Genomic DNA, 57,671 nt, shown 5'->3' on the forward strand with positions numbered 1-57,671 from the left:
GTGATTGGTCTCAAAGACATGTAGCTTTTATTTCAGGTTTAGGAACCTTTGGTTTAAATAATATGCTTATTACAGAAAGGGGATGCTGTGGAAGATTTGCAAGTGTAGTTACAAACTTAATTTTGGAGCCCTCTGACAAAAGAATAAAGGAACATTGCTTATATAAAGCTAATAATACATGTAAGAAGTGTGTAAAAAGATGTGTAAATGATGCATTAAAAGAGGATCGTTTTGATAGAAAAAAATGCTATGAAATGTGCTTACATAATGATAATCTTTACTCAAATATTGGGGTTTCAGATGTTTGTGGCAAATGTTTAGTAGATGTTCCTTGTTCCTTTATAAGCCCTGTAAAGGATAAGTAGTACCATAGAGTTCAAAGTTCAAAAGTTAAGTTACTCCTCGGAATATGCTTATAGTTATAGGTTGTTGGTGAAAAGTTATTTAAGCTTTTCACCAATTTAAGTTGTAAGATTTTATAATGCTTTTCTAAGATTCATAGAAAAGCATTTAAATGAATTTTATACAGCTAATACGCTGCCACTCCATTTACCACATCTGTCACCAAAGTAGCCTACAACTGTTTCGCTTCCTAATATCTTTACTACCTCACATCCATTGGTGCAACCTTTACATTCAAAGCTTCTTGAGACAAATTCCATATCAGCTAAATCAAATCCTTTAAACTTAGTTTTTTCTCCAGTCTTTTCTAAATACTCTCTTGCCAAAATTGAAGCTCCTATTGAACCCATGACTTTATAGTTTTTTGGAACTGTAACTTCACATCCCAATGCTTCTTCAAAAGCGGCTTTCATACCTATATTTGCAGCTACTCCTCCTTGGAAGAAAATTTCAGACTTAATTTCTTTTCCTTTAGCTACGTTATTAAGATAATTTCTAACTAAAGCATCGCAAAGACCTTTAATGATATCTTTTTCGCTATATCCAAGCTGTTGTTTATGTATCATATCAGACTCTGCAAAAACAGCACATCTTCCTGCTATTCTTACGGAATTATTAGATTGAAGGGCGTAGTCTCCGAATTCCTCAATAGGAATATCTAGTCTTTCTGCCTGCCTATCAAGAAATGAACCAGTTCCAGCGGCACACACAGTGTTCATTGCAAAATCTGTTACAATTCCATTGTTCAAAATTATTATTTTTGAATCTTGGCCTCCAATTTCAATAATAGTTCTTAAGTTTTTATTAGTTTGAAGTGAAGCCACTGCATGAGCTGTTATTTCATTTTTAACCACATCGCCGCCAATTAAAAATGATGCAATCTGCCTTCCACTGCCAGTTGTTCCAACAGCTTTTATTTGCTTTGCATCGTATTTGTTTTTTAAGAATTTAAATCCTTCTTGAATCGCGTTAATTGGTCTACCTTTAGTTCTCAAATACAGCGATTCTACAACATTCATGTTATTGTCTACAAGCACAATGTCGGTACTGACAGAACCAACATCAACTCCCATATAATACATTTTTTTTTCTCCTTTCAAGCAAATCTAAGAATGCCTCTATTCTGGTTATATAGCCTGCCTCGCCAGTCATCTCATCTACAACTAGAGTTAGTATTGGAAAATCTTTATCTCTAGATATTGTTGGAAGTATAGCTTTTGAGACAATTTCAGGCATACATCCCATAGGGAATATCTGAATTGCTCCATCAAAATTTTGCTCTTTTGCCAGCACAGCTTCTCCAATGCACTCTCTTGCGTGGCCACCAATATATAATGGAAGATATTCCTTTGAGGCTTTTCGTATATCTAAAGAATTTAAATTTAGTTTAGTTAGAGTCATATTTTTAACCCACCAACTAGGGGTAAGATGTCTTTTTGTTGAAATTCCGTAGTCCATTAATTTATCTTCAATGTATAGACTAGAGAAAGGTTCGATGACAGTATATATTTCACCTATAATAGCAATCTTAATAGGATTTTTTTTCTTGTCAATATGTACAGTTTCTAGTAAGTTTTTATACTTTTTCAGGTGTTCGAACATTTGTTCTGGCGTGTTTTGTTTTATTGCTTCAGTTTTACACTGATTTAAAAGCATCTTACACTGCCCTTTATTTACTTCGTATCCAGCAAGATAGTGAGCTGTGCTTTCTATTTCGTCTATTAAATTTATAATTTTTATTGCATAATACACAGCTTTAAGTTGATCTTTTTTTGATTTACTACTGTTTTTCGAAATTGAACTTATCCGATTAAAAAGCTCTTTCAAACCTATGTCTCTAGGGTTATCAAGTACAATAAATTCCAGATTATGGCCTAACTTTTTTAACAAATTCATCTGAAGCTCACAATATTCTCCAAATCTGCAGGGACCACAACTTCCTACAAGTAATATAGTATCTGCACCTTGTTTAATACTTTCAATATAATTACCTATCATTATTTTAAAAGGTAAGCATATTTCCTCCGGGGAATATAGTGATCCTACTTCCAGGGCAGCTTTATTGCTTAAGGGAGGTATAACATATTCTACTCCTAAGCCATCAAATAAAGCTTTTGCAGCAAAGTAGGTGTTACCAAGATGAGGAAAGGTTATTTTCATATGTAACACATCTCCTTTCAAGCATATCAGAAAAGGCTTCTAATCTTGTATCAAAGCCTGCTTCGCCAGTATGTTCATCGATTTTTAAGATTAGCAGTGGAAAATCATCTAATTTATCTTTTATAAGCTCTATAACTACAGAGTCTATTCCACAAGCAAAGGAAGATATATACACTATTCCATCTATTTTATTATTCTCAGCCAAATAAGTAGAAAAACCATAAGAGTTTTTAGCAAAAGTCCAAAAAGGTCTTTTGAAAAGCGAATTAATTTGATCTTGTATATAATTGCTTTCTATATTCTCTTCAGTTATCACGCCAATGCCTAAATTATTAAGTTTTTTAATCACATCCATATTTATGAATTTATCATAAACATTATAGGGATGACCTACTAAAGCCACATTTAATTTAAAGTTATCATTTTTTATACCGCTCTTATAACACTTTTGAGCTTCTAGAGCAGCCTCATATGCTTTACCTATTTTTAAATAGTTCTTAGTAAATATAGTACCTGTATTTCTAACCCAGCTTCTTAAACTTTTCTTAGAGAATGCATAAATGGGGGAGGTAATAGTCTGAGGCATATCAGGTATATTATTTATCACCATTTCTGGAAGACCACAAAACTTAGGGCAAATATATTCATTTGCACTTATTTGCATAATACGTGGAATAAAGATTATGTCGCATTTATCTTTAATATATGCAACATGACCATGAAAAACCTTTACAGGTAAGCAAGCTTCATCTATACAATATTTTACTCCCATATCCAATATCTCTTTATTTGTTTCTGGAGAGGTAATAATCTCTGCTCCGAGCTCTGTAAAAAAGGTTTCCATGAAGGGATAGTACTTATAATACAATAATCCTTTAGGTATTCCAACTTTCATTTAAAAATCTCCTTTAATACAAATAAAAAATTTAAATAACATGATCACATTTGTATATTTTACCTTATTACATAAATATTATTCATTTTTTAAAAATTTGCTTATATTATAAGTAACATATTAATTATTATGTAAACTATTAAAATAAATTATTTAAAAATAATTAAGAATGTATGATAAAATATATCCAATAGGTGTATTTATAAATGAATTATCAAATATATAGGAGGTAATAAAATGAGTTATACGATAAAGGATGTTTTGGACAAATTGATAGATATAGAGAAGGAGATGTCAAAGTTATACTCCAATATCTCAAATATAGATAACAAAAATTATGATAGTTTTAAGATATTGTGTAAGGTAATGGCCAGAGAGGAGGGGAGGCACGTAGCGTATTTCGATCAGATGAACAACGGTATAACTGATGAGGATAACGTGGAAATAGATATTTTTACTTATGATAAAATATCTCAAGCTATTGCTCAATTCAAAAGTAAGATAGACATGCCTAATCTGAAAAACATTAAAGAATTAATAGGATTTATAGTAAACTTTGAAAAAGAAAATGCAGCACTACTTATAAACTTAAGAGGAAAATTGGTTAAAAAGGCTAATGACACCGAAAAGGACAGTTATAAAATACTAACTATTTTAATAGAGGAAGAAAATAAACATGTTAAATCTCTTTTACCATATTGTAATAAGTAATTTCAGTATAGAATCTTAATAACTGTAAGAGACTATTTATTCTATTAAAAGCAATGAGATTATATTATATGAAATAAGAATAAATACAGCATATTTAGTTAAACTTATACTAGATACTTATTTAGAAAAGAGTGATACTATGTTTTTGAATAGATATGATGCCGGAGAGAAGCTTGCTGAAAAATTAGAAAAGTTTAAAGGTGAAGATGTAGTTGTTCTAGCAATACCAAGAGGTGGAGTTGAAACAGCATATAACACAATAAAAAAGTTTAATTTTAAATGGGATTTGATTACTCCACGAAAAATCGGTGCTCCACATAATGAGGAAGTGGCAATAGGTGCAGTATCTATAGATGGAACTTATGTTCTAGATGAGAAAATAGTACAATATTTTAACATACCGGAGGAATATGTAAAAAATAAAGTAACATCAGAATTAAAAGAAATTAAACGAAGGCTAAGAGAGTATAGAGATGATGAGGATCCACCAGATGTAAAGAACAAGGTTGTAATTGTAATTGATGATGGTATAGCTACTGGCTTTACTTTACTTGCAGCTATAGAGTCTATAAAAAAGCTGCAAGCAAGAAAAATTATAATAGCAGTCCCTGTTGCTCCTGATGAAACTGTTGAGAGTTTTAGCAAAATTGTTGATGAGGTAATATGTTTGGTGGTACCTAGTGAATTTTATGCTGTGGGAATGTATTATGAAAATTTTCCTCAGCTTACAGATAAAGAACTTTTTAGTGTAATGGATGAGCTTAAAAACCAATAATAGGAAAACGAATTATATTAAAAAAATAATTTTTAAAAATCTTCAATTGTACAAAAATACGATTGAAGATTTTTTATTTTGTATTTTTATAAATAAATGTATATTATTTTACGACATTGATAAGTATAAAAGTCACCATGAATTTACATTTTATCCCTCATAACCTCCCGCATGGGGAAGAGTAGGGGAAATGGATGAAAATTGAATCCACAAAGTTATCACCAGGTGTGTTGAATTGATAAATTAATAAATATCCACTAAATTACCACAAAATGTAATTTTAAAAAATGAAGGTTGAGAAATAATAAAATGAATTAAAATTATCACGGATATAAATTTCATGCTAATTGAGAATATTATCAATTGAAATTCAGATGTAGAAATATAAGGAATAGATTTTACAATTATATACAAAGAATTTAGTGTATAATTATATTAAATATAAATTCTAATATATTATAATAATTGTTGGGTTTAAATTATACTTTATACAAATGCTGATATATCTAAAGTTAAGAGATTATTTAATTATAAAGATTTTTATTGATATATCTAATAAATTATTATAAATTAGCAGGATTTTTACGCTATTTTGTAGAATACTATATTCGCTAAATACACATTTAGCGAAGTTGAGTCAAAAAATAGAGGGGGAATGGACCAAAATGCATTACGACTTAAATCATATTTACGACCCAGATATTCCTGAGTGTTTAAATGACTTTTTAAATTACTTAGGCACTATTCGTGGTAAATCTAAAAATACTATAGATGGATATAAAGTTGATCTCATTATGTTTTTTAGATTTCTAAAACTGTATAGAGGAAGAGTTGCGAACAATCAAGACTTTGAAACTATACAAATAAATGATATAGACGATAACTTCATCAAAAGGATAAAGCTTAGCGATTTATTCGCGTTTATATCCTTCGCAGAGAATTACAGAAGCAACGGCAGCTATGCCAGAGCTAGAAAGGTGGCTACATTAAAATCTTTCTTTAAGTACCTCCATGGCAAAGCAAAAATTATAGATGAAAACCCGGCTTTGGAGTTAGAATCACCTAAGATAAGTAAGAGAAATCCTATTTACCTTACATTAGAGGAAAGTAAAGCTCTTTTAAACTCTATAGACGGAAAATATAGAGAAAGAGATTACTGCATAATAACATTGTTTTTAAACTGCGGTTTAAGACTTTCGGAATTATGCGGTATAGATATTTCTAGAATCAAAGGAGATACTTTGACGGTTATAGGAAAAGGCAATAAAGAAAGAACTGTATATTTAAATAGCGCCTGCATGAAGGCTATACGTAACTATTTAATGGTTAGAGATCAAGATTACGATAAGATTAAGGATAAGGATGCTCTTTTTATAAGTAAAAATAACATTAGAATAAATAAAAGATCTGTAGAATTAATGCTTAAAAAATATCTCGGAAAAGCGGATTTAGATACAGATAAATATACTCCTCATAAATTAAGGCATACCGCTGCTACACTTATGTATAAGTATGGAAATGTAGATATAAGAAGTCTTCAAAAGATACTAGGCCATGAGAATGTATCTACTACACAGATTTATACTCACGTTGATGATGAAAAGTTAAGAGAAGCAGTTCGTTCTAATCCGCTTAGCGAAGAAGATATTTAGCATTAAAAACAAATCGGAAAGTTGTATGATTCTAACAGCTTTCCGATTTTAAATAAGAGTTATATTTTAAATAAGAATCATAATTAATCAGTCTATACTTGAAACTGCTTTTTACTAATTCCTGGTCCTTTTTGTGTATTCACTCCCCTACATGAATACTAAAAACACCCTGACTTATTTTTGTTTATTCTAAGGGATTTATTGTCAATTGCTCTCTGTACCGCTAATATGCCATCTAAATGATCGTATTCATGCTGTATTAATTCCGCTAAGTCCCCTTCAAATTCTATGCTGCAATCAGTCCAGTCTAAATCTTTATAATAAACTCTACATTTTTTATATCTGTATAATTTTACCTCTAATCCAGGATAACTCATGCAGTCATCCCACATTTCGAATTTTTCGTTATCAAAAAACTCAAGTCTTGGATTTATAAAAGCAATAGAATTGTTGTCAAAATTCATATAAATTATTCTATACAGTTCATTTATCTGTGGTGCTGCTATTGCCCTTCCAAAACCATATTTTTCTCTAAAATTCATCATTGTATCATGTAAATCTTCAACTATTTGTTTTGCTTTGCCAATCTCATCCTTTGAAACTTCTTTACATACCTCATAGAGCTTTTCATTACCTAATAATAATAATTCCTTTACAGCCATTGTTCTCTCCCCCATTTTTAAACTTTTTATTAACTTAATATCTATTATAATAGATATTTAAGTATTTGAGGAGTTTTATCCAATTTATTTTTATATTTAATAACACTGGCTTTTCCGATGTCTACCGCGGCTAAGCTTCAGATGGAGTTTAAAACTCTACCCGAAGTCAAGAATCCTGTTTATAAGCTGTAATCTTATTACTTTTTACTTTCATTAACATTCGGCCTTGTATCACATATCAATTCAACTCTACTTCTTTTTATTTTAACTACCCCTTCTTTGGTAAAGGTAAATATCTCATTTAAAAAATCCCTTTTATTAAAAGTTCCTTTTTCAACATCATATAATTTCTTCTCTAATCTGCCCGTATAATCCGTATCCATTAATTCCTTTAAAGGGAAGTTTTCAATAAGCTTTATCCCCTTCTCTGTAATTAATAATGATTTTCCTTTTGTAGTTATATAATCAGCATACTTTAACTTGTTTATAGTTTCCGCTCTTGTGGCTGCAGTCCCTATAGAGTATCCATAAAGTATGGAGGAATCTTCTTCGTTATCATCCTCATCACTGCTATTAGAATTCTTTCCGCAGGTTTCCATGGCTTTTAAAAGAGTTTTTTCTGTATGATGTGCAGGCGGCTTACTTTTTTTTGACACTACCTTAATTTCTATCATCTTAACTACATCGTTTTTATTAACTGGAGGTAGCAACTCATCTTTTTTATCTTCATCATACAGTTTAAGCCATCCCTTAACCCTCAGTATTTTTCCTTTAGTTGAGAATAGCCTTTCATAATTGTCTCCTTGCACACTAGTTATTATCTCTGTATTCTCGTATTCTGCTGAAGGCATAAATTGAGATATGAATCTGTTTTTTATTGAATTATATACGATTCTTTCGTCTTCTGTTAAATTTTTAGGAATAATATAAGTTGGTATAATAGCACTATGGCTTTCTACTTTTTCATTGTTAAATACCTTCTTAGAAGTATTGAATACTATTTCGTCTTTAAAAGGCAAATCTTTTTTTAATGTTTCTAATACATTTTTAGCTTTATCTTTTATGCTTTCTTCTAGCGCTGTACTTTCTGTTCTTGGATACGTGATATGTTTCTTTTCATATAAGCTCTGTGCTACTTTTAATACTTTATCTGCAGTGAAACCTTTGTACTTGCTTGTTACATATCCCTGCAAATTACTTAGGTTAAATAAACTAGGTGCATTCTCCTTTTTTACTTCTACTGTTTTTTCTTTTATAATACCGTCTTTCCCCTGTATTTCATCTTTAAGTCTTTCTACACTTTGCTTGTTAGGAAACTTATCCTTTTTACCATGAAAGAACTTGCCTTTATATGTTCCCGCTTCACCTTTGAAGGTTGCATTTAACTCAAAAAATTCTTCCACCTTGAAATTTTTTATTTGCATCTCTCTATCATATATCATCTTAAGAGTGGGCATTAATACTCTTCCAATGTTTAAAAGATTGCCTTTTCCTCTTGTATATTTCATTGTAGCAATAGAAGTAAAGTTAATTCCTATAACCCAATCTGCCAGCTGTCTACTTACTCCGGCATCCTGTAATGGTTTCATTTCCGAATTTTCTTTAAGATTATTTAGCCCCTTATTGATTTCAGCTGGTGTCCACTCGTTAATTAATATTCTATGTATAGGTTTATTAACTTTTAGATAGTCGAATATAAGAAGTGCTATAAGTTCCCCTTCCCTATCAAAGTCTGTAGCTGATACTATATCTGTAACATCCTGTCTATTAACAAGGCTTCTTATTATTTCAAGTTGTTTTTTTGCACCAGGGTCTATTACATTTTTGTTTTTGCCATCATTTTTTATTTTATATTTGAATTCTTCTGGTATATAAGGAAAATTTTCAAAGCTCCATAATGCTAACTTAGGATCATAATCCTTACAATCGTAAAGTGTTAGCAAGTGACCAAAAGCCCATGTTATTATATAATTCTCCCCTTCTATATATCCATCTTTTTTCATCTTACACTTAAGCGCTTCTGCAATATTTCTAGCTACCGAAGGCTTTTCTGCTAATATTATTTTTTTCATTTAACTCACCTGTAATTATTTTTTATGTTATTCTTATAAACCATATATTTAAGTAATTATAACTGATAATTATACTATGTATAATACTGTTAAAAATTAAAAAACTAAGTAATAGGTCTTCTAAACTTGTAACAAAATAATATTATACTACTTTTTTCATGCTAAATAAATACAATCTTTAGTACATACTGATAAGGAAGGTGTAATTATGATAAAACTAGTTTTACTAAGGCACGGTCAAAGTATATGGAATAAGGAAAATAGGTTTACTGGGTGGACAGATGTAGATTTAACAGAAGATGGACTAAAAGAAGCAAGAAGAGCTGGAAAGATATTAGTTGAAAATGGATTTACCTTTGATATAGCATATACTTCTGTATTAAAAAGAGCGATTAGGACCTTATGGATTTTACTTGATGAAATGGATCTAATGTGGATACCGGTATATAAGTGCTGGCAGTTAAATGAGAGGCATTATGGTGCACTTCAAGGCCTTGATAAAAAAGAAACTGCTGAAAAATACGGAGAAGAACAAGTACATAGGTGGAGAAGATTTGTGTATGTGAGCCCTCCTCCTTTAGATAAGGGGGATAAAAGGTATGCTGGATTTGAAAGTAAGTATAGAGCATTAAAGGACTCTGAAATTCCACTTACAGAGAATCTTAACGACACGGAAGAAAGAGTAATGCAGTATTGGCATAGTACTATTGCACCACAAATTAAATCCGGTAAAAATATCATTATATCTGCTCATGGGAATACTCTAAGGGCATTAGTTAGATATTTAGATGACATTCCTGGTGACGGAATTTCAAATTTGAACATTCCTACAGGAATTCCTCTAGTTTATGAATTAGACAATGACTTAAAACCTATAAGACACTACTATTTAGAAGTAGATGGAAAGCTCCCTAAAGGTTCTATTCCAAAGAATATCCAAGGAATGCTTCATCCTTAGTAAAGAAATAATAAAGAACTCAGATCTTAAAGGTTCCGAGTTCTTTATCTATATAAGGCGAGTATATTATTGACACACTTTACCTGGGTTTAATATATTTTTAGGATCGAAGGCCAGTTTAATGTTTCTCATGAGCTCCATATAATCATCACCGTATTGCTCAAATAAATATGGTCTCTTAGCATATCCTATTCCATGCTCTCCTGATACTAATCCGTTAAGTTCAACAGACTTTTTATACATACATTCAAAGACTTCGCTAAGTTTCTTTTCCCATTCTTCTTGTGATAATTCATCTCTTAGAACATATACATGTAGATTACCATCTCCAGCGTGACCAAAGCTTCTTATTCTTATATTAAACTGTTCTTGAAGTTCATCTGTGTATTTAACAAATTCCGCTACTCTGTTTCTTGGAACAACAACGTCACATTCGTCCATTTCTGTTGTTGTAGCTTTAACAGCTTCAAGGAATGCTCCTCTTGCTGACCATACCGCTTCTTTTCTTTCATCTGTATCTGTTATATAAACGTCTAAAGCTCCTTCTTCTAAACAGATTTGAGCAACTCTGTCATAATCTCTTTCTATGTCTTCTTTGCTATTTCCGTCAAAAGTTAATAGTAGGTATGCGTCAGAGGAATTATCCGGAAATTTCTTTCCGAGGAATTCTTCAGCAGCTAATATAACTTCTCTTTGCATAAATTCTATAGCTGTTGGTATTGATTTTGATTTAATAATCTTTGGTACTGTATTTATTGCTTTTTCAAGGTTAGGGAATGGTATCAATAAACTTATTGCTTTCTTAGGAAGTGGTAATAGCTTTAGTATAGCTTTTGTTACTATTCCTAATGTACCTTCTGAACCGCATATTAAATCTTTTATGCTGTAGCCGGAACTGTTTTTAACTACTTTGCCGCCAACTTCGATTACCTTTCCATTTGGAAGAACTACTTCAAGCCCTCTTACGTAATCCCTTGTAACTCCATATTTAACCGCTCTCATACCACCTGCATTAGTGTTAATATTTCCACCTATTGTAGCAGATTTTTCACCTGGATCTGGTGGATAGAATAAATCATGCTCTTCTACATATTTACCTATTTCCATTAGTAAAACGCCCGGTTCAACTGTTAAAGTTAGATTTTCTTCATCGATTTCAAGTATATTGTTCATTTTAGTTAAGTTTATCATTATTCCGCCATGAAGTGGAACAGAAGCTCCAACTAATCCGGTACCTGAGCCTCTTGCAACCACTGGAAGATTATTTTCATAAGCATAAGTCATTATTTTTGAAACTTCTTCTGTATTCTGTACTTCTACTACAGTATCCGGCATCTTGCTAATTCCACCTAATTCATCGTGGCTAAAATCTTCATTTATATTTTCACCTATGAATACCCTATCTTCACCTAATAGTTCAATTAGAAATTTTATATCCTTTTCATCAAGCTTTTTATATTGGTTCGCACAATTACATGCCATTTTGCTTACCTCCAAATCTTTTCTATCATTATGAATTTATTTTTATTCTAATACTTGCTAACTCGTATATTATGATTTATCATAGATCAACTAGATTAGACCTCTTCCTTCTTTAATGTTATTTATGAGCCTTGGCACTACTTCATATAAATCCCCTACTATCCCATAGTGAGCTACATTGAATATAGAAGCTTTAGGATCTTTGTTTATAGCGACTATACAATCTGAATTATTCATACCGGCAGCAAATTGAACTGCTCCAGATATCCCGCAGGTTATTATTAGTTTTGGCTTTACTGTTCTACCGCTCAACCCTATTTGTTTTTTGGCATCTGCATATCCTGCTTCAATTAGAGGCCTTGTTACTGCTATTTGAGCTCCAAGTAAATCAGCAAGTTCTTTTATCATTTCTAAATCTTTTTCTGATTTTACTCCTCTTCCTGCTGCAACTATTACATCAGCTTCAGATATGCTTGATTCTAATTCTTTATTTGTTATTTTTAATACACTTATATTTGAAGCAAGCTTTGATTTGTCCATCTCTGCAACAGTTATTTTTCCGGATGCTTCTGCTGATCTTTCTGGGGCATCCATAACCTTATATCTCACTGTAGCAAGTTGTGGTCTGTTATTTGGGTTTATAATTTGTGCCATAATATTACCGCCAAAGGCTGGTCTTATTTGTACTAAATCAGTATTTTCTTTCATATCAAGTATTGTACAGTCAGCGGTAAGTCCTGTCTTAAATCTTGCAGCTACTCTTGGTGCAAGGGATCTCCCTACTGTTGTTGCTCCCACTAGTAATGTAGATGGTTTTACTTTGTTTATAAAATTCTCCATTGCTGCAGTATATGGTTCTATTCTGAAATCTTTTAACTCTTCATAATCATATACAAATACTTCATCTACTCCATAATGTAGAAGTTCCTGCGCCTTATCTTTAATATCATGTCCAACAAATACTGCATATACTGGATAGTTTACTTTTGATGCTAATTCTCTTCCCTTTCCAATTAATTCATAAGTTACAGGGTGAATGTCACCTTCCACGTGGTCAACATATACTGCTACACCCTTCCAAAGGCTTTTGTCTATTTGAGGGATCTCCTCTTCTACAAATTCCATCACTCCTGCTGGACCCTTTTTAACACATAGCTTACACATCTTACATCCGGCATTTACTTCTATCTTTCCGTCCTTTTCTTCAATTGCACCAAAGGGACATACTTTTACTAAATCTTCTATAATTGAAGGAGTTAACTTCTCCGCATTTACTATTAATTTACCCACTTTTATTCCTCCCAACTTGTACTATGGTTAATTATTAATATTTTAATTTGATTTATGTGGCTAGACGTCAGTCCAGTTTGAAAATATTATTACTGATTATACTATATAAACTTTAGTTCTTTAAGCTTTGCAGTTAACTTATCTGCAAGTTCCTCTCCGCCTCCATTCCACATTTCTTTATCTGTGTTTACTGCTGGTGGAAATATTCTTTCGACTTGTGTTGGAGATCCATTTAATCCATACATCTTTTCATTTTGATCTTCAAAATCCTTTAAACTAAGCATTTTTACTTCTCTATCTTTTGTAGCTAGTTTCTTTCTGTATGATGGTAATCTTGGCTGAAATATATCTTTTTCTACTGTTAGTAAGCAAGGAAACTTTACTTCTGCTACTTCTATTGTATTTGGCATATCCATTTCTACTATTAATGAATCAGTATTTAATTTCTCTATTTTTAATACATTTGCTATGTGTGGTATTCCAAGGTATTCTGCCATTTCTGGGCCTACTTGAGCTGTGTCACCATCTGTAGTTTGTTTTCCGCAAAGTATTAAATCTATATTGCCCATCTGTTTTACACCTTGAGAGATAGTATATGATGTAGCTAGAACATCTGCTCCTGCAAATTTTCTGTCTGAAAGAAGAACACCTTCATCCGCACCCATCATATATGCTTCTTTTATAACTTCTGCAGCTTGAGGTGGTCCCATACTTATTACTTTTACAGTTCCACCAACTTGTTCTCTTATTCTTAGTGCTGTTTCCAGAGCATATAAGTCATATGGATTCATCTTTGAATCTACTCCATCTCTTTTCAATACTCCTGTCGCTGGGTCCACTTCTACTTTTGTAGTTCCTGGCACTTGTTTAATACATACTAATATATCCATTTTTATACCTCCATAAACTTATATTAAAGTTTTCATAGTTATCTAACTATAACTGATACACCATCAGGTATTACAGCTACTTTTGCATCATTACCTTTTAAATTATAGGCCTTATTTAGTGCTTCTTCAAAGGAGAAAGCATGTTCCATATGCATGTTCCTTATCATTACCGGATCACACATATCCGTAACCATTATAACTGTATACTTATTAAGCATTCTAGCTAGAATCTGAAACTCCCATTGATCTGGTACCGTTTCGTTTCTTGGCACTTTAGCTATTCTATCTAATAATTCTGCTGGTGATTTTGCATCCGCTAAATTATCGTAGAAAGATTGCCCTCCATGTCCATCATTACAGGCAGCAACCATAATAATTACTCCGCCTTCTTTACAAGTAGCCTCAGCAGCTGTCATTCCTTTAACTGCTTGGTAAATATTTTGATCCAGCGGATATCCGCCGTTAGTTGAAACTACTATGTCTGCATCAACCTTATCTATTTTTGAAAGTTCTAATACAAAATTGCATCCTTGTTCATGTGCACGTTCTCTATGTCCAGCAAAAGCATTTATTACTTTCTTTTCGCTATCTATTACTACATTTAATATAAATGCAAGCTTTGCTTTTTCTGCTGCATATAGCATATCTCTGTGAATAGGATTATTCTCAAGTATTCCTGTTCTAGCATATGGACTTGCTATAAATTCTGAGCAGTGGTTTGCCATTACGGTTTTTGCTGATGCAATGCCAGGCAATACACTTTTTCTACCACCAGAGAATCCTGCAAAGAAGTGAGCTTCGATAAACCCTTCTGCAATGAGCAATTCTGTTTCTACTGCTAGTTTATTTATTATAAGATCTCCACCTGAAGGTAAAATTCCTATCTTTACTAAGCTGTTATTGTCCGTTGAATCGTGTATTATAATTTGTTCTTTTTCTACTATTTCCTCGCCAAATTTATTTATAAGCTCTTCTTTTGTAGTTCCTCTATGAAATCCCGTTGCTATGAGTATTTTTATATCAATATTAGGGTTAACTTCTCTTATTCTTCTGAGCATTATAGGCATTGTTACTTTGCTTGGTACTGGTCTTGTATGGTCACTAGTTATAATAACAATGTTATTTTTGTCTCTAACTAGATCCTCAAGCTTAGAACTGCCTATAGGATTGTCTAAAGCATTTTCTACAATTTGCTGCTGGGTTAGTTCTGTTTTATATTTCTCTGCCTTTGACTCTAAAATTCCAACCAAATTTTTATCATTAACTTCTATTTTCCACATTTGTTTATGATAAGGTATTTTGATTTTTGCCATATGATTTACCTCCTTATTACGATGAACGAATTTACATAATATTAATTAAGTTAAATTTATTATCTCTTAAATGTTAAAATCCCAATATAGGCCCTGCAAAATATGCTATAATTCCTAAAACGATTACATATATTATGCAGAATTTAAGTGTTGCATTCAATATTTTACCCTCCGCACCTGTAAGACCTGTAGCTGCTGTAGCAACTGCAATACTTTGAGGTGATATCATTTTACCTGCTGTAGCTCCACCTGTATTTGCTGCTGCTAGCCAATAAGGGTTCAAGCCTAAAGACTTAGCTGCTTCCACCTGAAGCGGTCCAAACAATATATTAGCGGAAGTATCACTACCAGTTATAAAAGTTCCGAGAGCTCCTATTATAGGCGATATTACTGGATACGCATGTCCTGTAACTGCAACTAAAACTACTGCTATAGATTTAATCATTCCACTGTAACTCATAACTTTTGCCAGTGACACTATTGCTACTATCGTAATAGCTGATTTAGTCATCTGCTTGGCTGTTTTTCCAAGGATTTTTAATATTTCACTAAATTTAGCACCTTGAATTAATCCTCCAACAATTCCCGCTATAATAATTAATGATCCAGGATTGTTAATCCAAAGGAAGGTATATGAGTGATAGATTTTAACTGAAGTACTTATTTTAGATAAATTTTTACTTATTCCTGGGAACAGTGAACTTGTAAATATTATAACTACAAACACTAGTATAAATGGAATCCACGCCATAAATCCTTCTTTAAAGGATATTTGGTCAATATCTTTGGCTGCTTTATCCTTATGAAAGATCTTAGCCCAACCTATAGTTACAGCTAAACATACTACAGAGCCAAGTATCGCTGGAAGTTCAGCTCCCATGTATTTAGCAGCTAATACTTCTGGTATAGCGAAGGATAATCCAGATACTAAGGATATTCCCCAAACTCCTTTAATTGCTTTAACACTTTTGCCGGTAAGCATTACTAACACTACTGGTACAATAATAATTAGCAATGATAGCTGTAAGCCTACTGCATAACTTAGCATGCTTGGATCCAAATTTGTAAGTTTAGCAAGGGTTGATACTGGAAGTCCTATAGCACCGAAGGCTGTTGGTGTTGTATTTGCTATTAAACATATGATTGCAGCAAATATAGGATCGAATCCAAGTGCAGCCATAATACTAGCAGGAATTGCAACGGCTGTTCCGAAACCTGCAATGGCTTCAAGGAATCCACCAAATCCCCATGCAAGTATAAGAACTAAGATTCGCTGGTCAGTTGTAATACCAGTCATCATTCTTTTTATCAAATCCATACTTTTTGTATATAGAGATAAGTTGTAGATAAATACTGCTGCAATTATAACTATAATTATAGGCCAAAGGGCATTAGCAGCGCCTTCTACTCCTGCTCTTATAGCATCTACTGCAGGCATTTTCCATACTGTAATTGCTAGTAGCAGGGTTATTCCTAAAGTTACTGGTGTTGCTTTATGACCTGGTGTCTTTAATACTCCTAGTGAAATCATGAGCCAAACTATCGGTATTAATGCAATGAAAAATAGTAAGTAAATATTCATTTTTATCCCCCCAATAGAAATAGGTAATATGGTATGACCATTAATTGATTCGATTTTAGCATAATATTCACACTATTTCTATAATAGTTATTTCATTAACACCCTCTCGAAAATTGGGGAGATTTCTGTAAACGTTATACTAACAATATTGATATTTAATCATTTATAGTAAAAAATTTTAGAAAAACTTTTAAAAATTCTCTGAAGCCATTAAGTGAGGTTATTAAATTAACAGGTATGTTAAAATTACTATTAACTAAATAATTAAAGCTTCAGATTATTAAAGGGATAAAACTTATTTTTGATACTGTATCTCTAATTGAATTCGCCTTGGAAAAAATCGTGGTATTATGGTATGACCACTAATGCTATAATATCATATTATTTATTATATTTCTATAATTGTTATCAAAATAACAAGTATTTTGAATTATTAAAAAATATTTGTGTAGAAAAATGTCCTATATAAATTACAATTAGGCATATGAAAGAGAATAGACTAGCATACTGACTAGGTATTTTCTTTCATATGCCTTAAACAAAAGGATATCAGCTTATTATTAAAAAACTGATATCCTTTTAAAAGATTTAGAAATCTTTATAATATTCATTTGCAAAATCCAAATGCTTTTTCATGGCTTCTGCCGCTTTTTTTGAATTATGAGCTCTAAGAGCTTCATATATATCCTCATGCTGCTTAGACAATACCTCTCTATTATTTTCATCAACAAGTATTCTTTTTCTTGCTTCTTTTATAAATGAATCCATTAGAGAAGATATGGCATTTAAAATGTTAACAATCAAAAAATTTCTAGAAGCTTGTGCTATTTCGTAGTGAAACTTTTTATCTATTTTAACATTGTCGATTTCATTATTAGAACCTTTAAATGCTTTTATTAATATTTCTATATCATCTAGTTCCTCATTTGAGATTCTTTGAGCAGCAAGTGCCGCAGTTTCAACTTCAAGGATTTTTCTAATTTCTATAATTTCAGCAGGAGTACTTTCCTGAAGCATAAACATTATTGATAAAGGTTCAAACAAGCTATTTTCTACATTATTTCGTATATAATTACCTTCGCCCTGTCTACATTCTATTAATCCTATAATTTGAAGTGCTCTCAAGGCTTCTCTTATAGAAGTTCTACTCACTTGAAGGTGTTCAACTAACTCCCTTTCAGAAGGTAATTTATCCCCTTTTTTAAGATTGCCATCTACAATCATACTTTTAATTTGCTCTATTACTTGCTCATAAACCTTTGTACTTTTTATTGGTTTAAACAATTCAATCAAACCCCTTATCTCCATACAAAATTAATCGTATATAGTTTATGACTATTCTTTAATTGCCACTAGTTCAGTGTTGAAAGTATTATTCCAATTAGTATATATATGAAATAAGCTTACAACGTCCTGCTCGTTATACAAGAGAATTTTTTCTTTTTTCTCTTCAGGCATTCTAATTATATAGTCATTATCTTTTATAATTTTACTAAAAGTCTTAGCTAGATTAGATCCACTTATTACTTCTGTATCTCTAAAGATATTAAATTGTCTTTCTAAAGACTTTAATCCTATAGAGGTATTATTTTCTTTTTCATATTGTTTTTGCAGATCAATTTGGGTAAATTCTTCTTCAATAGCCAAGTCAACGTTGTATTTTTGGAATAGATAATTAATTACTGTAAAATCGTTATTACCTGAAAAAGTGACAATGTATTTTTTATTATATTTAGTTCTCATTAGATTAAAATAGTCCTTTGCAAGAAATAATATGCTTTTTACATCCACTTTATTTTCTATCATATATTGAGTTACTTCTAACTTTTGCTTTTGCTCATCATAATAACAACAACCAAAAACACCTACACAAATTGGTTTTTTATAAATATAATGCTCTAGGTCAAAAAAAATGGCATCCTTGTATAAATGACTATCTCCATTTATTACTAAAGAATTTTCTTCAGTTAGTTTTTCAACCTCTATGCTATTATGTCTTTCTATCACTATACCACTCTTTTCTAAATTAATTGTGCAAATTGCTATGTTGTTATATTATATCACTTTTTCATATAAAATTACATATAATATACTTTAAATTAGAATATGTCAATGCAATCTGCATTAAGATTATATACTACATCTTTTCTTTCAACTATAATTTGTACTCTTTTCTTAATTTCTTCATCATTTAAAACCTTCTTTAAAATTTCTCGCGTAGGATTTACGCATACAGGATATTTAACCATCTGCATCATTGAAAAATCTCCTGCTGTGTCTCCGTATGCATAACTTTGAGATATATCGATATTATATTTTTTTATTAACTCATTAATAGCTTTTTGCTTACTTTCACTATCCCACATTGGAAGAACCTCACCAGTATATACTTCATCTTTATCCATCAAGTATATTGCTCCCTTGTAATCATCAAAACCGTGTTTTATGGCCATTTCCCTAACAAGTTCTACAGGGCTTCCAGAAACGGTTATAACTTTATGACCTCTTTCTTTATGCCATTTTATTCTATCTCTAGTGAATGTATAAACCCTATCTCCTTTCTGAGATACCACATTTCGTGCTATGAATTCTATTTGTGATTTGTGAAGACCTTTTATTGCTTCTATATATATATCTGCCATCTTTAATAAATAATTATCATAGTTTCCTTGTCGTTTATCCCATTTTTCATACTCAGGCTTTACTTCTTTATACCATCTGTCTGAAGGTATTACCTCATACTTTACAAGTTTTTTAAAAACTTCAGCAATTAATCCTTCTCTATACAAAGTACCATCAATATCAAAAAAAGCTGCTATATTCATGTTTTCCTCCTTTTAGTCGGAACACTGGGTAATTTGCTTGTTTCCCTTCGGGTACTGGGTAACTTAACATTTTCGCTTCCGCTCACAAGTTACCCGTAAAAGTTCATTTAGAACTTTTACCTAGCAAATCACCCATTAAAGTCCATTTAGGACTTTAACCTCCTCGAAAATAACCATATATAATATTATTAAAATCAATATATGCTAACATAGTATAATGTTACACCTAAAAATAGATTATTCCAACTATAAATTTTTTCAATTAAAACTTTGCCTAAAATGAGCCTCAGATAAAATTATTATTCTATCTGAGGCTTATTTTATACAGTAACTACCGATATATTACTTAATGTAAGTTTTCTTCTATTTTATAAGTTTTTTATAGAGCATATTTCCTAAGCTTTGAAAAGCTTGAACCAAAAATATAAGCATTATTACAGTATAAATCATAACATCTGTCTTAAATCTATAATAACCATATTTTACGGCAACGTCACCTAATCCGCCGCCACCGATAGATCCAGCCATAGCTGAATAACCTACTACACTTATTACAGTTAATGTTATTCCAAGTATTATAGATGGCATTGCTTCCTTAAGCATAACCTTAAATATTATCTGAAAATTACTGGTTCCAAAAGATTTTGCCGCTTCTATTACGCCAGGATCAACTTCTTTCAATGCAGATTCTATGACTCTAGCTGCAAAAGGAGCTGCAGCAATTGTTAATGGAACTATGGCTGCTGTGGTACCAATTGTTTTACCTACAATAAATTTTGTAAAAGGAAATATTGCAATCATTAATATTATAAATGGAAATGATCTTAATAAATTTATAACTACATCAAGCACTTTATGAATTACTTTATTTGGTTTTAAACCTCCATCTTGTGTTAAAATTAACAATACTGCAGGTATAAATCCTAAAACCACTGCAAATACAGTAGAAACACAGACCATATATAAAGTTTCTGCCAAAGCAGGAAATAATATTTCATTAAATAACATTTATTCTACCTCCCAATTTATAGATTTTGAATTTAAGTAGTCGCAGATCTTCGTCTTATCATTTTCATCAATATTTATTACTAAGCTTCCAAGTATATCATCTCTAAACCTTTCTAATTTCCCCCATATTATTGAAAAATCTATATTTAGAGTTCTTGCCATAGATGTTATTATACTTTGCTCACTGATCTCTTTTGGAAAGAATATTCTTATGTTTAGTCCTGAAAGAGTAAGAGTTTTATCTTCGCCTAGTAATTTTTTTAAGTTGGTATCTGGTCTTAAAAATAAATCTTCTACATCTCCTACAGTTTTTACTTCACCAGCATCCATAATTGCAATTTTACTACATACTTCCTTTATTACTTCCATTTGGTGAGTTACGATGACTATTGTAATATTTAACTTTTCATTTATAGTCTTTAAAAGTTGTAGAATAGATTTTGTCGTGCTTGGGTCAAGAGCTGAAGTTGCTTCATCGCAAAGTAAAATTTTAGGATTTAGAGCTAGGGCTCTTGCTATTGCTACTCTTTGTTTCTGTCCACCACTCAACTCCCTGGGCATATTGTTCATTTTGTCTTCAAGCCCAACTAAGTTTAATAATCTCTCTACTCTATTTCTTATCTCAACTTTGTCCACACCCCAAACTTCTAATGGAAGTGCCACATTGTCAAAGACACTTTTTCTATTTAATAAGTTGAAACTTTGAAAAATCATGCCTAAATTTTTTCTAAAAACTCTAAGCTCTTTTTCTGCAAGTTCCTTAACTTCCTTATCCATTACTTGTATACTTCCAGTATCATAGGACTCTAATCCATTTAGACATCTTAGCAGCGTTGATTTACCTGCACCACTATGACCTATAATTCCAAATATCTCCCCCTCTTCTATATTTAAAGTTACATCTTTTAATACCATTTTTTCAGAAAAACTTTTGCTAACTACATTAATTTTTATCACTACTTTTCCTCCTTTAAACAATGATTATTTCATAAAAGTATTAATGTATAAAAAAATAAAAGCCCGAGGAAAACCTCGAGCTTAAAATTCGTAGATTCCTCTCATCTCCCAGCCTTCGCTGCAGGAATTAGCACCGTTGTATTACAAAAAAGTAACACCGGTTGCTGGGCTTCATAGGGCCAGTCCCTCCACCACTCTTGATAAGTTAGATTATGTATTTTATTTTGTTTTAATCATTATAACAGCATAAAAATTCAATGTCAACATTATTTGCTAGTTAACTTAAGAGTTACTACTATCATAAATATGAGTACACTTTAATGACTATCTACATATCTTTCTATGATGTTAATCTGATTCATATCTAATGAAATAAACTCACAGCCTATATAATAAAAGGATTCTTTAATGATAATTCTTTTCACTTCTGTAAGGCACCAGAAAGATGGATTATCTTCTATCTTTAGAGTAAAATTAATAAAATCACCTATTTGTAAAGCTATCTTACTTTCAATTAATATGCCAGTTTTTGATAGATTTATAGTTCTCATAATTGGTCCTTCAAATTTATATTGTTCATAAATACTTCTATTGTTTACCGCAGGATAATATATGTCTGCATAAAATTCTGCTCTATTAGCAAATCTTTTTTCTGAACTTTTATATATATAATCTCCATTTTTATATACTGTATTTTTAAAAATCATTGTATCCCTCTTCTATATAAGTTTATATACTGCAGCATATATTATACCATTATCTGTACCTTATATCTTCAATTTCTAACTATTTATTTAAAATATTTTTTAATAAAAATTAAATTTTGTCTTAAAAAATATAATTTTATAAAAACTTAAACATATATTTTAGTTATTATTGACATAGGATTCTAAAGATGATATTATTAACCTATAATAAATGATAATGATTTTCATTACGAGGTGGTAGAAATGAGTATTTGTGATTTAAGACCTGGACAAAAAGCTTTAATTGAAAATATAAGTGGAGATGAAAAACTGGCTAAGAGACTTCTTGCTTTAGGATGTATAGAAGGAACAGAGGTTGCATTAAAGACTGTTGCACCTTTTGGAGATCCTTTGATTATAAACTTAAGAGGATTTGATTTAGCAATACGTAAACAAGATGCTAAAAATATATTTATAACAAATTCCCGTTAAATTACACTTTTTAAGGAGGTTTTTAAATGATAACAGCAGCTTTGCTTGGCAACCCTAATGTGGGTAAAACTTCTCTTTTTAATCTTCTCACTGGTTCAAACCAATATGTAGGAAACTGGGCTGGAGTAACAGTAGAAAAGAAAGAAGGTTTCATTAATAATAATATAAAGGTAATAGATTTACCTGGTATTTATGCCATGGATACATATTCTAATGAAGAAAAAATTGCGAAAAACTATTTACTTGATGGAAATGCAGACGTAATTATAAATATAGTCGATGCGTCTAACCTAGAAAGAAATTTATATTTAACTACTCAGCTTAAAGAATTTAATAAACCTATAATTCTAGTTCTTAATATGGTAGATGTAGCGGAGTCTAAAGGTATTAAAATTGATTATTCTTGTTTATCTAAAGAGCTAAACGTTAAGATTTTACCTATAGTAGCTTCCAAAGGCAAAGGTATTGATGAGTTAAAAAATTTGTTGATTGGTGGCGATTTTTTACAAGCCTCAACTGATAATGGTTATCAATTTCAGCATGAAAAAGAAGCATATACCTACATAAGTAGTATCTTAGGCAATTGTTTATCTTATAGTAAAACGGAGTCTGTTTCAATAACTGAAAAAATAGATAAAATTATGCTTAATAAATTTTTAGCCTACCCTATCTTCTTTGGCATATTAGCATTAATTTTTCAATTTACCTTCAGCTGGGTGGGACAACCTATAGCAGACACACTTAGCGATTTCCTAGATAATTCTATGATTCCTTTTTTACATCAAGCGTTATCTAGTACTAGTCCTTGGTTCAGTTCATTGTTAATAGATGGTATTGTTGGAGGAGTAGGTTCTGTAGTAGTATTTCTACCTGTTATCCTTGCTCTTTTTCTCGGAATATCATTTCTTGAAGATAGCGGATATATGGCAAGAGCAGCTTTTATAATGGATAAATTAATGAGAAAAGCTGGACTATCTGGAAAGGCATTTATTCCACTAATAGTTAGTTTTGGATGTTCAGTGCCTGGAATAATGTCTGCTAGGACTCTTGAAAGTGAAAAAGATAGGAAACTTGCTGCACTTTTAGCACCACTTATGTCTTGTAATGCGAGGCTTCCAGTGTATGCCATGTTTACTTCCGTATTCTTTGGAGGAAAAGAAACTCTAGTAGTGCTATCACTTTATATCATGGGAATATTTTTATCTTTTATAATAGGTATAATATTTAAAAATACTTTATTTAAAAAGGAAGAAGAGCCTTTTATAATAGAACTTCCTGAGTACAAAATGCCTGAGTTTAAACATGTTATGATTCATACATGGGATAAAGGAAAAGGATTTTTGAAAAAAGCTGGCGGTATAATATTTGCAGTGTCCGTAATAATTTGGTTTTTATCTAATTTTAATTTACAGGGAATGACTGAAATGAATAATAGTATCTTAGCATCCATTGGTAAGGCTATAGCACCATTATTTGCACCTTTAGGCTTTGGTACTTGGCAAAATTCAGTTTCCTTACTTACAGGCCTTATGGCTAAGGAAGTTGTTCTAAGCAGTATGGGTGTTATTTATGGAGGAAATTTAGAAACTTCTTTAGCACATGGATTTACCCCTCTATCTGCTTATGCATTTTTAGTTTTTGTATTGCTATATACTCCATGTATTTCAGCTATTGCAACCATGAAAAAAGAATACGGTAAAAAGATGGCTGCATTTTCGTTAACTTATCAATTTGTACTTGCATGGATTGTATCCTTTATAGTATTTAGAATAGGTTCTTTATTATAAGATTAAATATTAATTGTGGAGGTGTTGGAATTGGCAGTAGAAATTATAGTTACCTCTATTATAGTTATAGCTGCAGTTTGCATATTCTATAGAAGCTTAAAGAAAAAAGGTTCGGGTAATTGTGATTGTGGTTCTTGCAGTAGCAGTAGCCACTGTCCTAGTTGTAAAGACTCAAATGAATAATGTAAATAAAAAAATCTGTCTTAATCATATTAAGACAGATTTTTTTACATATTATATTTAACAACCTTTTATAATTAATATATTAGATAAGCCATAATTATTTACGGTAGGTTTCAATAAAGTAATCAACTATATTTTCCATAGTAGCTAAGCCTAATATGGTATTGTTATCCATTATTGGTATAGCAATTATGTCATTTTTCCTTAATCTTTCTGCAATCTCAATAACATCTTCATCTTTTGATGCAGTTATAACCTTTTTAGTCATTACCCATTCTACTGGACAAGTATCATAATGTCCCTGATCCATTAAAAATCTATATATATCTGCTTTTACTATCATTCCTACCAATGATCCGCTATCATCTACTACCGGTGCACCATTGATATTGTTATCATTCATTATCTCTAACGCCTTAATTAAAGTATCATTTGGACTTAATCTAATAATGTCGTAAGTTATTATTTTACTTAACATAAATATCCCCCTTTTATATAATTTAAATTATAAGTCATAAAATATATAGGATATAATAAACAAAGTTAAACTTTAATAGCTGTTATTTATTATATTGCTTAACTCGTTACAATCTCTACAACCTTTTAATATTTGATCTATGATTCTAGATGCGGCTTTTTTTGACATTCTCTCTAAATCTATATCCAATGAAATATTGTTTTTGCTCAATAGACTTTTTAAATATCTTAGCTGTTTCTCAGTAATTACATTTTCTCTAATTAGGTTTTTGTTATTTTCAATATTAAAAATAAACTCATGAATTTTAGGTAAGCTTAAAACATCTTCATAATTATGAAGCATAATTATATTTTTTAATCTATCTTCCCCTGTTAATAAAAACTCCTTGTATAGATCTACACTTATTCCGCCGTCTATTTGGTCCTCTCTCTTTATTCCTATATATTTTTCTACACCTTTTAAATTACATCTCTCTATTCCAAGCTGTTTATAGTAAGGCCTAATGATTCTATATAAATCAACGTGATTTTTAGGGGTATTAAGAGCTACATTATGTTTTTCCATTCTGTTTATTATAAATGGTTCGTCAAAGGCAATTCCATTATAAGAACACCAAGTATTGTACTCTTTTAGATCTATTAAAAAATTATACAGTATTTCTTCTTCCTCTTCCAGACATTCAGCATAATACTGCTTTATACAAAAATTTCTCTCATCATTAAATTTACCAAATGATATTAATATTATATTGTCGTCATCTTTATCAAAACCTGTAGTTTCTATATCAAAATACGCTACACTATCCATACCATAGTCACTGAATATATTTTTATTTATCTTCAGTAACTCATTACACTCTCTAATTAACATTATAATCCTCCAAACTATTGCTACTACATATCACAAATTTAAAATAGGATCATTAATTTTATCATATAATTAAATTAACTTATAATATCTATTATATAATAATGTAGTATATTTGAAAACTCTATAAAAGGCAATGAATAAAAATCCATCGCCTTTTATAGATAAATATTACATTTTTTCTACTACTTGTATTCCAATCAAACCTAACCCATTTTTTAGCACTTGGCAGGTTGCTTCCACTAACTTTAATCTAGCATTCTTTGTAGCTTCATCTTCTGCATTCATAATGCTGTGAGCATTATAGAACTTATTAAATCCTTTAGCAACCTCTATTAAATATCTTGTTACTATAAAAGGCTCTAATCTCTCTATAGAATTTAGTATAGCTTTATTAAAACCTTCAAGAGACTTTGCAAGTTCAAATTCTTCGCTAGAATTTAATTTGCTATAGTCTACTTCTACATTAACTTCTCCTGCTCTTCTAAGTATACTCTTTCCTCTTGCATAACTGTATTGTACGTATGGACCAGTCTCACCATCGAAGCTTAATATTTCACTCCAGTCAAATACTATATCTTTTTCCCTGCTGTTTTTTAAATATGCAAATATTACTGCACCTATACCTACTTTTTTTGCTACATCTTCCTTATTATCAAGATCAGGATTTTTTTCATTTATTATTTGTAATGTTTTTTCAATAGATTCATTTAATAAATCCTCTAGCAATACAACATCACCTTTTCTTGTAGATAGTTTCTTATCTGCGAATCTTACAAGACCATAAGAAACATGCTTACATAAATCTGCCCAATCGTTACCCATAAGCTTTAATGTAGTAAATACTTGATTAAAGTGAAGAGACTGACCTGCTCCAACCACATATATACTCTTATCAAAATTATAGGTTTTCTTTCTATAAATTGCTGCAGCTAAGTCACGGGTAGCATATATAGTAGCTCCATCTGCTTTTTTTATAATACATGGAGGCATATTATACTCATCTAGCATTACAACTTTTGCTCCATTACTCTCTACTAATATTCCTTTTTTATCAATCTCATCTATTACAGCATCCATTTTATCAGAATAGAAGCTTTCTCCAGCATAAGAGTCAAATTCTATTCCAAGCATATCATAAACTCTTTCAAATTCCTTTAAACTTAGATCTTTAAACTTTTGCCATAGTTTTACTTCTTCTTCACATCCATCTTCTAATTTCTTAAAGTACATTCTACCTTCATCATTTAAAGATGGATCTTTTTCTGCTTCGTCATGGAATTTAACATAAATTCTTAGCAATTCACTTATAGGTTCCTTTTCCAAAGCTTCTTCATCACACCATCTTTTGTATGCTGATATAAGCTTTCCAAACTGAGTTCCCCAATCACCAAGATGGTTTATTCTAACACAATTATATCCTTGTGAATTTAACATTTCATATAAAGCTCTACCTATAGCGGTTCCGAATAAATGGCCTACATGAAAAGGCTTTGCAATATTAACTGATGAATATTCAACACATATATTTTTCCCATGACCTAAGTCTGATGAACCATATCTATCTCTTTCTGTTAATATCTTTTCTATTGCATTTTTTGTAAAGTCAACTTTATCAACAAAAAAGTTCAAATAAGGACCTAAGTTATCTATTTTTTCAAATCCTTCATTATTTATCTTTTCTTTTAGTTCCTGAGCAATCATATTAGGTGCTTTTCTCAAAGTTTTAGATAACTGAAAGCAAGGAAAAGCATAATCACCCATCTCGGATTTTGGTGGTATTTCTATAAGTCTTTCAATGGCATCTAACTCTAAATCAACATTTTCTTGTATTCTTTCTGCAACTAATTTTTTATAATCCATATTGCAACCTCCCTATTATTTCTTTATATTAAATTATATATTTTTCGCCTATATTATGATACTTTAATTATATATTAAAGGTTAAAAATAAAAAAACCGTCTCTATTAAAATAGAGACGGTTATTATATATCCGCGGTACCACTCTTATTGAACTGGCATTTGCCAAATCCACTCAAAACTTTAACGCAGTTAACGACTTACTTGTGATTTAAAATCAAATCTTTTTCATAAGTATCTCCAAGATTCTCTTCCTATTTAGCTTTCCTACAGGCTTTCACCATCCCTGCTCGCTTTTTAGGATTTACTAAAAGTACTCTTCTCTTCAACGAAATTACTATATAAATTACAACTCATTATATTACCATATTTTAATATTTGTCAAGACTTTTTTGTTATATGATATATTCTTTATATTTTAAATATTTTTATACTATCTTCTAACTCTAATGCCATTTGAGTTAGCTGTTGAACACTTTCTGTAACTTGTTGAAGCACAGCTGTTTGCTCTTCCGTTGAAGCTGCAACCTCTTCTGTATTAGCCGCTGTATTTGTTGTAACTGCTTGAATTTCGTTAATGTTATCATCCATTCTATCAATATTATCTTTAGAATTAATAATCATTTCGTTAACTCTTTGCAAATTAGTTCTTGTTTCATCAAAGGATTTTAGAATTTCATTTAATGAGTCTCCTACAGCTTTTACAATTGACTGTCCCTTCTCAGATTCTCTGTTACCTTCTTCTATTGCAATCAGTGCTTTATCGGTTTTCTGTTGCGTAGAAATAATTAAATCCTTAATATTATTTGATGATCTCATAGATTCTTCTGCTAACTTTCTAACTTCCTCTGCAACAACGGCAAACCCCTTTCCAGCTTCTCCTGCTCGAGCAGCTTCAATTGAAGCATTAAGAGCTAAAAGGTTAGTTTGATCTGCAATTCCATCAATTATTTGTACAATATTACCTATTTGTTTTGATGTTTCTTGAAGTTCTGATATCACCTTTGAAGAATAGTTTACACTATTTTTTATTATGTCAATTTGATTGACCATATTGTCCATTTTTTCTCTTCCATCTGATGCAAGTTTACTTGTATCATCTGAGAACTTCATTACATCTGTAACTTGATCTTTTATGGTTGATATATTGCTAACTACATTTTTCATGCTATGAGATACATCTTCAGCAGCTCTTACTTGTTTTTCGGCTCCATCTGCAACTTCTTGTGTCGAGTTTGAGATTTCTTCTGAAACTTGAGCTACCTGTTCAGTAGATGACAATAATGATTTTGATGATATTGCAAGATTTTGTGACACTTCATTAATTTTAGCCGTTATACCTCTAAGATTTTCAATCATATTATTAAAGCTTATACCAAGTACTCCGATTTCATCATTAGTTCTTATTTGAATATTTTTACTTAGGTCACCTTGGGATACATTTTCTGCTGCTTTTGTTAAATCATTTAGAGGATTTAAATTTCTTCTTATTATTCCTCTAAGTATTAATCCGCTTACTAAAAATGTAAAGATAGATACTAATGCAAAACTTATTAATATATTATTTAGAGCAGCATATTGATTCTTAAGAGAAAGACCAATGTTTGCGGCCTTTATTATTTTTCCGTTAGCATCTTTTATAGGAATTAAAACATCATAGACAGTCTCTCCTTTATAGTTATATATAGAAGAATATGTTTTACCTTCCTTTACCGCGGCTTTGCTTCCAGCATCAGTTAACGTTATTCCAATTCTACTTTTGTCACTATGTGCTGCAGCTTTTAAATTTGGATCAATTGTCAAGGCATAAACTATATTTGATTTTTTACTTAGCCTGTCCACTAATGTTTGATCATCTACTGCATTACCTAATTTTGCAACTTCATTTGCAATTACCCCTACTTGAACAAGCCCACCGTTCTTTAATGCAACTGCTCCATACTTATAATAGTTTTGATCAGAACTACTACTACTTTTTCTTATTTTTTCAATAAGCTCACCTTGTGACCCTTTTAGAACAGCCTGTATAGGATGATCAGTAGGATATTTATAATTAATGTTTGCTGGTAGATTGGAATATAATATTACTCCATCTGCATTAGAAATATTTATCTCTTGTACATTTATGGACTTTGCAACCTCAGTAAGATATTCGTTAGAAAAATTAGCATTATGTCCTACCAAGTAGGCCGTTGTTGAAATTTTTTCACCTAACAATTTGTCTACTTGATTAAGTATAGCATTGTTAGTTTGCATTTCAGCACTTATTTCCTCTGTCAAAAGCATCCCATCTTCTTTGACTTGATTTAGGAATTTTTTACTTATGACGTTATATGAGACGACAGCAAGTATAATTGTAGATAACAGTACTACTAATAAAGAGCTTACTGTTATTCTAAATTTTAGAGAGTTTTTATTTTTTATAATATTACTCAATAACTCCACTCCATTCTATATTTGATATTAATTTCATTACGATTAAATTCTACATTAATATTTTGTAAACTTCAATAACTTCTTGTTAAATTCTGCATAAAATTTAGCAAAAAAATACTTTTTTGTCGTTAAACTACGCAAAATAGGAGATATTTGCAGTAATCATCTGCAAGTACCTCCTATAAATTACATATAGTACTAATGATTTTAGTTGAATGAATATTATATTTCTTCAAACTGATTGAAACTGTTCATGTATGCTGTTATAAAATGAGTATATGCAATTGGGTTTCTTTTTACTGTTGTGCTAAATGTTTTAAATTGTCTCTCAGCAAATTGTTTAAACTTAGTATCATTAGTGATATCATAAAGTCTTAACATATTGAATGCAGCTACGGAGTTTCCAGAAGGAGTAGCACCATCATAAAGTTCTTTAGGTCTTACTATAAGTTCTGCGCTATCTAATCCATATAAATATAAACCACCTTGTTTTTCATCCCAGAAAAGTTTCATCATTTGATCATGCAAATAAAGAGATTTTTCTTGATATTTAGACTGAGAATTAGCTTTGTATAGTTCTATAAGCCCCCATATTATAAATGCATAATCTTCTAGTACTGCTGCATATGCGGATTCTTCTTCGCGGTATCTGCTAAGCAGTCTTCCGTCATCTCGAATAAGTTTTTTTAATACAAAATCAGCTGCTCGCTCAGATATTTCAATATATTTTTGATTGTTAAAAATTCTTCCACTATAAGCAAAGGATGCAATAGCTAAGCCATTCCATGATGTTAATGTTTTATCATCTTTAAAAGGATGTATTCTTTTTTCCCTGTAATCATATAGTTTGACTCTCATTTTTTCCAGTTGTTCTTTTAGATTCTCGTTTAATTCTAATTTTTCTATATCCGTATTTATTAAGTTAGGTATATTTTTTTCTTCGAAATTTCCTCTTTCGGTTATTCCGTACAGTTCACAATAAGTTTTTCCATCCTGCTTTCCAAGTACTTTTTCTATTTCTTCTATATCCCATACATAAAACTTGCCTTCTACCCCTTCTGAGTCTGCATCCTCTGCTGAATAAAATCCCCCCTCAGGCGATATCATATTGTTTATCATATAAGTATATATTTTCTCTGCGATTTTCTTGTATAATTCTTTTCCTGTGATTTCATAAGTTTTTGTATAAATCAAGGATAAGAGTGCATTATCATAAAGCATCTTTTCAAAATGAGGAACTAACCACTTTTCATCAGTAGAATATCTGGAAAATCCAAATCCTACATGGTCAAAGATTCCTCCCTTATACATATGCTTTAAGGTCTCCTCAACCATGTTTAAAGCATTTTTATCTTCAGTTTTAATATAATACTCTAATAAAAAATACATATTATGCGGTGTTGGGAATTTAGGTGCTCTACTAAAACCAGCATATCTTTTATCAAAGGATTGTTTTAAAGAATGTATGGTTTCATTTATAATACTTTCATCAATTTTATCATTTTCATTAATTTCTATTGCAGTTTGTCTCTTTATCTGATCAATCATTTCAAGACTATAGTCTACCAGTCTCTTTTTATCTTTACTCCATATATCATATATGGAATCTAACAGTTCTATCAGTCCTGGTCGGCCATATTTGCTTTCCTTTGGAAAATAAGTTCCAGCAAAGAAAGGTTTTTTCTCTGGAGTCATTATTATGGTAAGGGGCCACCCACCGCTTCCTGTATAAGCCTGACAAAAGGTCATATATATGCTATCGATGTCTGATCTTTCTTCTCTGTCTACCTTTATTGAAATAAATTTTTCATTTAATACTTTTGCTACTTCTTTATCTTCAAAGCATTCACGCTCCATTACGTGACACCAATGACATGTGCGATAAAGACGCAAATTCAGCTATACCCAATAGATAAGAAGATAGGTTTATCTTCGGCTTTTGCCTTCATAAATGCTTCTTCACTCCATGCGTACCAATCAACAGGGTTGTAAGCGTGTTGTAGTAAGTATGGAGCCTTTTCATTTATTAATCTATTGGGTTTGTTGATTTGTGTCATAACACCACCTCCTTTAATTGTAAATATATTCTCATATATTTTCTCCTTAAAGTAGTGTTGTATGCAAAATAAAAGATACAAAGAACCTTTAACTTATATTAACCCCTTATAGAAAATTTATGGTAAATGTTATTTCTTCATCACCAATCCTTGTCCATATTATTGATTCTAAAAATGTTTTGTAAAATTTGTTTCTATCGCTTATATCTGATATCTTATCAATGTTTTCAATATAACTATTTAATATCCTTAACTTATCTAAATTAGTGATTTGTTCTTGTTTTTTCAGTTCTCTTTCATATCTCGAAAGTTCTAACTTAACATCGTTTATTTTATTTTCCCATTTACTTTTTCTTATTAAAAATTCATCTCTTGAATAATCTCCTAATTCATAACTATCTTGCACTTTTTCAAGTGCTTCATTGTATTTATGCAGATCTTTATTTTTAACTTTAATTCTTTCTTGTATCTCTTTTATTTCGGTATCATGAGATTTTCCCATGTTAGCAATTATATCATCTCTAAATTTCAAAACTGCTTTATTCAATTCATCTCTAACCTTATTAAATGAACCACCACGGTTAACACATTTTACACCAAATTCATTTCTATGGTTACAAGCCTTAATTGTACTATTGTTTCCTCTTCTTTGAGTTGCTAATGTATGTCCACAAACCCCGCACTTTAAAATTCCTGTAAATTCACCCTTTGATGACCTTGCTGATAATGGTAGAATCCTTCTTTTATCAATTAATGATTGTATTTTATCAAAATCATCTTGTGTTATTAATGCTTCGTGACAATTTTCAACAGCTATCCATTCATTTTTAGGTATTCTTTGGTATTCATCGTCAGTATCTTTTTTTATTTTATGACCATCACCTTTTTGCTTATTACTGATAATCTTGCCTAAATATGTTTCATTTTCTAAAATCCTATAAATCGCAACGTTTGACCAATTATTTCTTTTTCTGGTTTTAATACCTTGCTTATTTAATTCCCATGCAATTTTATGAGGTGATAAACCTTCCAATGCTTTTCTTACTATATATTTGTATATTTCTGCTTCTTCATCATTCACAACAAGACCTTTTTCATTAAATTTATCTTTATATCTTTGATAACGATACGCAAATGGAGGTATACCATTTGTCCAGTTTCCCATTCTCGCTCCTATTTTTTTACCTTGCTGCAATCTCTTCTTTATCTGTTTGTATTCTTGTCTTGCTATTAAACCAGCAAAATCGGTATACATATCATCCGAATCATTACTTAGGTCATAAATCTTATTTGGTGTAATAATTAAAGTATTAGATTTTCTAAAGATCTTCTTTATTTTATCTTGTTCTCCCATATCTCCACGACTTAGTCTATCATAGTCATTAACTAAAACAGCATCATAAATACCACTTTCAACATCATGTAATAACTTCTTCATTTCCTGCCTTAATTCAATACTATCTGACGTTCCAATTTCTTTATATTTTATAAACTTCCAATTGTTTTTCTTACACATTTCTGTCAAAACAATTTCATGTTTTTGCAAATCTTCTTCATCACCACGACTTTTTCTTAGGTATATAGCAACATATCTTATATCATAATTAACATTAGCCATATCTTCTTTCCTCCAAATTATAAATATATATTAACATTAAATCCATTACATGACAACATGAAGTGTTCATAAAATATTATTATGCAATTTCTTTATCTGACTTCTCATTTAATTTTCTATTCAATAATTCTTTGTTTACTATTTCTTCTAAAACTTTTGCACAATTCTTTAATGCTTCTTTACTTGGTTTATTATTAATTATCACTTTCATATATCCATCCTCCTTAAATTTAAAAATAAAAAAGCAAGCCTAAAAACGACTTGCTTCTGAATTAGTTACTTAACTTTATTAAGTTTTTATACAACTTGTCTATCATTAATATAAAATTATTACCATCTATATTCGCATTGGTTACACTCATAAGTCTTAGTTAATTTACCAATCGAAAAAATACCAAATAAAGCTACTGAACCAGTTTTACTTAATCCACTTATCTTTTTTACATTAATTGATTTACAGTTTGGACACTTAATTGCATTATCCTCAATATCCCGAGTTTGTTTTATATCTTCAGTATCTTCACGATTATTATTCTTAAAATAATTTATAGGACTAGTTTCTTCATCTAGTACAATACAAACTATTGCACCTACACTCTCTAATTTACTCTTATAATCTTGTGCTTCTTCTAATTTTAAATCATCTAATAGTAAATACGGATTATACTTTATCATTTCCATTGCAGTATCTATATTAGTACCTAATAAATCTATTAATTTATAGAGTACATCTGATGGTGTTTCACCCGGTTCTTCTAAAATAAGAGAATATTTATTATTTAAATGTTCTTCTTTTTGTTCTTCATTTGTATTACTTTCAGCTTTCTTCTTCATTGGTTCACCACAATTAGGGCACATTGCTGCGTTTGGTGAAATCATTTTTCCACACATAGGACATTCTATTAAGTTCCCCATATTAATCATCCTCCATTAAGTCTATATATTAATAATATACCTCCCTGTTTTTCTACTTATTTCTATTTTATATAAAAATTATATAAACATCAACAAATCCTCCAAAATGGAGTACCTAAAAAAATATTCCCTATCGATAAATTCTCATGGCGTAAGTGTAAAAAAATTTTTTATAATATTTTCAATGAATTGCAACTCATAAAACCCATTTAAATCGGGTTTTGTTTTTTATAAATTATAATTATGTATATAAAATATATCTAAGAAGTAGAGAAAATGTATATATTCTATATCCAAATGTGTTGAAAATACGTAAAAAAACTATTAATAAAATATTAATTTTTATACTTTTATAACACTAATGCATTTTCCAAGCAGTGTTTCTATCACAAATCAGTATATGCTTTATTAATTAAAAATTGACATGAGTAAAAAGTGCAAATAGAGAACTGCTTATTTCTATTTTATAATTTATATAAAGAAAAAACTTATAAGGAGGATGAATGGAATGGATAATTCTATTGCTATTACTACAATTGTTTGTGTTAGCTTTGTTGTTGCAGTTGCTATAATAAAAGGGAGTTCTTTTATTATAATAGGCGATTTTAAAGACTTAAAAGGTAAAATTTTTGTTACTGGTAATAAGAAAAACTCAATAGCAAAATGGTATCATGATTAGAACTCAATATATGTTTTTTAACATTAAGTCAACTGACCTGCTTCACGATTAAAAAACACCTCATTTGTCCATAATTGCAAATGAGGTGTTTAGCTATGTTAAATTTTAAAAGTATAAAATCTAAAAAACATAAATCTTACATAAAAATTTCTACATTAAATATATATATGCTTTATTTCTAATGTTTATAAGCTTTTTAACAATTCTTTTTTCTTATTATTAAATTCTTCTTCTGTTAAGATTCCATCATCTTTTAATTGGGCTATTTGTCTTATTTTATTATAAATATCATTTGAATCATTATATGTGTTACTTTGTTTTGCTTCTTTATTTACAAAACTTATTTCTTTACTTGGAATTAAATCCATAAATACATTATAAGCTTCAGTACAAAAAAACATATATTCCTTATTAGAATTTATATCTAATTCTAAAATAGTTTGTCTTTCATCTATAAGTTTATTTTCTGTTTTTATCTCATTTATTTTTCTTCTACTTCCAATAACCGCACCAGCTCCGCCAGCTATAACACCGCCTATAACTGCACCTGTTAAAGAAGAACCTCCTCCATCACCACCGCTGATGGAGGTTTCAGTATAAAAATCACCATATCTACTAAAAGACAATATATTATTTAATGGTATTTTAAATAATTTTATACCATAAACATATTTATCCAAAAAAATCAACTCATCATTTTCTATCCATACATAAAATGTTTTTTGTTGATGTTTTTCTATATCATTTATTGCAATTGCAATTATATAACCGTCTTTATCTGAAGTCTTATTTAGAGTGAAATGATTTTCCGCCTTTTTCCTTTCAAGCAAATCTGATAATATTTTATATAAGTTTTCATTTAATTTACTTCCTTGAGAACCTTTTAATGTATTTTTAATTGATTCCCAATCACCATATCTTTTTATATATTCTTCCTTACAATCATTAACCTCTTTTTTATATTTTGATAATGAATCATTTTCTTCTAAAAATCCTTCAAAATAATTACTTCCTTTTATGTAATCAATCTCTTTATATTTTTCTGGAATTAAACTGTTATGTTCTTTTAATCTATTTTCTTTGTTTTTTAGATATAAATTATTGCATTTATCACATAACATTCCACCTTGGAAAAATCCCAATTTCTCATTACAATATTCACAATATCTTGCCATATATTATATCTCCCTTAACCACATTTATGATTTAATTCAATTATATTACTAAATAACCTTTTAAGAAAGTGCTTATATATCAAATCCTACTTATAAACCAAAACTTGTAATACTATTCATACAAAAAAAGAAAAAGGATTACCCGTAATGAGTAACCCCTAAAAAATTTAATATGGAGTTATTTTAATTTTACTAATAGCTTTTACATTTGGATTATCTTTGCTTATAGCAATAATATTGAAATATTTTGCAGAACTATCATTGAAGAGCCACTTATCTGTTGCTTTAACTGTGCAAGTCGTATCGGTAGATGCTGTAATCTGAACCCAAGGAGTAACTACCTTTCCATCATTATCTACATCTTCTACTGACCAAGTACAAGGCATAGTAGAATTCCATGTTCTAATTCTTCCTAGTGGCATACTATCCTTGCCTAGAATCCCTAATTGAATCCTATCAACTTCTAATACTTTTACATTAATAATCTTTTGTACATTTTCAAACTGTACGTTTATAGTAGTATTACCTTCATTTATTCCTGTGATTAATCCCTTTGAATCTATTGTAGCAATAGAATTATCTAATAATGTATATATAATATTAGGATTTACTACATTTTCAGTTTTATTATCTACTGTATCCTTTACATTTATAACTAATTGCTTTGTTTGTCCCTCTTCAAGTGTTATATTATCCTCATTAATAATCATGTTATAATTATGTTTTACTTCATGTATCCAACGGTCAGCAATTTCATTTTCTTTATCATCATAAGCACCAAGCTCTGTATTTCTAGCGTATAAATACAATAACCCTGGAATTTCCGAAGTTTTCGTTTCAACTTCCCAACAACTCTGCATTTTAATAAATCTACAACCACTGCCTATTTTTTTAGTTATATTATTCATTTGCATTGTTAATTTTATATTTCCATCAAGAACTTTTATCTTTTCATTTTCAAAAACACTCTGAGAAAAAGTTTCTATAATACAAGGAATTTCTTCTAACTTATTATGTATATATATTTTAAGGACATGAGGTGCTTTTCTAAGAGTTGCCTTGCAAGAATTTTTAGTTTGATATACTTCTCCAACTATGACCCAGTTTTGGTTTTGATAAGAAATTAAATCTCCTGTTGCTATAGGAAAATCAGTCCTTATATTTCTATAATCTATAATTTTATCTTTATTAGTTCCTTTTGTAATTAATGCAGTTTGATCTTTACCATTAATTTTAATAGATTCTCCTATAGTAGATATCATATAATTAAAATCATCTTTAAAATTAGTTTCAAATATATTCATATACTGCACCTTCTAACTAAACATATAAATAAAACTCGAACCATTATCAAAATTAGAAATTATATCATCATCTGGTATTTGTCTTATTTTCTTTTCAAGTGCATCAATTCTATTCTGAAGATTTTCTGCAAAATTACTTATTGTAATATCATCAGTTTTATAATTTTTCATAGTCTGAGGATTATTTGCTATATCTTCTAATACAGATAAGGCTGCTTTATAAATATTTTTCTTATTAGTATTAGATTGAGCATTATAAATATCGGTAGAATTAAGTCTATTTTCTTGTAAATATATTAAAAGTTTGTCATCAGTTATGGTTATTCCTTCAATAGCCATTTTTAAACGTTCTAAGTTAGTCATTTATTATCTTTAGTGCAGGTTCATATAATTAAGTAGCAACCCCACTAAATTCTCACTTCCTTTCTTTTTATACTGTTTTATGTATATAATACGTTAATAAATTTATTTATAATTTCCAAACCACAAAGCATTATGTAGTCTTTTTTGTTCTGCTTCAATCATCATCCATGGAAAAAAATGATAAAATATGCTATATTCAATTATAGAAAAACTTTATTTTGAGAAAGGAGATACCAATGCGTAAACTTTCAAAAACACAGATGATAGTATTCTTCTCTATTTTATTATCGGTATCTCCAGTTTGTGCACACTCTGGTAGGACAGACGCAAATGGTGGGCACTATGATTCTGCCACAGGACAGTATCATTACCATCATGGTTATTCAGCGCATTATCACACGGATGGCATATGTCCATATGATTTTGATGATAAAACAGGATCAAGCAACGGAAGTAGTTCGAGTTCAACAGGAACAACTAGCGAAAGTAGTTCGAGTTCTATAAAATCAACTAGTAGTCACCCATTATTAAATGTGCTTGGGGCTTTATTTATACTTTTTGCTCCATCAATTTTAATAGGTTCACTTATTGAGAAAATTAGTGATAAGAAAAAGGAAAAGGAGCGAATATTAGCTGAACTAGAAAGAAAGCGCCACTTTGAAGAAGAAAAGATGTATTATTCAAATCTATACCAAAACAAGTCAATATCTGAGTTGGCAAACATACCTTCCAACATTGAGTTTGATGAAATTGATCTGCCTATATCAGTTGATAATAGTGGTCTCAAATGGGGAAAAGAGTTTACAGTATTCGTTTCTAAAAATGGTCGATGCTATCATAGAAAACCAAGGTGTTGTGGTGTACAAAATACTATGCATATTTTTAATGCAGTTAAAAGTCGTAAAATAGGATGTTCAAAATGTGTACGAGCTACTGAAGCTGAAAAAACATCCAGAGTACCAGAATGGTATCTTAAATATCTTGAAATAAAAGAAATCAAAAGCTATTACAAGATAGATAACTAAATACCTTTAATTTTTGATTTCTTCATATGTTAATATGTTTATTACTTTCATGAGTTTCATATTTCTTTCTTAATTTATAGTTTAATTATTTTACTCAAAAATCGTGATTTTTTAATGTGCGTAAAAAATTAGGTTTACTCAGGAAAAATTTTTGTCAATTAGGGTAACGACTTTATTTATCGACAAAATAGTATATAAAAAAGAAGATAACCGATTGTTACCTTCTAAAATTTCTTAATGCATCTTCATATTCATCATCAACTATATGTGTGTATATCATTGTTGTACTTAAATCACTATGTCCAAGTGCCTTTTGTACTAATCTTATATTCTTTGTAGCTCTTAGTAAATCAGTAGCATAGGTATGTCTTAGGGTATGTGGACTTATTTTCTTAGCAATACCAGCTTTACCAGCATAATTTGCAACCATTTCTCTTACATCTCTATCCTTTAACTGCCCTTTATCTCTATTAGTAAATACAAATTCACATTTACCAAGCTTTTCAACTTGTTTTTCTTTCCATAGCCTTAATTCTTCTATCATTTCATCACTGATCCATAGTATTCTATCTTTTGAACCTTTACCTTCAACTACCTTTAATTGTCCTGTCATTAAGTTTATATGCTTCCATTGTAGGTCTATCATCTCGCTTAGTCTTAATCCAGTTGATAAGAATAGTTTAATCATAGTTCTATTTCTTAAACTACTAAAGTATCTTACATTAAATACATTAATTAATTGTTGTTGCTCTTGTTCAGTTAAAAATTCAGGTATTTTTTTATTACTCATGATATAAACCACTCCTTTTATAATAATTATAATTTTCCACCCAAAATACATATTATAGGTGGTTATTCACTACAATTATTATTATAAACCCAATTTATCCCGAAATCAAGTATAAAAGGTGGTTATTCACATATTTATTTTTACTTATGAAGTGTAGCATAATTTAATGCAATGCGCTACAATACATTATATAGTATATTATAATATGGTTATCAATAACTCATATTACAATTCGACATATCAGTGTTATAGAATAATATGTGAACAAAGGCTTGCATGTGTAACAATGCATACAAAAAGAGTGCATAAATACATCAACCATCAAACCCACTAATATCAACACTTCTCATTATATCCTCAATGTATATTTATTTGTATCCATACACATTAATACATTACTTAATACTCACAACAAACTATACTACACCAACTAATATACACTTGCATAATACATGAGTATCTTCTATTGGTATAGGTGCTTCCTCTAAATCAAATACCTCTCCATGTAATGAACTACACTCACTACATGTATTTTTCTCCAACTCACTAATCCACATTACTTTTTTAATACCACTGTCTTTATAACTTTGCATCAATGCTTCATTAAATACTCTACCTATTTCATTATCAATTAATTTATCACTATCATTTACACCAATATTAAAATCTTTATCAATTGATTTATTAATATCCTCAATAGACTTTCCTGCTTTTAAATGTTTCTTAATATTATTTTTAGATTTATTAATAAATTTTTCTTTATTAGTCTTATTTCTTTGAGTATTATTCTTATTATCTATCTTCTTATCGATCACTTTATTAATAGTAATATCGCTAAGTTTACTAACATTTGAATTGTCGCCTAATTTATATTTACCTATTAAATATATACTTTTATAATAGCTATCCTGAAATACTCTATATAATAGATAAGACAACATTACAGCCTCTTGTTTTCTTAAATCATTGCCAATAATTTTTAGTTTATTTTCTAACTTCTTAATCTCTCTATTAATATTTTGGTAAGACATATTCAATTCATTATCTTTTATACATTTCAAATATATCTTACCAATATAATCTTTTAATTCTTCTCTATGCTGCTTATACATTACTAATAGTTTTTTAAATTCTTTATCATCTTTATAACTTAAAATTAATAAAAATAAAGCAACTAAGCTTTCACTCAATTGCTTTTCCTTATCATTATTCTGTTGATCCATTTAACTCACCTTCACTATTATATATCTGTTTGAACATCATCTAAATTAATATTATCTTCATTCATTTCTTTTAATATTTTTTCTAATTCACCTGTAACATCTGCTACATAAGGATTTTTTGCTAACATGGTTTCAAAACTGATTCCATTTATATCTCTTAAATTCTTTAAATTCTCAATAACCTCTTTTGCATTTTGAGGAATTTCCAACTGGAATTCACAGTCCATATCACCATCTACATAAATGTCTTTCTGTGCTAACATCTTCCTTATTTGCTCCCATCTAATATAAAAACCATCTAATAAATATTGGCTATCAATTCCAGACTTTAATATAATAAGTTGGTACATCATTTTAATGCTTGTTTCAGATAAATTACTGACATCTTGAGCATTCATTGATACCGCAGGAACGCAACTACTTATTAACAAGTCATTAAATAGTGTCTCATATAATAATTTCATACTCTGATAATCTGTTTTATTTTGCTTAAAATCAAATGTACTTCCATCCTCTAATTGTAATACATGACCAACAACATTTGGGTCAACTGCTCCTTTACCATCTTTGGTTATTCTTAACTTAGTGCCTGTTAAGCATGGAATACCCGTTATAAACTTATAAAGTGCATCTTGGTATTTACTAGTTAGCTTCTCTATATTATCTATAATAGATTTCCAATTTTGTACATCACTTTTACCTTCGTAAACATTAGTTTCCTTTGAAATTATAAAATGAATGGGTAACCCACTGTAGTTTTTAGAAGTGCTTATTAATTTAATTTTACCATCAACATTATTATACTCTTCAACTCTATCAGGGTAATAAACAGTATAATATTCTATCATTCTACTTGTCATGTAGTGATAAATAAAAGCAACATAATTCCCTGTGTCAGTTACTACAGGATAACTATTTTCACTTAATAATATCTTGCTTTTAATATTATCCTCTTCATCAAAATATAAATACTGAAATGCTTGACCACTTACTTTCATTTCCTTGTATATCTTAATGTCTTCTCTCTTCATTTTTGAATTTTTATATACATTCTGCATTTCTTTTAATGTTGTTGCATCATCACAAATTATTGTTATTGGATTTTTCAAAAGAAAACTAATTATATAATCTAATAATATATTTGCAAAATTTAATTTAATTTGTGTAGGTTCTACCCATCTACCATCTATTTGAATTTTTAATCCATCATTTTTTCTATGTCCATCCAAATATTCTTTTATTTCAACTACTTTATTTATTCTATCTAAATGCTGTTGTTGATAACATTCACTTACAAACCACCAATCGGCATTAGGATAATATTCTTTTATGTATTCTTGCAAATTCAAGCCATATCACCTCACTTTTACTCTTTCATCTGCATAGCCTGTTATTTTTTCTCTTATCATTAATTTGCATAAATCAATAGCTTCAATAATTTCATCTTCCTGTGTATCCTTTTCTGCTCTTTCTTTTATTTCATCTAGCCATATGTATGCTTCTTTTAAATTCATAATCCAATCCTCCTATAAATAACTCTTACTTTGCATCATGTTCATTACTGCAAGTCCTAAAGAAATAACTAAGTCGTCATGCATAGATTCCCCTCTTTTGTTACCCATTTTCCCATCTTTTTCAATGTATGTATTCATTTGATTTAATGTTTCAATATCATTAACACAAATCATACTCATTTCAAAATACTCTTTGAGGTCATTTATTAGCTTTAATTTAGTACCTTCTATAGACATCCAGCCTGGAATTAATTTTTGTTTACCACTTGTTTTATCAAATCTTTTTGTTTTAAGTAATTGAATATATCCTCTTTTTTTTAATCTACCAACTAAGTCAGCACCAGTACCACCGTTAGGTTGTATTTCAATATTTAGCATCATATAATTAAAATACATACCCATTTCATAACAAATGTCTTCAAATTTATAAATTGGTACATCGTTTCTATTAAATGTTGCTACTTGTTCACCGTTACTGTCTAATATTTGAATAGTTTGACCGTCCCTATTCCCACCGATTCCCATTGATGTATCTACTCCACCCCAATAAGTTTCATTAAGCTTAATAGTCTTATAAATGGAAAAACCTTTACCATAGTATCTACTTAACAACTCTGGTAAAGGTTTATTTTCATTTACTTCTTTATAACTTAATGGTTTAATATTATTAGAATTTATGTAATTAGTTCTATTTAATATAATTTCTTGGTCAAAAACATTATCTGTCGAGTTTCCTGCAAAAGCTTCTTGAGGAATAGAAGGATGTTCATTATAAAATTTATTTAATTTCATGTCCAACAATTTCCACCTTCTCCACATAAGTTGTTTAAGTGTCGCTCCCTTCTTATACAAATCATGTTCATATGGTTCGAGGTCTTTTTCTTGAAGCCTTACTCCATGATTTTGTGATTTATACCATGTTTCAGCCTCATCATATTCAACTTTATACAAATCTTTATTTTCATACCACGGAAAGAAAACTAACTTGTATTTTGAATCTCCTTTTAATGCTCTCATACAGATTTTATAAAAATAATCACTACAACCATTTTTTGCGGTAGATTCTATCATAAACTTACTATCTGCGTTCTTTGAAAGCAACGGCTCTAAAGCTGCAACTGCATCCTCTTGTTTTTCAGCCGACCATATTCCAAATTCAGTTAGCATTATAATTTGTGCTGTTCCACCTCTTAGAATATCTTTATTTCCTGCTAATGCGAAAACAACACTACTACCATTATCCAATATAAATTCATTATCATTATCTCTTATATTTTTTTTACTATATTGTTTTGGAATACTCTTATATTGCCTTTTAAATTTTTTCATAACTTCTTTTTTTGCTTTATCTTCATAACTACAAATAACACATGTAATATTTGCAATGGTTAATATTTTCATTATGATATAATTAATACAAAATTCTGAAATACCTAGTTGTCTTGCTTTAAGACAAACTACATATTTATTTTTTTCAACCGCCTTAAGCATTGCGTTTTGTTCATTATTAAAAGTAAAATCTACTAATTCATTGTTAACATTTAATATTTTAGTCATATTTTTAGCAAATAATCTACAATCACTAAATACTTGTTTTAACTGTTCTTTCTTCGTCATTTTAGCCACTAGTTGTTACCTCCTAACTTAAATCAAAATTAGTTTCTTCATTTTCAATATTCTTAATTTTAACTCTATTAGCTTTATTCAATGATTCAATTTCTTTCTTAATAGTTTTTAAGGCATTAAGGGCTTTTTCATCTCCACCCATTGCTTTTTCAAGATAGGTTTCGTACAACTTATAAAAATCTTGGTTCATTTTAAAATTATAATATTCTTGCATCAATCCTTGATACTCATCTGTTGTTTCCCATATTTGCAATAGTTTATAACTCTTTTTACCATTTGTTATTATCCCGTTTCTCTTTTTTCTTAAATATTTATTTATAAATTCTTCTTCAGTGATATTTGAAAAATCCGTTTCAGAATTACTTAGTTTATTTCTCCATAGAAAGTAATAATAATATTTTTTTTCAAAAGGTCTTGAAAATCTATGTGACAATTCTGTAAAGAAATTTTTTCTTGCATTGACTCCTTTAGTTTCTTTTTTTACCATAACAATTCACTCCTTAATTTATTTTTAAAATTTAATCTATATTCAAAAATTCAAACTCTTAAACTCTTGAGTATGGATTAAAAAATAGGATAGAGAAATTAACCCCTATCCTTAATTATTATTATTCTGTTTTCTTAGTTTTCTTAGAAGTTTCTTCTTCTGTAACTTTTGTTTCATCAGTAGATTCTTCTACAATTTTATTCTTAGTTTCAGATTTATCATCTTCTGTAACGCTAATACTATCATCATATCTTTTTAAAATTTTTATCTCTTTTTTATCTATAGTTTCATACTCTCCATTTATGAATTGAATTCCTTCTACAAATAAAAATGAATTATCTGTTTTAAATTTCATATGTACTATTTACCTCCTATGCAAATACTATTTTAGATGCTGCTTTAGAATTTGCAAGTTTTAAGCAACCTTCCCATTTTACCATTTTTGCTATAGAATCACCTGTTTTAGCTAAATCTTCGGCTTGAGCCTTTTGTAGTTCTTTAAGTTCTAAGTAGTCTGGATTAACTACAACAAAAGATTTTGCACCGCTTAGACTTGGACATAATATAAATGTTACATCTCCATAATCTGTATGATAACGATCACAAGTGAACCCTAGGAAATTATCCTTTGCCATGTATTTTACATCAGCAAAACCATTTATAATTTGTTTGTTAGTATCATCTATAAAACAAAGCATATTATCATTTGTTCCTGAATCGTACATCTTCTTTAACATAGATTCAAAATAAGCTTTAGTTAAAGTTCCTGTTGCATTTACAACATTATCTGAATTAATTAAATTTAATAATCCAGACATCTTTTGTCCTTCACTTGCTGTAGCTGCTGCTTTAGTTCCTAACATTAATCTATCCTCTATTGCATATTTTAATAGAGTTAATTTCTTATTGACTTCTCTAGCCATAAGATCATCTACTCCAGCAATTACACTAGATTGTGCAGTTCCACTGACCTTTGCAGTACCAGTTAAAAGCTCTGTGTAATTGAATAACAAACCTGTAGTATCTTGTACATCGGCAGGTGCATCTGCTCCTTCTTTAGAAGTCTTGATTGCATCGGTATTCAGTGTTTCTTCATACCAACTTATGATATTACTTTCAGCTCTTTTAAATTTACCATTCTGTAATAGAAAACTTAGGAATGGCGTTCTTTTAGGATTAATTATTGCTATCTCCTTTGATAAGTCTAAACTTTGATATTGTGCGTTATTTGACATTGTATACATATGCGTATACCTCCTTTATTCTTAAATTTTATTTTTAATATAAAAAAGACTATCAACATTAAGTTAATAGTCAGGTTATTGTCTACTCATTTTCTGTCTTATCATTTCAAAGACATTACCTTTAGCTTCTGCCTGTTTGTAAGCATCAGCTTGTACTTCATCTTGTGGCTTAAAACCATCACTAAATTTACTCTTATTAAGTGTCTTAGATAATTCAACTATTTCCATTACTTTTTCTATGTCCTCAACATCTTTAATAAGTCCAGTTCCTAAAACTGCTTTTTGCAAATCTTTATCTGGTATTTTTTCTAATATAGTATTTTTAATAGTTTGTTCTTTTAATGCTTCATCTTTTTTCTTGGTTTCCTCTTCCAAAGCCTTATATCTTTTCTCTAATTCAGAATATTTATCATCCTCTTTAGATTCATCTTTCTTATCCTCGGTTGTTTCTTTCTTAGATTCATCAGCTTTAACTTCTTCTTTGTTTTCAGTTTTATCATTTTGAACAGTTTCTTGTTCTTGTTCCTCCTGTTCAGCTTTAACCTCTTCTTTAACTTCAGTTTCTTGGTCTTCTAAATTCTTATTATCTTCCATAATACATTAATCTCCTTTCATTATCTTACAATTAATTTTTTAAACTCTATCTCTTCTCTATCCTCTATAAAGAATGGTATAGCCATACACTTTATATCAGCATAATTAATAAGCACATCTTTCTTTATAGAATAATCTCTTAACACACAAAATTTATTATTGAATCTTTCTCTTACTTCTTTACTGTAACTTCTAAATCTAGCATCATTTTTATTAAGATAATCTATCAGTGCACATGATTCAGTGCATGTTGTGCTAACTGTTACGACAACTTGTCCTTTGTCTTTTAGAATAAAATCTAAATCAACTAAAGTAATATCTGGATCAAACTCACTTTTCTTTAATTTACTCATACTCAAACTCCTCTCTTCTTAACTATACTTGTCTTTTCTTAGCCTTCTTTAAGGCTAATTTATCAAGCTGAGTATTATTTATAAACTCTGTTTTAATATTCTTTAACTTTTCTTTACTAGATTTTAAAAAATCTTGAAGCATGTTTTCAAAACTTTCATATTTCTTAGGTTTACATGGCATCCAAACCCAAGGATTACTATGTCCATCATACTTATATTTATTTGTTTCTTTATGTCTCACTTATACCACCAACTTTCTTAAAAAATATATGAAATTACATTTAAGACACTTTTACTAGTTAGCATTGTTTGATGTATATTCCCATAAATATCCAAAAATAAATACTATCTTCATAGATCATAAATTCGTATCCTTTTTCTTTTGCTGCTTTTGCTGCACTAAATATATCTTTGAAACATTTGAATCTTGCATCAAAAATATGATGTTTGTCCACATTTATCACTCCTTATTAACATTTTCTAATAAGCTAAAGCCATATAATCGAACCCTGTTACCGCACTACCACTATTATAGACTGTGAAACCGTTGGTGCTTTTAACATACCAATATTCACCTAGATATCCATTGGAATTACTGTTTGGTGTAATATACACTGTATAATTAGTATTTCCTAAATCTTTTGCAAAAGGTATTCTCGTTCCTGTAAGTCCGTTAAAACTTGCTGAACTAGCACAAATCATACATGGTATACCAAAGTCAATTCCATTTTGTATCGTTCCTGTGTCTTTATCTCTCTTTCCTTGTGCAAGTCTAAATTTACTTCTGTCATCAACTAAGAAATTTATTCCTCCATCAAATAAGTTTATATTACTCTTATTTTGATGATTTATAATAACTCCACTTAATTTATTAATTTCAAATGCAGAATTATTCATATCATACATGCCAAAGTTATTTTCATTATTTACTGTCATAAAATAATTTTCTCTATTATCATACGAAGTAAACTGAATGAAACCTCCTGTTTTTCTATCACTCGAAACAAACTCTGACATGTTGTCAGTGTTACTCTTGCCCTTAAGTGTCAGTTTAACAGTATTATCTTCACCATATAATTGAATAATGCCTTGATTAGCTCCTGTATCATCCATACTAGATATATGTATTTGGGTTTGTTGATTAGCATTTTTTAAATTAATAGTTCCTCCACCATCATTACCATTTATCTCGACAATATTGGAACTATTATTATTTTTAATATTAATAACACCCATGTCATTTGCAGAATATGTACCTATTTCCACTCTTTCTTTTCTTACATCACCATTATATAATTTAAAAAATCCACCTTGATACCTTGAATCTGGAGCTGAACCCATAATATTAAAGTATCTAATATTCTTATTTTCTTTTATTTTATTGTCCATTATTTTCTTTATTCCATTACTACTTAACTCATAAGCTTCACAATACCCCCCAATCATTTCCGGTTCTTCCCAAGCTATATGATCCATAGTATGTTCAAAAACATATGTTGCAGAATCATTTTCCATAACTTTATTACAGGCAAATTTGAACGCCTCTTCATTTTTTGCACCAGCCGTGTATAACGTAACTTCTTCTGGATCATTCGATAAAGGCATACTTACCATTTCAAAATTATTATTGCTAAGTAAATTGTGTAGGGTTATTTTTCCGCTACAATACTCTGCAACGTAAATTATAATTCTATTAGTACCTACATTTGTTAAGTTTTCAGAGTGTTTTTGGGCAATTAAAGACAAATTCACAACGTTATAATTATAACTTTCCTCATACTCTTTTATAATTTTATAGGCAATATTTAATATGCCAGTACACCAAATTAGCTGATTGCCTACTACATACAGCTTTTTTGCAACATCATTTACTCTATAATGTAAACCATCTTTTTCTATTGATGTTGCGGTATCACTTGCCATATATAATTTATTTTTTCGTTTATAAATTATTAACGCACTCAATCTTTTCCCTCCATTATTATCCTCTCTCATTTATATAAAATTTATAATTATCTTATTTAATACGGTTTTTCGTAATCTCTGCGATAACCGTAAACGCATCAAATAAGGGAGTTTCACCCTTGTTACTAAGTTTTCTTTACATTTTGCCCTACTTGGTCGGGCGTCTGAAAGGCGACAGATTTCCACTGCTATAAGAAAACCTAAAAAACTTACTCGGTTTACGTTTATAAAATTAAAACAAAAATGATTTTAGAACCCTAAAGCTCTAATAGGAATATGCGTGCTTTCTCCATAGATTAAATAATAAGGGCAGCCTTTCCTCTCAGCTACCCCATTATTAAAAGGAGATAAAATAAATTATTTAAAGTATATGTCACATACTCCTATTAAAGCTCTATAATAAAATTTCTTTTGACAACAAATAGGAAACAGACCGTTTCAAACAATCTGTTTTTTATCACTAAAAAGAATAAACGCCACTTAAAACATATGCACCACATACGTAGAAAGAGACGTTTATAAAACCTCTAAGGAATGGGTACAATTTATTGGACTCATTCCACCCAATATTATTATATACCATTTTAAAAGAAATATCTCCCTTTAACTTTTTATTTTAAAATTCTATTGTTCTATCTGAATTTAAATACCAATTTTCTCTTTGTTCTATAGTCATCTTATCCCTGACACACATATCTCCAGCAAATACATAAGCCTTTTTTAAGCCCCCTTGTCTAATAACTCCATATATATTTTCATCTAAGAATTTACATGAAGTTTTTAAAAACCAAAGATAGTGTTTTATAAAATTTTTCATTTTCTACCTCCTTTATTTTTTGCATAATAAAAAGACACCCTTGCTTGAGTGCCTTAAATTCTAATAATTTATTTTTCTTGTGGTAAAGTTAGCGCATTTATTATTAGTCCAACTACTAATAATAAACCATCATTTTCATTAAATATCCCAAATTTTCTCGATTCATTACCTTGAATGTATCCTGAATAATCTGCAAAATATTGATTTAATTCTTGTATGTCATATGGCCCATTCACGAAATCCACCATGAAATTTTCTTCATATTTTGTATTTAAATATGTTACTAAATTGTTATTGTCTAATTCTTCTTCTATTTTAGTTATAGTTTCAGTATTCCCATTAGAAATTAATGCAATTATCTCAAAAGCTAAAACATCTATACCTCTATATTTCACCATTCTATATCACCTCCTATAAAATACTATATTCTACATAAAAATGTAATTTCCTTCATATTTTTATTTTAAAAGCGTAATTTTGCTATCAATTCACATATCTGCTGAAGCCTATCTTGTGGCAACTCTCTTTTTCCCTGCAAAAATAGACATACTGATGTTGGAGAAATGCTAATCTTATTAGCCACCCATATATTTTTTACACCATTTTCCTTTAAGTATTTTTTTAATTCATTTTTTACATTTTCGTTTGACAGCTCCACGTTGCCACCACCTTCCTTTTTTATTATTTATAATTTATATTTCGTAAAAAAAATTTCAACAAAAAATATCAAAAGTCTTATTGACTCTTGATATTTTTATATGTTATTATATAATAGAGGTAAATTATAATTTCAAATCATATCTCCATAGTGTGTAAAGTGAAAAATCATCTCTGAATCTAGTTACATCAACGCTTTACGCCATTATCTTTTATTTTATTTTTATGAAAAAATATCAATAAATTGTAAAATTATAAAGAAAAATAAGAAAAAATTATCATTTAATATTTTTCTAAATGTGGAATTGGAAAAAGAGATAGTGTATTTCAACTATCTCTGATGATGTTTATTTTTTAGATTTTCTTTCTCTGTCCTTTTTCTTTCTCTTTTCCTCTGCACATTCAAGACACATAGTTTGTCTATTGCTTTTCTTTTCAACTTCTTTGCCACAACATTCACAAAATATACATCCTTCTTTTGGCTGCTTAATTTCTATATTATTCTTCAAATTATCAAGAATAATATCTCCAAGAATATTAAACAAAAATCCTTTTTTACAATCCTTATTGCTCTTATAAATATATTTAATAATAATATCAACGCATTCAACTATGTTTATTTCTTTAGTTTTACAAAAGTCCTCAAACTCTTGTCTTAAACTTGTATAAACTATATAAGCTATCCTTTCTTTGCTAACTTCTTCATCATTATTTATAACATCACTTAGATTACATACACACATAAAATAAATTTCCATATTTTGTTTTAGCTCTTTATATTTTTCTATAACTTCTTTAGCTACATCTGATTTTAAATCTACATGTATATTATTCATTAATCTATTTTTATTAAATTTACCTACACAACTAAAATCAAAATCTCCTTGTTTTATGTTTTCAATTTTTTTGCATATAGTATTAACTGTAGAATTATTAATTGCTTCAACTTGACTCGCATCCTTATCTTTAGCAAATTTAAAGAAGTATGGTAGTTTATATTTTTCAAGTTCAGATAGTTTCTTTTTAATATTGTTACTTACTTCTACCATTTCAAGGGTTTTTGCTGCATCTATAGAAAAGTTATTTAAACAACATAATAATTTAGCAATATTTAATCTTTCCTTTTTTTCATCTTCTGTAAAATCTATTATATTACCTTCATCATCATATCTTCTATGATTCCATAGTTTAGTAAGCTTATTAGAATATTCTCCTATATTTCCATATTGAAAAGCACTAACCAAACTATTATATATATTTTCAGCATTAATTTCTTTTGCTTCAGCTTTACCCATTTCATAATAAAGTGGAACTATACCTTTCATGTTATATGAGGCTTGTTCAATTATATCGCTATCCCCTATTACTAAACTCTTATCTCCATCATTATCAAATTGTAATATCTTACTAATCATATCATGACAACTTGTATAAATACCATCTGTCACAAACCAATCTTTCATATCCTCAGAAGTTACATTGTTTCTTACACAATGCTCTTTGTATAGTGCAGGACTACGATTAACAAGTAATTCATTATATTTCTTAGTGCTAAATAACTTGCAATAAACTTCTTTATCTTTTAATAATCCTGTTACTTTGTCTTTACCCCAAAATACAAATTGCATCCACGCAAAAACATCTGGAATTAAAAAAGTATAATAAGCTTTATCAAGTTTAAATTTTCCATACTTACTGTTTTTTCTTATTTTACTAATACACTCAGATAATTCTTTTTGAATATGGTAGTCTTGTAATAGTTCTGGATATATCACTAAACTTTCTTGCAAATAATTTCTATCATTGTTTTTATTTGTAGCTCCTAATAATTCTAACATTGTATTTTTATCTGTATAAGCTTTTATTATTAATTTATCTATTTTATTAGTAAATTTATTAATAACTTTTTCGTCACAATCCTCTAACGTCTGCCACATCTGATAATTAAAAGAAGCTTTTTTAAATTTATCATCCTCCATATTGCAAATATTAGCTTTACAATTATTATCATTAAATTTAGTTTTATAATCATCCCATGATGAATAATACTTCCACATCTTGAATTGTGATCTTGAAAAAATTATTTTAATGTTATCCTTTTTTAAATCCCATTCTTTACCCCATATATCAGTAACTTTATAATTACCATTATTATATTTATTACACCACAAAATAAAATCATTAGGTGTTAATAACCCTTTAATCCAACTTAATCTACACTGAAAATTCTTTTTACTTAACTCTGGAAGAATCCAACCACAACCATCAGAGTGAGTTATTGTTATATTCATAGGTTTTCTTTCAGCTTTATCAGCTAATAACCAATATTTTTCTTCAATAGTCTTATATGTACCATCTTCATTTTTAATCTTTTTACTTTCTGAATCTAAAACGATTTTATCTTTTGTTTCTTTTGTCTTAGCTATATAATCAACTTCTTTATTTGTTAAAGTAGTTTCAAAATCATCAATTACAATACATTCGTCAATATTAAATTTTCTACCAATAACAGTTGACCATTCATCTGTAGCACTTGCTGTTAATGCTAAATAACTTAAAAATTTATTTATATTACAGCCATTTTGCGCAGATTTATTAATATCCTCTATAGTCAAGCCACACATAAGAGTTTTTTGAAATTGCTCCCATAATGTTTCTTTAATATAAACCATCTTATGATTTCTTATTTGACCTGCTGAAGAACTAAAATATATATATTTTTCATTATTATAAGCAAATCCATTTTTAAGTAATTGCTTCATTATTGGATAATGGTAAATTCCCACGGTAATCAAATCTTCACTTAATTCGTTAGTTTTTAGTCCTAAAGTCCTTGTTAAATCACTTTCGAAAACTGAAATAATACTATATTTACTTACTGAATTCAATCTTCTTGTTTCAGTATTCTTCTTAATCAAATCATTAAATTCTTTTTTTAGTTCTTTTATTTGAGCTTTATAACCTATATCTATTTTCTTCGTTTTAATATTATCTTTTTTATCTTTATACTCTACATCTTTAAACTTAATATAATTTTCATCTATTTTTATCATAAGATTCTTAAAAGCTTTATCTTTCAATAACGGTTTATTTCTTTTTACTAATGTATTCATGTATTTTCTTATATAAATTCTATTCTCATTCTCTTTAAGCTGCAATATATAGTCTTCTATGAAATCAAATTTATATTTAGGTTGCTCAAATATCTTTACATCTGCTTTTCTCTTATACTTTTTAATTTCAGTATTAGTATTTTTAATTTTTATCAAAAATTTTGATAGTTGTACATCTTCTATTAATTCATCCTTTTTATAAACCTTATCATCATCAAATGTAATTGTTTTATTACTAATATCTTTTATAAGATTTAATAATGTATATTCCTTTAATAATTTAATATTATTCTCTAATCCTTTAATTTTAGCCATTAACTCATTTTCTTTTTTATTTAAGAAACTATTTGTATCTACACTATATATATTAACTTGTTTTTTTAACATATAACTCCTCCATCCTATTTCAATAAAATCTATTATTTATTTTCTTTGGCAGACCAAGCTCTTGCTTGGGATGACAAAAAGCCGTCTGCAAGACTATCCTATTATTTTTATTTAGAGTATTAGGGGTTTTCCCTCTTGTATTGTTCCGTTTCACTACACAATGCAATTCACCCTTAACCCCTCTTTGCTTACGCAAATTCACCCCTGAGGGATTTTATTAATTTTATTTTTCTTTCATTTAATTATCTTTAAATAGTTATTATTCTTATTGTTTTATAAGTTTTTTAATACCTCTTTACTACGTAGTCAAATGTATATATATAATATACAATTCACTACGTACCAAAAATACATTTAAATATAATCATATCAATACCTTTAGCTTTCAATATACAAATAATAATCCTTGCCTTTTCCTTTAACTCTTTTGCATACAATATTTCTTTCATCTTTTATTTTTTTAACCTCAGAATCTCTATTGATATAATCCCAATTACTTTTAGTAACTTTAAATTTTTTTAATATATCATTAAGTCTAAATTCACCATCAAATTTTTTTAACCAATTTATTATTTTACCTTTTGCACTATTTTTCTTTCTTTTGCTGTTATCATAATCAGTTAACTTTCCATCTTTATTAGGTTTAATATTATAAAGTTGTTTCAGTGTAATTAAAACTGATTTATCAATTCTACAAAAAATATGAAAATATCCAATTGGTTCTGAACTTCTTGCTATCCTTTTGCATCCTTGATAAAGTGAAGATGCTATATCATCTATCATTAATTGCTGCAATTCCTTATTATTTATAAATCCCCAATCCTCATTACCATTAATTTTATTAGTTTTCATTTCATCATCAGTTAATTTTTCACTCTTCCAATATTCATAAAGAAATATGTAGTATGGTATTTGCTTTCTAGGAGTCTGAAGAATATAACAATAGTTAAAGTCACCACAATCATTAATTCCTCGCATATTGTCAAAATTATAGAATTTTATTTCTTCAATTTTATCTTCTAATTCTTTATCAATATGATTTCTTTTAATCTGGATACATTCTGTTTTAGAAGTTAGAATTAACACCTTACTATTTCTTTTTGTATGTTTTAAAATATACTTCATTTTTTCATCTCTAAATTTTGTAATATCATTTCTTTGCTTACTACTCTTAGAAGTATTTTCCCTATGATAATAAAAGTTACAATTGCTATGATCTATTATTCTTTCACTATCAACTACATCAAAAAATTTTTCATTTAATTTATACATAGAATTAAATTTTGCCGAAGCATCTAGCCATATATTCCTTTTTAACATTAAAAATTCAAACTCACTGCAATAAGTGTAAATTGTGCTATATTCAGAATTGATTAAAACATTGTTATTTTCTATCTCATTGTAAAATAATGCTATTCCATCAATAAATTTTTTCAAATCATTTTTAGTTGTTATATAGTTATTGTCAATTTTATAATCTTCCAAAAATTCATCTGATATATTATTTTCTATAAAAGAATTTATTGCTTCACATTCTTTTTCTATAGAAAAATCAATATTATCAAATTTATCAGTATATTTAGCTCTATGTGTTAAAGCATCATCAGTTGAATTATTATCTATTAAATCAATTAATGGTTCACATATTTTCTTATATGTCTTTTTTATTTCTTCATGAGATTTAAATATGTTCAAAACTTGGTTATATTCATTTATACTAAAAGTCGAATATGTACTATTTACATTGTCAATTTGTTCATCAATAATAAGTAAATTAAAGTTGTTTTCTAAATCTTCCTTCATTACCACATATTCAAGTGTATTAGCTATACATAATCTTAAATACATTGAATGTGTTAAAGCTATAATCTTTTTAGTTAAACATACCTTAAAGTTTGTAGTAACATTATTACTTTTTCCTTCTTCGGTTGCTGAAGGTATATAAGCTATTGCAAATGATTCATTAGTTTCTTTGTTAATTCTTGTTACAAAATCAATACATTCCTTTTTAAATTTACTTACAAATACAATTCTTTTTCCTATAGATCCATGTTTTTTTATATCATCTATTATTGTTTGACAAGTTCCTGATGTCTTACCTCTACTAGCTTCCATAGAGAATGTTTTAAATGTAGATTTAGCATTAAAATTACCAAATGGATTAGATATATATTCAATCATTTTCATTAAATCTTCATCATTTTTATTAACTATATTTTCTAAACTCTTCTTTTCTGCTACCAATAATAATTCCTCCAATCCTACATAGATTGATGAGAATTATATTGCTTAAAGTATTCCTCTACTGCTGCTTGAACCCTAATAGAATTGTTAAATATGTACACATAAGCATTCTCTCTATACTCACATTTATTTTTTCTTTTCAATTTAAAACCCTTGTCCATTAAATAATCAGCAAGCCTCTTAGATTTAGCCACAAAAACATCTCCGTTATAATTCATTGATATAATTCACTCCCTTTATTTCGTTATTTTATTTATGGACTAGGAGGATTTACTCCCCCCTAATCCAATATGTTTTATATAGTGTTTGTTGTTATAGCTTGTTTTTGTATTTCATAAGCTAGTCCTTTGTTTAAGGAACTATGTTGTGGTACTGGAATACTATTCACCCCATCAGAATAGATTAAGTGACTTCCGTTCTGTCGTACTGGTTTATATCCTAAATCATTAAGAAAAGAATCCATTTGATTACAGTCTAGTATTTTTTGTAATTTCATATCGTCCTTTTTATTTGTTTTATAATAAGTCATACAGTCTTCATATTTTTCTTTTATTCTACTGTCTGTTTTAAGAAATTCTTTAATTATCAAGTTTTTATAATATCTAATACATCCCAAAAATAGTTCTTTTAATACTGTTGATAAAGTTTTCCTTAATTTTTCTATACCAAATTTCATATTGAAGCTTATTTTTTGATATCCTTTTTTGTTGCAAATACTTTGTAATTCTGTCATTGTTCTCATTTTTAAATTTAATTCAGGTGTAACAATATCTATTATTTCTTTTACTAGTTCATTAGCCGTAAAATAATTAATAATTTTATCCGCATCATCATAAAACTTTTCTGTTTTTTCTATAAATTCATCAAAATTACACTCTAAATTATTATAATCAGTTATTTTGTTTAATATATTATTAATTTCATTACATATTTTTTGCACTGTATCATATGTTTCAATGCCTTTTTCATCTACAAATTTGGATATTTTATTGTTTGTTTCTATCATTAAAAAATTTTCAAAATCTAGTTCTAGCTTTCTATATTCTTGCATTAATTGTAATTCTGCACCATTCATTGTGTTTACTCCCTTCTTACAT

At 29.2% G+C, this 57,671-nt stretch carries 57 protein-coding genes, 1 pseudogene, 1 riboswitch and 1 other annotated feature (2 of these 60 only partly in view); of the genes and pseudogenes, 10 read left to right on the top strand and 48 right to left on the bottom strand.

What is annotated here, in order from left to right:
* On the top strand, nucleotides 1–365 hold the 3' portion of the coding sequence (locus ACZ5N4_RS13345) for an epoxyqueuosine reductase (protein WP_464210671.1). The gene continues 403 nt to the left of window position 1, outside the view; 365 of the gene's 768 nt are visible here — the last part of the coding sequence; its start codon lies beyond the left edge, outside the window; it ends in the stop codon at nucleotides 363–365.
* A gap of 156 nt (nucleotides 366–521) precedes the next feature.
* Here ACZ5N4_RS13345 and ACZ5N4_RS13350 read toward each other — a convergent pair whose 3' ends face one another.
* Genes ACZ5N4_RS13350 through ACZ5N4_RS13360 form a run of 3 tightly spaced genes read right to left on the bottom strand, consistent with a single transcriptional unit; the run spans nucleotide 522 to nucleotide 3,457 of the window.
* Nucleotides 522–1,484, bottom strand: a complete 963-nt coding sequence (locus ACZ5N4_RS13350; RefSeq protein WP_464210673.1) for an acyl-CoA dehydratase activase — start codon at nucleotides 1,482–1,484, stop codon at nucleotides 522–524.
* Nucleotides 1,465–2,562 (bottom strand): acyl-CoA dehydratase activase-related protein, encoded by a 1,098-nt coding sequence (locus ACZ5N4_RS13355; RefSeq protein ID WP_464210674.1) that lies wholly within the window; start codon nucleotides 2,560–2,562, stop codon nucleotides 1,465–1,467. The genes ACZ5N4_RS13350 and ACZ5N4_RS13355 overlap by 20 nt, the downstream gene beginning before the upstream one ends.
* Complete coding sequence (locus tag ACZ5N4_RS13360; protein WP_464210676.1) at nucleotides 2,534–3,457, bottom strand: acyl-CoA dehydratase activase-related protein; 924 nt, start codon at nucleotides 3,455–3,457, stop codon at nucleotides 2,534–2,536. The genes ACZ5N4_RS13355 and ACZ5N4_RS13360 overlap by 29 nt, the downstream gene beginning before the upstream one ends.
* 237 nt (nucleotides 3,458–3,694) lie before the next feature.
* Here ACZ5N4_RS13360 and ACZ5N4_RS13365 point away from each other — a divergent pair, with 237 nt between their 5' ends.
* From ACZ5N4_RS13365 to ACZ5N4_RS13375, 3 genes are all read left to right on the top strand, one after another.
* On the top strand, nucleotides 3,695–4,168 hold the full coding sequence (locus ACZ5N4_RS13365) for a ferritin family protein (protein ID WP_464210678.1): 474 nt from the start codon (nucleotides 3,695–3,697) through the stop codon (nucleotides 4,166–4,168).
* 139 nt (nucleotides 4,169–4,307) lie between these two features.
* Nucleotides 4,308–4,943: a phosphoribosyltransferase gene (locus tag ACZ5N4_RS13370; protein WP_464210680.1), complete on the top strand. Its 636-nt coding sequence runs from the start codon at nucleotides 4,308–4,310 to the stop codon at nucleotides 4,941–4,943.
* Between the two features lie 665 nt (nucleotides 4,944–5,608).
* Nucleotides 5,609–6,595, top strand: a complete 987-nt coding sequence (locus ACZ5N4_RS13375; protein ID WP_464210682.1) for a tyrosine recombinase XerC — start codon at nucleotides 5,609–5,611, stop codon at nucleotides 6,593–6,595.
* Nucleotides 6,596–6,753: 158 nt separating this feature from the next.
* Here ACZ5N4_RS13375 and ACZ5N4_RS13380 read toward each other — a convergent pair whose 3' ends face one another.
* Both ACZ5N4_RS13380 and ACZ5N4_RS13385 read right to left on the bottom strand, forming a co-directional pair.
* Nucleotides 6,754–7,257, bottom strand: coding sequence for a peptide deformylase (locus ACZ5N4_RS13380; RefSeq protein WP_464210684.1), 504 nt, complete (start codon nucleotides 7,255–7,257; stop codon nucleotides 6,754–6,756).
* Nucleotides 7,258–7,454: 197 nt separating this feature from the next.
* The gene (locus ACZ5N4_RS13385) at nucleotides 7,455–9,329 is read right to left on the bottom strand and encodes a type IA DNA topoisomerase (RefSeq protein ID WP_464210686.1); all 1,875 of its coding nucleotides are present in this window, start codon (nucleotides 9,327–9,329) and stop codon (nucleotides 7,455–7,457) included.
* A gap of 208 nt (nucleotides 9,330–9,537) precedes the next feature.
* Here ACZ5N4_RS13385 and gpmA point away from each other — a divergent pair, with 208 nt between their 5' ends.
* Nucleotides 9,538–10,287 carry a 2,3-diphosphoglycerate-dependent phosphoglycerate mutase gene (gene gpmA / locus ACZ5N4_RS13390; RefSeq protein WP_464210688.1) on the top strand — a complete coding sequence of 250 codons (750 nt, stop codon included), beginning with the start codon at nucleotides 9,538–9,540 and terminating at the stop codon, nucleotides 10,285–10,287.
* 66 nt (nucleotides 10,288–10,353) lie between these two features.
* On the opposite strand, the gene ACZ5N4_RS13395 is transcribed toward gpmA, so the two are convergent.
* The 11 genes from ACZ5N4_RS13395 to ACZ5N4_RS13445 form a co-directional block, all read right to left on the bottom strand.
* Complete coding sequence (locus ACZ5N4_RS13395; protein WP_464210690.1) at nucleotides 10,354–11,769, bottom strand: FAD-binding oxidoreductase; 1,416 nt, start codon at nucleotides 11,767–11,769, stop codon at nucleotides 10,354–10,356.
* Between the two features lie 90 nt (nucleotides 11,770–11,859).
* Nucleotides 11,860–13,059 (bottom strand): electron transfer flavoprotein subunit alpha, encoded by a 1,200-nt coding sequence (locus tag ACZ5N4_RS13400; protein WP_464210692.1) that lies wholly within the window; start codon nucleotides 13,057–13,059, stop codon nucleotides 11,860–11,862.
* 101 nt (nucleotides 13,060–13,160) lie between these two features.
* Nucleotides 13,161–13,949, bottom strand: a complete 789-nt coding sequence (locus ACZ5N4_RS13405) for an electron transfer flavoprotein subunit beta/FixA family protein (protein ID WP_464210694.1) — start codon at nucleotides 13,947–13,949, stop codon at nucleotides 13,161–13,163.
* Between the two features lie 38 nt (nucleotides 13,950–13,987).
* Complete coding sequence (gene larA, locus ACZ5N4_RS13410) at nucleotides 13,988–15,262, bottom strand: nickel-dependent lactate racemase (protein WP_464210696.1); 1,275 nt, start codon at nucleotides 15,260–15,262, stop codon at nucleotides 13,988–13,990.
* Nucleotides 15,263–15,335: 73 nt separating this feature from the next.
* Nucleotides 15,336–16,844: an L-lactate permease gene (locus ACZ5N4_RS13415; RefSeq protein ID WP_464210698.1), complete on the bottom strand. Its 1,509-nt coding sequence runs from the start codon at nucleotides 16,842–16,844 to the stop codon at nucleotides 15,336–15,338.
* A 588-nt stretch (nucleotides 16,845–17,432) separates the two neighbouring features.
* The gene (locus tag ACZ5N4_RS13420) at nucleotides 17,433–18,128 is read right to left on the bottom strand and encodes a FadR/GntR family transcriptional regulator (RefSeq protein ID WP_464210937.1); all 696 of its coding nucleotides are present in this window, start codon (nucleotides 18,126–18,128) and stop codon (nucleotides 17,433–17,435) included.
* Between the two features lie 51 nt (nucleotides 18,129–18,179).
* Nucleotides 18,180–18,830 carry a ribonuclease H-like domain-containing protein gene (locus ACZ5N4_RS13425; RefSeq protein WP_464210939.1) on the bottom strand — a complete coding sequence of 217 codons (651 nt, stop codon included), beginning with the start codon at nucleotides 18,828–18,830 and terminating at the stop codon, nucleotides 18,180–18,182.
* Nucleotides 18,831–18,943: 113 nt separating this feature from the next.
* Entirely contained in the window at nucleotides 18,944–19,669 is a 726-nt protein-coding gene (locus tag ACZ5N4_RS13430) for an HAD-IB family hydrolase (RefSeq protein ID WP_464210699.1), read from the bottom strand.
* Between the two features lie 363 nt (nucleotides 19,670–20,032).
* Nucleotides 20,033–20,677 (bottom strand): methionine ABC transporter permease, encoded by a 645-nt coding sequence (locus tag ACZ5N4_RS13435; protein ID WP_464210701.1) that lies wholly within the window; start codon nucleotides 20,675–20,677, stop codon nucleotides 20,033–20,035.
* Complete coding sequence (locus ACZ5N4_RS13440) at nucleotides 20,678–21,634, bottom strand: methionine ABC transporter ATP-binding protein (protein WP_464210703.1); 957 nt, start codon at nucleotides 21,632–21,634, stop codon at nucleotides 20,678–20,680.
* Nucleotides 21,635–21,732: 98 nt separating this feature from the next.
* Nucleotides 21,733–21,841, bottom strand: a riboswitch (SAM riboswitch).
* Nucleotides 21,842–21,951: 110 nt separating this feature from the next.
* Complete coding sequence (locus tag ACZ5N4_RS13445) at nucleotides 21,952–22,341, bottom strand: PilZ domain-containing protein (protein ID WP_464210705.1); 390 nt, start codon at nucleotides 22,339–22,341, stop codon at nucleotides 21,952–21,954.
* Between the two features lie 243 nt (nucleotides 22,342–22,584).
* On the opposite strand from ACZ5N4_RS13445, the gene ACZ5N4_RS13450 reads away from it, so the two are divergent.
* Genes ACZ5N4_RS13450 through ACZ5N4_RS13460 form a run of 3 tightly spaced genes read left to right on the top strand, consistent with a single transcriptional unit; the run spans nucleotide 22,585 to nucleotide 24,782 of the window.
* Nucleotides 22,585–22,812, top strand: coding sequence for a FeoA family protein (locus ACZ5N4_RS13450; protein WP_178907587.1), 228 nt, complete (start codon nucleotides 22,585–22,587; stop codon nucleotides 22,810–22,812).
* Between the two features lie 26 nt (nucleotides 22,813–22,838).
* Nucleotides 22,839–24,599, top strand: a complete 1,761-nt coding sequence (gene feoB, locus ACZ5N4_RS13455) for a ferrous iron transport protein B (RefSeq protein WP_464210708.1) — start codon at nucleotides 22,839–22,841, stop codon at nucleotides 24,597–24,599.
* Nucleotides 24,600–24,629: 30 nt separating this feature from the next.
* Nucleotides 24,630–24,782, top strand: a complete 153-nt coding sequence (locus tag ACZ5N4_RS13460) for a FeoB-associated Cys-rich membrane protein (RefSeq protein WP_464210710.1) — start codon at nucleotides 24,630–24,632, stop codon at nucleotides 24,780–24,782.
* A gap of 97 nt (nucleotides 24,783–24,879) precedes the next feature.
* On the opposite strand, the gene ACZ5N4_RS13465 is transcribed toward ACZ5N4_RS13460, so the two are convergent.
* The 8 genes and pseudogenes from ACZ5N4_RS13465 to ACZ5N4_RS13500 form a co-directional block, all read right to left on the bottom strand.
* Complete coding sequence (locus ACZ5N4_RS13465) at nucleotides 24,880–25,260, bottom strand: CBS domain-containing protein (protein WP_464210712.1); 381 nt, start codon at nucleotides 25,258–25,260, stop codon at nucleotides 24,880–24,882.
* 72 nt (nucleotides 25,261–25,332) lie between these two features.
* The gene (locus tag ACZ5N4_RS13470) at nucleotides 25,333–26,130 is read right to left on the bottom strand and encodes a ribonuclease H-like domain-containing protein (RefSeq protein ID WP_464210714.1); all 798 of its coding nucleotides are present in this window, start codon (nucleotides 26,128–26,130) and stop codon (nucleotides 25,333–25,335) included.
* 168 nt (nucleotides 26,131–26,298) lie between these two features.
* Nucleotides 26,299–27,990: an arginine--tRNA ligase gene (argS, locus tag ACZ5N4_RS13475; RefSeq protein ID WP_464210716.1), complete on the bottom strand. Its 1,692-nt coding sequence runs from the start codon at nucleotides 27,988–27,990 to the stop codon at nucleotides 26,299–26,301.
* A 109-nt stretch (nucleotides 27,991–28,099) separates the two neighbouring features.
* Nucleotides 28,100–28,326 (bottom strand) — a binding site (T-box leader).
* Between the two features lie 73 nt (nucleotides 28,327–28,399).
* Nucleotides 28,400–30,433 carry a methyl-accepting chemotaxis protein gene (locus ACZ5N4_RS13480; RefSeq protein WP_464210718.1) on the bottom strand — a complete coding sequence of 678 codons (2,034 nt, stop codon included), beginning with the start codon at nucleotides 30,431–30,433 and terminating at the stop codon, nucleotides 28,400–28,402.
* 975 nt (nucleotides 30,434–31,408) lie between these two features.
* Nucleotides 31,409–32,481: pseudogene (locus ACZ5N4_RS13485) on the bottom strand (thioredoxin domain-containing protein); the annotation flags it as partial.
* A 106-nt stretch (nucleotides 32,482–32,587) separates the two neighbouring features.
* Complete coding sequence (locus tag ACZ5N4_RS13490; protein ID WP_464210720.1) at nucleotides 32,588–34,099, bottom strand: recombinase family protein; 1,512 nt, start codon at nucleotides 34,097–34,099, stop codon at nucleotides 32,588–32,590.
* Nucleotides 34,100–34,178: 79 nt separating this feature from the next.
* Nucleotides 34,179–34,310, bottom strand: a complete 132-nt coding sequence (locus tag ACZ5N4_RS13495) for a hypothetical protein (protein WP_464210722.1) — start codon at nucleotides 34,308–34,310, stop codon at nucleotides 34,179–34,181.
* A 119-nt stretch (nucleotides 34,311–34,429) separates the two neighbouring features.
* Complete coding sequence (locus ACZ5N4_RS13500) at nucleotides 34,430–35,014, bottom strand: zinc ribbon domain-containing protein (RefSeq protein ID WP_464210724.1); 585 nt, start codon at nucleotides 35,012–35,014, stop codon at nucleotides 34,430–34,432.
* Nucleotides 35,015–35,522: 508 nt separating this feature from the next.
* On the opposite strand from ACZ5N4_RS13500, the gene ACZ5N4_RS13505 reads away from it, so the two are divergent.
* Entirely contained in the window at nucleotides 35,523–35,693 is a 171-nt protein-coding gene (locus ACZ5N4_RS13505) for a hypothetical protein (RefSeq protein WP_464210726.1), read from the top strand.
* Nucleotides 35,694–35,878: 185 nt separating this feature from the next.
* Here the strand turns inward: ACZ5N4_RS13505 and ACZ5N4_RS13510 are convergent, their stop codons facing one another.
* From ACZ5N4_RS13510 to ACZ5N4_RS13520, 3 genes are all read right to left on the bottom strand, one after another.
* The gene (locus tag ACZ5N4_RS13510; RefSeq protein WP_464210728.1) at nucleotides 35,879–36,868 is read right to left on the bottom strand and encodes an SHOCT domain-containing protein; all 990 of its coding nucleotides are present in this window, start codon (nucleotides 36,866–36,868) and stop codon (nucleotides 35,879–35,881) included.
* A 167-nt stretch (nucleotides 36,869–37,035) separates the two neighbouring features.
* Entirely contained in the window at nucleotides 37,036–38,172 is a 1,137-nt protein-coding gene (locus ACZ5N4_RS13515; protein ID WP_464210730.1) for an Ig-like domain-containing protein, read from the bottom strand.
* 12 nt (nucleotides 38,173–38,184) lie between these two features.
* Nucleotides 38,185–38,535, bottom strand: a complete 351-nt coding sequence (locus tag ACZ5N4_RS13520; RefSeq protein ID WP_464210732.1) for a hypothetical protein — start codon at nucleotides 38,533–38,535, stop codon at nucleotides 38,185–38,187.
* Between the two features lie 236 nt (nucleotides 38,536–38,771).
* On the opposite strand from ACZ5N4_RS13520, the gene ACZ5N4_RS13525 reads away from it, so the two are divergent.
* Nucleotides 38,772–39,560 (top strand): YHYH domain-containing protein, encoded by a 789-nt coding sequence (locus ACZ5N4_RS13525; protein ID WP_464210734.1) that lies wholly within the window; start codon nucleotides 38,772–38,774, stop codon nucleotides 39,558–39,560.
* Between the two features lie 217 nt (nucleotides 39,561–39,777).
* Here ACZ5N4_RS13525 and ACZ5N4_RS13530 read toward each other — a convergent pair whose 3' ends face one another.
* The 21 genes from ACZ5N4_RS13530 to ACZ5N4_RS13630 form a co-directional block, all read right to left on the bottom strand.
* Entirely contained in the window at nucleotides 39,778–40,350 is a 573-nt protein-coding gene (locus ACZ5N4_RS13530) for a tyrosine-type recombinase/integrase (protein ID WP_464210736.1), read from the bottom strand.
* A 416-nt stretch (nucleotides 40,351–40,766) separates the two neighbouring features.
* Nucleotides 40,767–41,573 (bottom strand): minor capsid protein, encoded by an 807-nt coding sequence (locus ACZ5N4_RS13535; protein ID WP_464210738.1) that lies wholly within the window; start codon nucleotides 41,571–41,573, stop codon nucleotides 40,767–40,769.
* Between the two features lie 17 nt (nucleotides 41,574–41,590).
* Complete coding sequence (locus ACZ5N4_RS13540) at nucleotides 41,591–42,916, bottom strand: phage portal protein (protein ID WP_464210740.1); 1,326 nt, start codon at nucleotides 42,914–42,916, stop codon at nucleotides 41,591–41,593.
* Nucleotides 42,917–42,928: 12 nt separating this feature from the next.
* Entirely contained in the window at nucleotides 42,929–43,087 is a 159-nt protein-coding gene (locus tag ACZ5N4_RS13545; RefSeq protein WP_464210742.1) for a hypothetical protein, read from the bottom strand.
* 12 nt (nucleotides 43,088–43,099) lie between these two features.
* A complete protein-coding gene (locus ACZ5N4_RS13550; protein ID WP_464210744.1) occupies nucleotides 43,100–44,713 on the bottom strand; it encodes a DNA packaging protein in 1,614 nt (537 codons plus the stop codon).
* Between the two features lie 13 nt (nucleotides 44,714–44,726).
* Complete coding sequence (locus ACZ5N4_RS13555) at nucleotides 44,727–45,200, bottom strand: hypothetical protein (protein WP_464210746.1); 474 nt, start codon at nucleotides 45,198–45,200, stop codon at nucleotides 44,727–44,729.
* A gap of 121 nt (nucleotides 45,201–45,321) precedes the next feature.
* Complete coding sequence (locus tag ACZ5N4_RS13560) at nucleotides 45,322–45,555, bottom strand: hypothetical protein (RefSeq protein WP_464210748.1); 234 nt, start codon at nucleotides 45,553–45,555, stop codon at nucleotides 45,322–45,324.
* 16 nt (nucleotides 45,556–45,571) lie between these two features.
* A complete protein-coding gene (locus ACZ5N4_RS13565; RefSeq protein ID WP_464210750.1) occupies nucleotides 45,572–46,444 on the bottom strand; it encodes an SU10 major capsid protein in 873 nt (290 codons plus the stop codon).
* 75 nt (nucleotides 46,445–46,519) lie between these two features.
* A complete protein-coding gene (locus tag ACZ5N4_RS13570; protein WP_464210752.1) occupies nucleotides 46,520–47,038 on the bottom strand; it encodes a hypothetical protein in 519 nt (172 codons plus the stop codon).
* Between the two features lie 20 nt (nucleotides 47,039–47,058).
* On the bottom strand, nucleotides 47,059–47,391 hold the full coding sequence (locus ACZ5N4_RS13575; RefSeq protein WP_464210754.1) for a hypothetical protein: 333 nt from the start codon (nucleotides 47,389–47,391) through the stop codon (nucleotides 47,059–47,061).
* Nucleotides 47,392–47,413: 22 nt separating this feature from the next.
* Complete coding sequence (locus tag ACZ5N4_RS13580; protein WP_464210756.1) at nucleotides 47,414–47,632, bottom strand: hypothetical protein; 219 nt, start codon at nucleotides 47,630–47,632, stop codon at nucleotides 47,414–47,416.
* A gap of 58 nt (nucleotides 47,633–47,690) precedes the next feature.
* On the bottom strand, nucleotides 47,691–47,846 hold the full coding sequence (locus ACZ5N4_RS13585) for a hypothetical protein (RefSeq protein WP_464210758.1): 156 nt from the start codon (nucleotides 47,844–47,846) through the stop codon (nucleotides 47,691–47,693).
* Nucleotides 47,847–47,871: 25 nt separating this feature from the next.
* A complete protein-coding gene (locus ACZ5N4_RS13590; RefSeq protein WP_464210759.1) occupies nucleotides 47,872–49,356 on the bottom strand; it encodes a hypothetical protein in 1,485 nt (494 codons plus the stop codon).
* Between the two features lie 616 nt (nucleotides 49,357–49,972).
* On the bottom strand, nucleotides 49,973–50,173 hold the full coding sequence (locus ACZ5N4_RS13595) for a hypothetical protein (RefSeq protein ID WP_464210761.1): 201 nt from the start codon (nucleotides 50,171–50,173) through the stop codon (nucleotides 49,973–49,975).
* Between the two features lie 68 nt (nucleotides 50,174–50,241).
* Nucleotides 50,242–50,571: a hypothetical protein gene (locus ACZ5N4_RS13600; RefSeq protein WP_464210763.1), complete on the bottom strand. Its 330-nt coding sequence runs from the start codon at nucleotides 50,569–50,571 to the stop codon at nucleotides 50,242–50,244.
* 65 nt (nucleotides 50,572–50,636) lie between these two features.
* The gene (locus ACZ5N4_RS13605; RefSeq protein ID WP_464210765.1) at nucleotides 50,637–50,831 is read right to left on the bottom strand and encodes a hypothetical protein; all 195 of its coding nucleotides are present in this window, start codon (nucleotides 50,829–50,831) and stop codon (nucleotides 50,637–50,639) included.
* 346 nt (nucleotides 50,832–51,177) lie between these two features.
* Nucleotides 51,178–54,330 carry a hypothetical protein gene (locus ACZ5N4_RS13610; RefSeq protein ID WP_464210767.1) on the bottom strand — a complete coding sequence of 1,051 codons (3,153 nt, stop codon included), beginning with the start codon at nucleotides 54,328–54,330 and terminating at the stop codon, nucleotides 51,178–51,180.
* A 378-nt stretch (nucleotides 54,331–54,708) separates the two neighbouring features.
* The gene (locus ACZ5N4_RS13615) at nucleotides 54,709–56,574 is read right to left on the bottom strand and encodes a hypothetical protein (RefSeq protein ID WP_464210769.1); all 1,866 of its coding nucleotides are present in this window, start codon (nucleotides 56,572–56,574) and stop codon (nucleotides 54,709–54,711) included.
* A 17-nt stretch (nucleotides 56,575–56,591) separates the two neighbouring features.
* Entirely contained in the window at nucleotides 56,592–56,792 is a 201-nt protein-coding gene (locus ACZ5N4_RS13620; protein WP_464210771.1) for a DUF5659 domain-containing protein, read from the bottom strand.
* A gap of 77 nt (nucleotides 56,793–56,869) precedes the next feature.
* Entirely contained in the window at nucleotides 56,870–57,649 is a 780-nt protein-coding gene (locus tag ACZ5N4_RS13625; RefSeq protein ID WP_464210773.1) for a type II toxin-antitoxin system HicA family toxin, read from the bottom strand.
* 16 nt (nucleotides 57,650–57,665) lie between these two features.
* Nucleotides 57,666–57,671, bottom strand: partial view of a hypothetical protein gene (locus ACZ5N4_RS13630; RefSeq protein WP_464210775.1) — the final stretch only. 459 nt of this gene lie beyond the right edge of the window; the window shows 6 of its 465 coding nt (coding positions 460–465); its start codon lies off the right edge, out of view; the stop codon is at nucleotides 57,666–57,668.

The organism is Clostridium nitrophenolicum, from assembly GCF_055391695.1.

What these genes read in the sequence shown, in the direction of transcription:
- ACZ5N4_RS13350 (WP_464210673.1), bottom strand. Translation starts at nt 1,484, where the DNA reads ATGTATTATATGGGAGTTGATGTTGGTTCTGTCAGTACCGACATTGTG.
- ACZ5N4_RS13355 (WP_464210674.1), bottom strand. Translation starts at nt 2,562, where the DNA reads ATGAAAATAACCTTTCCTCATCTTGGTAACACCTACTTTGCTGCAAAA.
- ACZ5N4_RS13360 (WP_464210676.1), bottom strand. Translation starts at nt 3,457, where the DNA reads ATGAAAGTTGGAATACCTAAAGGATTATTGTATTATAAGTACTATCCC.
- ACZ5N4_RS13365 (WP_464210678.1), top strand. Translation starts at nt 3,695, where the DNA reads ATGAGTTATACGATAAAGGATGTTTTGGACAAATTGATAGATATAGAG.
- ACZ5N4_RS13370 (WP_464210680.1), top strand. Translation starts at nt 4,308, where the DNA reads ATGTTTTTGAATAGATATGATGCCGGAGAGAAGCTTGCTGAAAAATTA.
- ACZ5N4_RS13375 (WP_464210682.1), top strand. Translation starts at nt 5,609, where the DNA reads ATGCATTACGACTTAAATCATATTTACGACCCAGATATTCCTGAGTGT.
- ACZ5N4_RS13380 (WP_464210684.1), bottom strand. Translation starts at nt 7,257, where the DNA reads ATGGCTGTAAAGGAATTATTATTATTAGGTAATGAAAAGCTCTATGAG.
- ACZ5N4_RS13385 (WP_464210686.1), bottom strand. Translation starts at nt 9,329, where the DNA reads ATGAAAAAAATAATATTAGCAGAAAAGCCTTCGGTAGCTAGAAATATT.
- gpmA (WP_464210688.1), top strand. Translation starts at nt 9,538, where the DNA reads ATGATAAAACTAGTTTTACTAAGGCACGGTCAAAGTATATGGAATAAG.
- ACZ5N4_RS13395 (WP_464210690.1), bottom strand. Translation starts at nt 11,769, where the DNA reads ATGGCATGTAATTGTGCGAACCAATATAAAAAGCTTGATGAAAAGGAT.
- ACZ5N4_RS13405 (WP_464210694.1), bottom strand. Translation starts at nt 13,949, where the DNA reads ATGGATATATTAGTATGTATTAAACAAGTGCCAGGAACTACAAAAGTA.
- larA (WP_464210696.1), bottom strand. Translation starts at nt 15,262, where the DNA reads ATGGCAAAAATCAAAATACCTTATCATAAACAAATGTGGAAAATAGAA.
- ACZ5N4_RS13415 (WP_464210698.1), bottom strand. Translation starts at nt 16,844, where the DNA reads ATGAATATTTACTTACTATTTTTCATTGCATTAATACCGATAGTTTGG.
- ACZ5N4_RS13430 (WP_464210699.1), bottom strand. Translation starts at nt 19,669, where the DNA reads ATGAATATAGCAGCTTTTTTTGATATTGATGGTACTTTGTATAGAGAA.
- ACZ5N4_RS13435 (WP_464210701.1), bottom strand. Translation starts at nt 20,677, where the DNA reads ATGTTATTTAATGAAATATTATTTCCTGCTTTGGCAGAAACTTTATAT.
- ACZ5N4_RS13445 (WP_464210705.1), bottom strand. Translation starts at nt 22,341, where the DNA reads ATGATTTTTAAAAATACAGTATATAAAAATGGAGATTATATATATAAA.
- ACZ5N4_RS13450 (WP_178907587.1), top strand. Translation starts at nt 22,585, where the DNA reads ATGAGTATTTGTGATTTAAGACCTGGACAAAAAGCTTTAATTGAAAAT.
- feoB (WP_464210708.1), top strand. Translation starts at nt 22,839, where the DNA reads ATGATAACAGCAGCTTTGCTTGGCAACCCTAATGTGGGTAAAACTTCT.
- ACZ5N4_RS13465 (WP_464210712.1), bottom strand. Translation starts at nt 25,260, where the DNA reads ATGTTAAGTAAAATAATAACTTACGACATTATTAGATTAAGTCCAAAT.
- ACZ5N4_RS13470 (WP_464210714.1), bottom strand. Translation starts at nt 26,130, where the DNA reads ATGTTAATTAGAGAGTGTAATGAGTTACTGAAGATAAATAAAAATATA.
- argS (WP_464210716.1), bottom strand. Translation starts at nt 27,990, where the DNA reads ATGGATTATAAAAAATTAGTTGCAGAAAGAATACAAGAAAATGTTGAT.
- ACZ5N4_RS13490 (WP_464210720.1), bottom strand. Translation starts at nt 34,099, where the DNA reads ATGGCTAATGTTAATTATGATATAAGATATGTTGCTATATACCTAAGA.
- ACZ5N4_RS13495 (WP_464210722.1), bottom strand. Translation starts at nt 34,310, where the DNA reads ATGAAAGTGATAATTAATAATAAACCAAGTAAAGAAGCATTAAAGAAT.
- ACZ5N4_RS13500 (WP_464210724.1), bottom strand. Translation starts at nt 35,014, where the DNA reads ATGGGGAACTTAATAGAATGTCCTATGTGTGGAAAAATGATTTCACCA.
- ACZ5N4_RS13505 (WP_464210726.1), top strand. Translation starts at nt 35,523, where the DNA reads ATGGATAATTCTATTGCTATTACTACAATTGTTTGTGTTAGCTTTGTT.
- ACZ5N4_RS13510 (WP_464210728.1), bottom strand. Translation starts at nt 36,868, where the DNA reads ATGGCAAGATATTGTGAATATTGTAATGAGAAATTGGGATTTTTCCAA.
- ACZ5N4_RS13515 (WP_464210730.1), bottom strand. Translation starts at nt 38,172, where the DNA reads ATGAATATATTTGAAACTAATTTTAAAGATGATTTTAATTATATGATA.
- ACZ5N4_RS13520 (WP_464210732.1), bottom strand. Translation starts at nt 38,535, where the DNA reads ATGACTAACTTAGAACGTTTAAAAATGGCTATTGAAGGAATAACCATA.
- ACZ5N4_RS13525 (WP_464210734.1), top strand. Translation starts at nt 38,772, where the DNA reads ATGCGTAAACTTTCAAAAACACAGATGATAGTATTCTTCTCTATTTTA.
- ACZ5N4_RS13530 (WP_464210736.1), bottom strand. Translation starts at nt 40,350, where the DNA reads ATGAGTAATAAAAAAATACCTGAATTTTTAACTGAACAAGAGCAACAA.
- ACZ5N4_RS13535 (WP_464210738.1), bottom strand. Translation starts at nt 41,573, where the DNA reads ATGGATCAACAGAATAATGATAAGGAAAAGCAATTGAGTGAAAGCTTA.
- ACZ5N4_RS13545 (WP_464210742.1), bottom strand. Translation starts at nt 43,087, where the DNA reads ATGAATTTAAAAGAAGCATACATATGGCTAGATGAAATAAAAGAAAGA.
- ACZ5N4_RS13555 (WP_464210746.1), bottom strand. Translation starts at nt 45,200, where the DNA reads ATGGTAAAAAAAGAAACTAAAGGAGTCAATGCAAGAAAAAATTTCTTT.
- ACZ5N4_RS13560 (WP_464210748.1), bottom strand. Translation starts at nt 45,555, where the DNA reads ATGAAATTTAAAACAGATAATTCATTTTTATTTGTAGAAGGAATTCAA.
- ACZ5N4_RS13565 (WP_464210750.1), bottom strand. Translation starts at nt 46,444, where the DNA reads ATGTATACAATGTCAAATAACGCACAATATCAAAGTTTAGACTTATCA.
- ACZ5N4_RS13570 (WP_464210752.1), bottom strand. Translation starts at nt 47,038, where the DNA reads ATGGAAGATAATAAGAATTTAGAAGACCAAGAAACTGAAGTTAAAGAA.
- ACZ5N4_RS13575 (WP_464210754.1), bottom strand. Translation starts at nt 47,391, where the DNA reads ATGAGTAAATTAAAGAAAAGTGAGTTTGATCCAGATATTACTTTAGTT.
- ACZ5N4_RS13595 (WP_464210761.1), bottom strand. Translation starts at nt 50,173, where the DNA reads ATGAAAAATTTTATAAAACACTATCTTTGGTTTTTAAAAACTTCATGT.
- ACZ5N4_RS13600 (WP_464210763.1), bottom strand. Translation starts at nt 50,571, where the DNA reads ATGGTGAAATATAGAGGTATAGATGTTTTAGCTTTTGAGATAATTGCA.
- ACZ5N4_RS13610 (WP_464210767.1), bottom strand. Translation starts at nt 54,330, where the DNA reads ATGTTAAAAAAACAAGTTAATATATATAGTGTAGATACAAATAGTTTC.
- ACZ5N4_RS13620 (WP_464210771.1), bottom strand. Translation starts at nt 56,792, where the DNA reads ATGAATTATAACGGAGATGTTTTTGTGGCTAAATCTAAGAGGCTTGCT.
- ACZ5N4_RS13625 (WP_464210773.1), bottom strand. Translation starts at nt 57,649, where the DNA reads ATGAATGGTGCAGAATTACAATTAATGCAAGAATATAGAAAGCTAGAA.